Raw genomic sequence first — 55323 nt, 5'->3', positions numbered from 1 at the left:
TCATCTACGGCGCAGACGCGCTGTTGACATACAACAGCGCAGAGTTCGAGCGAAGTGCCAACAGCGATGCAGATGCGGCTTTGCAGTTCGTCGACCAGATTGCTAGACCTGAAGGCGTACCCTGCAACTTTGTGCGAGTCACCCACGCCTCTGTTTACCAAGCCATTGTTCACCAGGCGCAGGAATTGCAGTGCGACCTGATTTGCATGGCCTCACACGGTCGCAAAGGTATTGGCGGAATTTTGCTGGGCAGCGAAACCCAGCGCGTCCTGACGCACAGCCATGTCCCGGTGCTGGTACACCGGCCCGCCTCCACCGGCAAACATTAAGGAGCCAGAAATATCGAATAGCAGTCCTGCATGTCGCACGCTTGCCTCGGTACAGGATGGGCAAGTGATTTGCAAGTCATGGCTGCAAAATGCAGGCCAGCCAGTCAGGAGTTGCTGGCCGCACCCGATGGGGCAACCTGTCAACCGTTCAAACGCGTCAGCAACAGTGCAAGAGCGATAAACGGCGATTGAGGCCAAAGTAGCGCCTCTGCCAACTATTCAAATGCATTGACTGTGTGAGCTGCAGAACCGGATCGAGAGGACCCCAAAACTTGCCCGCCTTGCGCGGGCATTTTTTTGGCTGCTAGGCACATCGCTCCGATACTTCTCCCAATCGCTCACGATGCCCAGGCAAGGTGAACAGAATCTGGAGATTCTGCGAGTCCATTTGCTGCACCACGATGGAGCCGTCTTCGTGCAGATAGATCCGCACAGTGTGTGCATCATCCAGATCCCAGTGCGCAACGCTCGTATTCACCCCCCGCCAGCCATGCTCCTCGCACAGCCGACGCCGGCGCAAGGCCTTCAAAAATTCCTGCGAAGCACCAAGCTCTGCATTGGTTTGCACCCAGCTGTCGATCACCAACTCATAAGCCATCTGCTGCGTATGGCAAGGCTTGGCCAGCTTCATGTGCCTGATCCAGGCATCTAGACGGGAGGCAAAAGTGTATTGCAGGTGGTGGGACATGGGCTTTTTTTTGAATTCAGTAGGGCATCAGGCTAGATCGCCACTTGCACATCAAAATCAGAATTTTCCTACGCCCAATTTACCGAAAAGTGCAGCAGAAACAAAATCTACATCACCAATAGGTTCAGGGTTTAACACTGCTTGACGACCGGCCTGAGAGACAACTGGCAGAGCGAGACTTGCCAGAGCCACGGTGAACCCTGAGCCTGCACGGTGACATATCTCAAGGATTGGATAGGCTGGCTTTTGGACGCTTGCCAGCTGCTCAGCCACCGCATTGCCTAGTATTTCGGGAGCACCTACCGATGACTTGCCTGTTGGAATTCAGGCAAGGCGATTCAGCCCTGCTTTCGTTGACTCAGGCCAGAGCATCGTCATCCTGAAATTCAATGCGCCTCTCTCAAAATTGTCATCATCAGGCAATTTTTACGCTCAAACCCATGCCGGCTCAGAATAGATTTCATTAAAAAAATCTATCTTTTCACTCAGTTACTTAGCACGGCCACTTCATCAAGAAAAGATGACAGCGGCACCGGCAAAGCACCTCCCCAGCGCTTCAGAGAAGCTCACACAGCAGATCTGCTCTGTCCATTAGCGCGATCTGTAAGTGCCTACATACTTCCTTACATCCTCTTGATACAACATCAGTCAAATGCAATGAAATGTCAGCTCGCAGGTCCTGCGGCAAGTCGTTGAGCAACAGGGAGTGTCGTCATGAGAAAAGTTAATCCTGCCGCCAAGAACGCGAACCGCGCTTTTGTCCGTCTGCACACGTATGTGACCAAGCAATTCGACTGGGATCTCTTCACCAAGGACTACCGGGTAGTCCTGCACACTGACGAGGACGGAGGCGTCACGCTCTACATCGTCAAGGTCTTCGACAAGGATGGACAGCCTGCCGCACTAGGCCCAAAGATCCCTAACCAGATTACGTTCTCTTACCGTCAGGCTCCCATCATGTCGGTATGGACAGAGTTCTTTAACGACGGCAAATTCAGTTGGCGCAATGTCTCCTGCCGCTAGGGCGCGGCGGTGGAGGATGGTGGATTGGCTGTCGGCATAGACACCCGTCGCTGCGCCAGGAGCGCCATCCTGTCCAACACATTCAGGAGAGTTGCATGACCCGCTTCCAACCGATGCTTGCAACTGCTGCCCTGCTCAGTCTCATGACACTACATCTCAGCAGCAGCTCCATGGCACAGGCCGCCTTTACAACCCCGGGCGGCTACACCAACTCCTACAGCGGCCAGATCACGGGCAACGGCATCGTGCAATACGGGCTCGAAACGCGGCCCTTCCAGCGCATGACCGTCACGCTCAATACCAACAACCCCTCCAGCCAGATGAACGTCTTCAAGGACGGCTCTGCCCAGCCCCTATGCCAAGGCTCGGCCAACAACAACATCTGCACCTTTCGCATCGAACGTGGTGCCAGCTATCGCGTGCTGATCTTCCTCACGCGTGAAGCCGCCCAGCGCGGCGAAAGTGCACGCTTTACGCTCACCACCGAAGAAAGCACCTGACAGCTTGACTGCCGTCAAGAAGCCCTCAGTCCATGGCTTGTAAACTGGCTTCAACAGATTCAAAGTGAAAGCCCGTTACACGATATGGAAAACTTTCCCAAAGACATCTACACCGAGCCCACGCCCGATGTGAATACCCTGGCCAACCTCGGCCCCCTCACCGGCATGGCCGGCATCTGGACCGGCAAGCGCGGCCTGGACATCAACCCCAAGGCTGACGGCCCCGAAAAGCAGGCCTTTATCGAGCACATGGAGTGCCAGCCCATCGATGCGCAAACCAACGGGCCACAGCTCTTCTATGGCATGCGCTACCACACACGCATCGTCAAGCCCGACGATGTGGAAACCTTTCACGACCAGGTCGGTTACTGGCTGTGGGAGCCTGCCACCGGCAACATCATCCAGACCCTGACCATCCCGCGCGGACAGACCGCCATGGCCACGGGCAAGACCACGGCCGACGCCACCAGCTTCACCCTCAGGGCCGAGCGCGGCTCCACCGTCAACGGCATCTCCAGCAACCCGTTTCTGGAGCACGCCTTCAGAACCGACGCCTATACCATCACCATCACCAAGCACTCGGACGGCACCTGGTCGTACGAGCAGGAAACCACGCTGACCATCCCCGGCCAGAGCGAACCTTTTGCCCATACCGACCGCAACACCTTGCACAAGATTGGCGAGCCCACGCCCAACCCAACGGCAAGGGCCGCAGTTGAAATCTGATTACGACTCTCAAAGGACTCCACGCCCCCGGCCGAATTCACTGGATCCGCAGGGCGCACACTCCCCGATTACCGCATCGTCCGTGATGGCCTTACGCTGCTGGCCATGGCCCTTACAGGCAAGAAGGCGCTTGCCTTCAAACCGGCTTATATAGATGCCTTTCAGCGCATGGAGGCCGTTCGCAGCAGGCTGCCGGCATTCGGCGCATGGAGCTGACCTTCAATCTGGTCGCGAAGGCTGAGGCGCAAGTGCACCGCACTGCGTTCAAGACCTTGATACAGGGCGATGCCGATAGATGAGCGCACAGCAGCCACCTGGCGAACCTGAATTACGGTCGCCCACCCTGCGCCATATACAGCCGATTGTGACCGAGCTGAGGCAGGCCTCCTTCGACAGCCTGCCATGGCGCATTGCCGACGGCGAGACCATCGGCTCGACCGATGCCCAACTGGCCAAACTGACAACGGCCTGCTCCCAGCACCGCGAGAGGCAGCCCAGCCTGCCGACCGGCAACAGCCGCAGAGCAGGCTGCGCAAGACCTTCGGATAGTCTGCTTTTGATAGCTTCCAACGCTTTATGGATAAGGGCTTGAGGCGGATTTTACCTGCAACCTCATGAATTTGATTTCCATCAAGAAACCGTCTGAATACTCATTTCAAGGTGTTGCATTAGCAGCCCTGGAGTGTGAGTATGAGTTCGGTGATCGATCGAATTGATTTGGCAACAAAACGCGCACCTATGCGCAAGGAGGCTGGATATGTTCAAGCACATTTTGATTCCTACGGACGGCTCTAAGCTCTCTGAGGCCGCGCTGCGCGCGGGCATACAACTGGCCAAGGAACAAGGCGCACAGGTGACGGCGCTGTATGTGATGCCGGATTACGCAGCCATGATTTACGGAGCCGAGGCGCTGATCGCCTACAACTCTGCAGAGTTCGACAAAAGCGCCCAGAAGGAAGCAGATCAGGTGTTGCAAGCTGCCCTGGACATTGCCAAGACCGAGGGCGTGGCCTGCCAGACGGTGCGGGTCACGAATATCTCCATCAATCAGGCCATCATCAAGCAGGCGCAGGAGGGTAACTGCGATCTGATCTGCATGGCATCACACGGCCGCAAGGGCATTGCCGGCATTTTGTTGGGCAGCGAGACCCAGCGCGTACTGGTCAACAGCAGCATTCCGGTTCTGGTGCACCGCCCGGTTTAAGCATGCTCGACTGCAGCGCAGCCACTTCTCGGCCGCTCTCATAATGCAAGCAACGCCCCATCGCCCTCGTGCGGTGGGGCGCTTTTTCATGGCCGATCGTCGTGTAGCATCGGTGCATCAAATTGTGAGCCTTTGGTTCCATTTGTCACGCCGGCAGCGACGTCTCTTGTTCATTTTGAAAAAAGGGAAAAGCAGATGAATCACGCAATCGCAACCGCTGCCGGCCTGGCGTGGCAGACCGGCCCGATTCGCCCGAGAGCCTGCACCTGCGGCAGCGTGGTGTGCCAGTTGCTGCATGAGCGGGTGATGAGCGATATGTCGCGCCGCATGTTTGTGGGCGGGGTGGCGGCCATGATGGCGCCATTTGTGACCCTGCATGCTGCCGAGACAGGCGCGGGCGGGGCGGCCAGGCCGGCCGACCGCCCCGTGTTGCTGACCAATCTGCGCCTGTTTGACGGCACGGGCAAGTCGGTGCGCCAAGGCGTCCAGGTGCTGATCCAGGGCAAGCTGATTGCCGCCCTGCCCTCTGCCGGCGAGAAGGTGGAAGGTGCGCAAGTGATCGACTGCCAGGGCAAGCTGGTGATGCCGGGCATGATCGACACGCACTGGCACACCATGCTGGCAGCCATTCCGCAGATGACGGCCATGACGGCAGATCTGGGCTATCTGTATATCTCCGCCGCGCAGGAGGCGCAGCGCACGCTGATGCGCGGCTTTACCTCGGTGCGCGACGCGGGCGGCCCCGCCTTTGCGCTCAAGCGCGCGATCGACGAGGGCATGATCCCGGGCCCGCGCATCTATCCCAGCGGGGCGATGATTTCTCAGACCTCGGGCCATGGCGACTTCCGCCTTCGCAGCGATATTCCGCGTGCAGCGAACGAGCCGCTGAGCATGGTGGAGCAAACCGGCGTGGCCATGATTGCGGATGGCGAGACCGAGGTTCTGCGCCGCGTGCGCGAGCAGTTGATGCTGGGGGCATCGCAAATCAAGATGCTGGCAGGCGGCGGCGTGGCATCGCTGTACGACCCGCTGGACAGCACCCAGTTCACCGAGAAGGAGTTGCGCGCCGGCGTGGAGGCCGCCGCAGACTGGAACACCTATGTGATGTCGCATGTTTACACCCCCAAAGGCATCAAGCGGGCCATCAAGGCGGGAGTAAAGAGCATCGAACACGGCCAGTTGGCCGACGAGGAAAGTGCGCGCATGATGCGCGACGAGGGCGTGTGGTGGAGCCTGCAGCCGTTTCTGCAGGACGAGGACGCCAACCCCTACACCGATGCAGTGCGCCGCGAGAGCCAGTCGCGCGTGGCCCAGGGCACGGTGCGCGCCTATGAGATGGCGCAGAAGTACGGCATCAAGACGGGCTGGGGCACGGACATTCTGTTCAGTCCCAAGGGCACGGTCACACAGGGCAAGCAACTGGCCAAGCTGACGCGCTTTTACGACCCCATGACGCTGCTGAAGCAGGCCACGGGCACCAACGGCGAACTGCTGGCCCTGTCGGGCGAGCGCAACCCCTATCCCCAGCCGCTGGGCCGCATAGCCCCTGGCGCATTTGCCGATCTTCTGGTGGCCGATGGCGACCCGACGGTGAATCTGGACTTCCTGAGTAACCCGGAACATAACCTGCGCCTGATCATGAAGGATGGCAAGGTTTACAAGAACACGCTGTAAGAGAGACAAATGACCCAGCACATCAACACCACTCCGGGTATGGCAGCGGCGGCGCTGGCCGTGAGCCTGCTGGCAGGCACGCCGGCCTGGGCACAGGACAAGACGGCAGCCGATGCATGGCGCTTTCAGCTCACGCCCTATGTATGGATGACGGGGCTGGACGGCAGCGTCCGCCCGTTCAGAGGAGCGCCAACGGTGAGCGTGAACAAATCGTTCTCGGACATTCTGGAGGACCTGGACGCTGCAGCCTTTGTGAACGGCACGGCACGCAAGGGACAATATGTGCTGCAGGGAGATTTCAGCTACGCCGCTACATCGGACAAGGCTGCCTTACCCTTAGGCCTGAGCGCAAATGCCAAGATTCGCCAGACCTCGCTGACGATGACCGGCGGGCACAACTGGATGCTGAGTCCGCAGTCGAGCGTTGACCTGATGGCGGGCCTGCGCCTATGGCAGATCAAGGCCGAAGTGAGTGTGCCAGGGGTGGGTTCGGCGCAGTCCAACACCTCGTTCGTCGACCCAGTGGTCGCCGCACGCTGGCGCTACGATATTGCGCCGCGCTGGTCCACCTTGGTGTATGCCGATATGGGTGGGCTGGATGTGGGCTCGAAGTTCACCTGGCAGGTGCACGGCTCGGTGAACTACCAAGTCAAGGAAAACATCTTTGTGTCCGTGGGCTACCGCCACCTGAGCGTGGACTACCGTGACGACGGCAAGCGACTGGACTTCAGCCAGAGCGGCCCGATCGTCGGAGCGACGTTCAGGTTTTGATCACCACCAGCGGATAGCCAACACCCAGCCCCTCAGACCTGCGGCTGCAACGCCGCATGCAGCAATGGCATAGGCGATGGCAATCGCTGCGGGCGAACCAGGCTGCACCAGGCCCTCTATAGCACTGGATTACCTGGTGCGTGATCTCGCTCGGTTTCAGCGCATGGAGTCTCCTCAACCACCGGGGAGTCAGAGCCTGAAAACGCGCTCGAAGCACCACCACAGGACAAACCAGGGACGTGCGCACTCATTGCTGCAGCCTGCCTTTCCTTGCTCCATCAGCCGCCCGCGCCAGACGACAATGTCAAAGCAGCACCAACTGACCAAAACCAGAAATCCGACAGGCCACAAGACATCAATGAACCGCACCGAATTTCTGCAACAGCCCGAAGTCATTGGCTTTACCGACTGGCTTGCAGCCACACTCCCCCAGCGACAGATTCAGTTGAACATTCGCTCTTCCAGCTACGTACCCAAGGGCTTGATGGCCACCACCCGTTTTGCCGATCTGGTACCTCACCACTACCGCTGGCGAGCGACTGGCCTGGCAACAGGCGACTGGGCCGAGTCGTGCATCAAGACAAGCGCTCTTTCTGCCAAGCTGCGCGCTGCCGTGCAGGCCAACGATGCGACAGCCACCCTGGCCGCCTGTAGCGATGTGCTGGACTGGGGCGGCGAGCGCAACCCCAAGGAAGGCGCGCGGCCCTTTCTTGTAGGCCTTGGCACTAACATCAGCCACTACATTGCCCAGACCCACCAGGAAATGGCGCTTGGCTCGGCCAGCCTGCGCACCGGCTTTCCGACAGTGCGGCTCATGAACTCCATGCTCACCAAGGTGCACGCCTTTTATTCAGCCGAAGGCTTGCCCATCTATGACTCACGGGTCAGCGCCGCGGCGGCTGCACTGGTGGAGTTCTGGCGCCGCAGCAGCGGCAGGCCCCACCTGCCCGATACACTGAGCTTCCCGCTGGCCGGCGGCAGCCAGAAGCCCCAGCACAAACTGGCTTGCCTGTTTGACCAGCCACCGACGCCGGGCACCCTGCTCTACACCAGCCAAAGCACGCCCCAGCGCTGGGCTGGCGCCAAGGTGCGGCTGGCCTGGGTAATGGCCGAGACCCTGCGCAAGACCCCCGGCCTGTTTTCAGGCCAGCCTGATCGCATGCGGGCCATGGAAGCTTCACTCTTCATGGTGGGCTACGACCTGAACTGCCTGGCCTGAACAAAACAGCCCCTGCCAACCAGTCGTTGCAGGGGCTTTTCTCCGCATCCAGGCATTTAGGTCAGATAGGCCTCCAGCGCTTATCCATCAAACGCCGGAAGCTATCAAAACGGCTAGCTCTGGAAAAAGCCAATGGGCCTGTCGAATGCGGACAAGGGCAAAACGGCAAGACTGGCGGAATCACGGCAACGCTCTTCACCAAGGCATAAGGCCGGCCGTTGGACATGCTTCATGGGTACTGCGGTTGGAGCGACTTGCATCGGGGAGGCAGCGATCGCAACCCTGAGTGAGCCCAAAACCCAGCACATCCTGCCGCGCATCTGGATGAATACTGTGAGGAATATCGAGAGTTCCGCCTCAAACGTAAACCAAATGCTACGTAATGGCCGTGAATTCACAAAATTCAGCGTTGCGCCACGTTCTCCTACAGAAGGGTTTTCCATGACTCGGCGACCATGCACCCACAGCAAGCCAACCCGGTTTGCTGGTCACCAACCTGAAGGAGTGAAGGACATGACGCAACAAGCGAACCAGCAGCACAACCCCAGCCAACAGGACAAGCAGCAACAGCAGCAGCAAAACCCTGGGCAACGCCAACCAGGCCAGAACACCAGCCAACCCGGCCAGCAGCAACAGCAAACCCCAGGACAGCAGAAGACCCCTGCTCAACAACAGCAGCCCGGGCAACAGCACAAAACGCCCCAGCAGTGAATGTGAGCGCCTCAGCGCTGGCCCACCTTGCCAGCGTTGTTCTGTACCACGCAAAGAAAGGAGCAGGAATGCAACCAGCCTCACCTGTCATCTCATCCGATCGTGTCAACGGCACCAGCGTCTACAACCCCAACGGCGACAAGCTGGGGGCTATCGACTCACTGATGATCGACAAGCTCACCGGCAAGATTCGATATGCAGTGATGCAGTTTGGCGGTTTCCTGGGCATCGGCTCAGATCTCTACCCACTGCCGTGGGATAGCCTCAAATACGAACCCAGCCAAGGCGGGTACGTGGTTTCCGTCACCAAGGAACGGCTTGAAAACGCCCCTCGCTACGAGGGAGGCACATTGCCTGAATACACCGACGACTACGGCCGCCGTGTTTATGACCACTACGGTGTGCCCTTTGTCTAACCCCGGCACGCAACCACACATGCGCTAGTGCCCAAACTCAAGAAGAACCGCAGGCCGGTCGGCGCCGGCCACCAACCAGTTGGAGTTCAGCCCACCTCGCGGTCGGCTTTTTTTTGCGCGGAGATTTTCAAATGTAGCCTCCTGGCCCCGCGGGCCTTAAGCGCGACCTCTCCCCGCAGGGTCAAGCGGGGCCATCTGGTGTGATGGTTCCCGGTACAAGGTATTGCTCAAAATCGAGGCCTGAAATACGCTTTACCAATACCGTGGTGCACAAGCCGTGAGCTGCGGTCTGAGCGGTCACACCAGATGGTGATGATATCCATTGCTTTCTGCCGAGCCTGAGGTTCTCTACCCTCCCTCTGCTTCCCCAGGCACGCCGCAAGGCATCGGCCTTTACACGCAAGCCCACCAGCCAACGCCGGTGGGCTTTTTCTTTGCCGGTAGACGCTCAGTGCAGCCACGCAACACATGAGGTCGATGTCTGTTGACGCGCTGTACAGGGGAAATTTAAACTACTGTACAAATGAACAGCACTGATAAAAATAACAGTAAAATTCAAGGCAACAGCTTGCTGCGCCAGAGCGCGAAGCGCATTCACTCCACCATACCTTTGTGGGTTTCACCGGCTCTCAAGAGCGCTGGTCTTTTTTATCCGACCCCGCCCATCCAGCGGGCCTGCTTCTCGCCAAAAGGAGACTCCATGCTGTACAGCACCGTTCCTCAACCCGTTGATGAAGACCTCGTGCAGCGCCTGCGCGAGAAGGGAGGCCTGTGAAATGGCCACACATCCCCACCGTCGCGCTCGCGCTGCTCCTGACAGTCCTGCTCTTGATCGCCCCGGCCTTGGAACAAAGCTACTGACCGCCGCGCAATGGGGCCTCAGCCTCCTGGGGATTGTTTGCCTCATCGGCGTGGCGGTCGTCATTGCCACCACCCCGGAAGCCTGGCCGCTGTGAACGGTCGACCTCATCGATTTTGATAACCACAGGCGTTTTCCTGACAAGCGCCAGACCGGAGAAATATCATGGAAAAGATCATCGAATCCCTGATCCTCGTCGCCGCCATCTTCATGGGCGTACTGTGGCTTGCCACCCCCAACGCCCAGGCAGACGAACCCACCACCCTCACCAAATCCGTGCGCGACGAGTTCGCCTGCCCGGGCATGCACGCCGAATGGCTGGACGCCCACACCGTCCAGTGCCTGCGTGAAAAGCCCTGATCTACCGTCCCGCTGCCCCCGCGAACAGCCCATGCCCCATCGACACCGTACGGCAACGGCAACAGCTACAGCACCACGACAGCCAACACAGCCGGCTGCTGCCTGCTATGGAAAGCAAGGCTGCTAGTTCAATCCAGACGATGCCATCAGCTGCAGCACACTTTCAAATGCAGATAGGGCGGGCGCAACGCAATCGCCAATTCAGAAGCTCGGAAGCGCCCGCCAAGCAGACAAAAGCCCGCAAGGTTCCAGACCTGGAAGGCTTTTTTGCCAAGTGGTTGGCATGTACTACCGCTACCTCAATCTGCTATGGCAAGCCCGCAAGCACTTGCGCGAGCGTTACTCGGAAGGTTTTGCGTAGACCTCTGCACTCAGCACCTCAAGGCCGACAAAGGGTTCAGTCCCTTCGACCCAGGCATCATGACCGGGTGGGATGGCGTAGGACTCCCCTGCGCTGAGCATTTTCTGAGAGCCGTCCTGCATTTGAACGGTGAGCTTTCCCGAAACGACGTGCCCCACATGCGAGAGCTGGCAGTATTCAGTCTTCACCACGGGCTTGATGCATTCGGACCAGCGCCATCCGGGCTCAAAGTTGAACCGTCCAATCGTGTAGCCCTGAAGCTTTACGAGCTCCACGCGAGTTTTGCTAGGTGTGCGAAGTTCATCAGGCTCGCTGTGTGACCTGACTTCTAGCTTCTCAACGCTGACTGGAGTGGCCATGATTTTCTCCTTCATAAGAGCTGCACCTCGAGCCCCCAAGGAATTCTTCAGGTATAGCTGGTGAGCCGAAGGACAGATGAAAAAACTTATCACTACGTCATTCGCATGGCATTGCCAGGAGCACTTATCAGTTACCAATTGCTGCATGCGGCACGGCACTGTCTGCGCCGCCCAATTCACGGCTGACAGCAAAAAGCATGCTTTGACATACGGGGTGCCTACGCGGCCCATCTAAAGCGCCACAAGTTCGCACAGATTTTTCAGATTTGCATACAGCAAGCAGATCGAATGCAGCTGCAGCAAGAACGGCATGACTTCTTTGCGCAGCCCCAAAACAGCGCAGTGCTGGCTGTTTTGGGCGCAGCCAATGCCTTAGCCATTGGTAAAGCTGGCTGAACTGTCCAGACCCCGCCCACCCAGCCTGCGCCATATGGGCTTTTTTGTCTGCCATTCACGGAGGCACGATGGATCGCGCCGCCCCCTTGGCCTCAGCGAGGTAAATGCCCGAGTCATCCGCCGCGCACCAAGAACCTACTAGCACTTGAGCCCGCTGATGTTAGGACTACGGCTCGGTTACTTTGCAGGGTGGTCGCGGCGGAACAGCTCCCACTCGTCGATTTCCGTGCCGTTGGGCAGCACGCAGATGCCGCGCTCTCCGGCAGTGGTCTTCTCGATGCGGGTCCTGCCGCCCAGCTGGGCACAGTACACCGATGCGGGGTTGGCCATGCCGATCACAGGCGCAGCGGACTGAGGTTGGGCGCAACCGCTGATGGCCAGTGCAGAAAACACTGCGCTGGTGGTTCCAAGTGCTTTTTTCATGGGCTCAATGTAGCAAATGCCGCCTTTTTCATTGAGCCGCAAAAAATCCTGACTCACATCAATCTCTCGTTTCCTTCATACATATGGGCTAAGGGTTGGCACCGACGATGTTGGCGGCACTCTGTCAGCCAATGTCACTTTTAGTTATTTCACCTCCAAAAGAGGAAAAGTGAACTGTCAGAAATCGCAAGAAGTTGTTAATTTGTGATCCGGAAGATGAGCGGCTGACACATTAATGGCCGCCTTGGCATTTAGATTTGACTAGAGATATGGCCAGTCTGGCCTGTCTGTTGGTGATCACTAGCAGAAGGGCTGTGTGTATGCATACGAGCAACGACCACATCTTTGTGTTGATGCCATCTCTGTCCCTGCTCTTCCTGGCCGGCCTGCTAGGAGTGTGCTGGGCGACCCAGCCCAAGCAACGCTTTCTACTCTGGCTGTGCGCCTCTTTCCTGCTAACCGCAATGTCCATCAGCATTCGCAGCGTGCTGAAGTTTGAAGTCCTCAATCACTATGTGGTTCTCGTCAACGCACTGTTTCTGGCGGGAGCTTGGTGTTTTTCCAAGAGCTTTTCAGAGCGTCGGTGCGTACCCACATATCCGCTTGCAGCCCTTGTCTTGTGTGCCGCGACGCTGGCCTCGCTCTACTATTTCGCCAACGTGGCACAGAACCAGGTGGGTAGGCTGCACACATTCGGTATAGGCGTAGCTCTGATGCTCTTGCTGCCAGTGCCGGCAGTTCTCAAACGGGGCCTCACCAACGACTGGCTGGATAGGATTTTGCTGTGGTCCTATATGTTTTATGCCGTCTTTACCATGCTGCGCCCGACGCTGGTCGCGACTTTCGCGCATAACGGTCTCGGCGATGCCATGGATGCCAACTCAACCTATTGGCTGACAACGCTGATGAGTATTTTGCTTTTTGCATTGCTCTTCACGGTTTTAGTCTGTGCAGTCACCATCAGGGACACAGTCCGTCAACTGCGCACTGAACGCGACCTGGATGCTCTGACCCAGATACTGAATCGCCGCGCATTCAGTGAAGCCGCACAGCATCGCCTGGCCGACCAGCGCCTGTATCCCATGGCGCTTCTGGCCAGCGATATTGATCATTTCAAACGCATCAACGACAACTGGGGGCATGACAAAGGTGACGAGGTCTTGCAGCTTGTCGCCAGAGCGATGCAGCACAATGTGCGCAGCAATGATCTGGTTGCACGCTTCGGCGGTGAAGAGTTTATGGTTCTGCTGACAAAGATCGATTTGCAAGGTGCCGAGCAAGTCGCCAAGCGCATTGGCCTGGAGTTGAGAAATGACCAGGAGCTATTGCCGAAAGGGCCAGCCCTGACGCTGAGCTTTGGCATCACTTCAATCAGCAATGCCGACCAGCTTGAAGGTGCACTGAGGCAAGCCGACCAGTTGCTGTACAGCGCCAAAAATGCTGGCCGAGACCGCGTTCATGTGGAAGGCCGCACTTACCCAGACATCAGCTTTGAACACACCTTACCGGCAGACCACCCCATGGCATTGCTGATGTAAGCCGGTGAATTCGCTGACCCATGCCATCACGCACCAGGCAGCTCACGTATCCAAGTTGGCCCACAATGATTCCTGCATGGTCGCTGGCAAACCAATTTGCCAGCATTGATGCACCCCGTCATGGGTGCACTTTTGTCAGTGGAATCCTTGATGCGCAGACTTCGCCATCTCACCAACCGGCATCGCACGCCGTCCACCAATGTCGCCCTGGGTCTGCTGCTGGCCTTTAACGCAGGCGCGGTCAACGCTGGCGGCTTTCTTGTGCTGCGGATGTATACCTCGCACATGACGGGCTTTGCCTCTCAACTGGCCGACGGCCTGGTGCTTGAGAACGCCAAGCTGCTGCTGAATGCGCTTGGTGCCATCATCGCCTTTACAACAGGCGCGGCCGTCTGCGCGTTGCTGGTGAACTGGGGGCGCAAACGCCATCTGTACAGCGTCTATGCCCTGCCGCTGATGCTGGAGGCCGTCATGCTGATTGCCTTCGGCCTGATGGGTACAGTCACCTTGACCTGGAACACTCCCTTCGCAGTGCCGCTGACCGTTCTGCTGCTGTCCTTCATGATGGGTTTGCAGAATGCCGTAGGTTCCAAGACATCCGGCGGCAGCACTCGCACCACGCACATGACCGGCAATTTCACGGATCTGGGCATGGAACTGGGCAAGATGTTCTTCTGGAAGCGCCACGCCAACGCCGGCCTTCAACTGTCGCCCCTGGTTCGGCATGACTGGCGCCGTATGAAGGTGTCCGCAGGGCTGATCTTGATGTTTGTGCTGGGCGGCATTACCGGTGCACTGGGCTTCAAGCATATCGGCTTCATCTGCGTGGTTCCGCTGGCCGCTCTTTTGCTTGTACTGTCCGTGCCGCCATTTATGCGCGATGCAGCGCAGTCCGCCGAGCGGCCGTCACTCTTCAGCAAGAAGAGCTGAGTGCATCCGGTATCTCACGCCGCTGCCGCGACGTCCCCGGGTCCATGCACGACGACCTGATCGCGCCCAAGCTCCTTGGCCTTGTAGAGTTGCTGGTCAGCCCTCATTAGGGCTTCGCGCAGATCGCTGCCGAATGGACTGACAACGACACCCATGCTCAAGGTCACGCGCTGACCATCGGGCAATGGCGCAATGATCTCGACCGCTCCGGCACGAATACGCTGCGCCACACGTTGTGCAGTCTCAATGTCGGCATGGGTCAACAGCAGCACAAATTCTTCGCCTCCAAAGCGAGCCACCAGGTCGGTTCCACGGACACTTGCCTGTATGACTTCCGCGACGGCCTTGAGCACTCCGTCTCCATATTCGTGCCCCCAGTTGTCGTTGACCCGCTTGAAGTGATCCAGATCCGCCACCACGATGGAAAGCGGTTGCGCTTTTCGATCCCGGGCCAGCGGGTCTGCAAGCTCCCAGAAGCCGCGACGATTCAACACGCGAGTCAGCATGTCGTGATTACGCTCGTCTCTGAGTGTGGCCATTGCATCCCTCATCGAAACGATGAGCATGAGGCCCGAGAACACCAGGCTGAACAATAGCGAGCCCAGCATGGTGACCAACCAGTAAATGGAGCTGAGCATGTCCTGGAGCTCAGTGAATCCCAGAAACAGCACCATGATGGGCCTGAACACTGTATAGATCGCAAAGGCCCCATAGGACCTGTAAAGCAGCTTCTCCAGCCCGTCACGTCTGACTTTTTTTAGCGCAATGGCAGGAAACGGTATGAAGTGAATGATGCCAAGCCCTGCGTTCAGCCAGAGCACGCGCGCAGCAATGTTGTCCTGCACGATGCTGTACTCGTAAAGAGCAGCAACCACGATGATCGATACCAGGGCCGAGATCTTGGGATATGAGGAGACGGAAAACTTTTGAGCGACGCCCCAGGTACAGAGCCAGGCACCAAACAGATAAATGGGCCCGGTGTAAACAGCCCACCGAACCAGTTGTCCGTGAGGTGTCAAGCATTGCCAGCCCAAGGCAAGCCCCGTAAGTGTCAACCCACAAGCCGTCGAGAGCAGAAACACTGAGCGGCGCTGTGCAAGCCAGCAAAAAGCCATGAGTGCGCCCAGTGCTGTTATGCATACCGGCGCGACCAACAAATAGAGCTGCAAATTGCTAGGCATGAATCAGCCGATCAGTAAAGCTCATTCGCGCGGCTACACATTGGTGGCTACCCATGCTCTGAGGTTAGGAAGAAGGAGTCCGTTTGATCAGTGGACTGTTGAATTCGGGGCGATGTTAGCAAGTGTCCAAAAGCCGAGAAATCGATTTCCCGACAAATATCAGTTACCGGCTCCGGTGCGCGGGACGGGCCAGGCGTCACGAGAGCCATCCCTGCTGCGCTCGAGTTCGTCGCCCCGGCCCGGATAGCGAGCCCTCCGGACCTGATTGCGGCCCGAACTCTTCGCCCGGTACAAGGCCATGTCGGTGCGGCGCAGCAGTTGCGCAGAGGCTTCACCGGCCTGCCAGCTGCCCACGCCGAACGACATGGTGATGGTCCCTGCCGCCGCGTAGCTGCGCGATGCGATGCTGCGGCGCAGCCGCTCGGCCAGCTCCAGGGCCGCCTGCAGGCCGACGCCCGGTACGATGATCAGGAACTCCTCGCCACCCCAGCGCGCAACATGCTCCGAGGACCGTACGGTGTTCCTGAGGACTTTTGCGATCTGCTGCAGGACCTGGTCGCCGGCCTCATGGCCGAACTGATCGTTGACCTGCTTGAACAGATCGACGTCGCACATGATCAGTGCATAGGGAACGCCTTGACGCTCGGCAATTCGCTGGCAATTTTCCAGCTCATAACTTCCGGCACTGCGGTTGGGCAAGCCGGTCAGATCATCCCGGTAGGCCCGTACCAGCAGTTCCTGTTCACGCTGAACCAGGTCGCTGATGTCTTTGGAAATGCTCACATAGTGCGTTATCCGGTGCCTGGCATCGCGCAGCGCCGAAATGCTCTGGGCGGCATGGTAGAGCTCGCCATCCTTGCGCCGATTGATGAAAGTCCGGCTGAAGTTTTCTCCGCGCACCAAGGCGTCGCGCAACTCGGCATAAAACTGTGCCGTATGTGAGCCGGAGTGCAGCATGGCCGGCGTGCGACCCATTACTTCTGCGGCGCAATAACCCGTCTGATGCTCAAAAGCATGATTGACAAACACGAGATAGCCATTGCGATCGGTAATGAATACCGGCGCATTGGCCGAGTTCAATGCCTGGATCATCAAATCCCGCTGCCTTTCGCTTTCCACCTGCCGCGTCACATCCTGCTGCACGGATACAAAATGCGTGATCTTCCCGCCTACATCCCGCACGACAGAGATATTCCAGGACACATGGTATGGCGTTCCATCCTTGCGGTAGTTGACTGCGCTACCTTGAAAAAAACGACCCTCGGCAAGGCATTGGCGCAATTGCTCAATCACCTGCTGATCCGTCTCGGGGCCCTGCAACATACGCGGAGACCGGCCCAGCAGCTCCTCTGTGGCGTAACCGGTCATGCTGGTAAATGCCTTGTTGCAATAGCTAATGAACGGGCCACCGCCAGCCATTTCGGCATCGGTTATCACCACGGCATTAAATGCCTGGGCCACAGCCACCTCAAGCAGTTGCGGTTGGGTATCCAGGCGAGAATCAGAAAGTGACGAAATATAACTATTCTTCTCCATCGCCATATTCTCACCTTGATTGGGAACGCGGCGACACATTAATTTCTGACCGACCCTGACACCCGCACAGTCATCGATATCCGCGCCGGTATTGAGCAAGCAGCCGGCAGAGATGTTAATGATTGGACATATATGAAATGCTTGACAAACGTTTTACCCATATGGACCGGTTTGCGAACCGGTTTGCATTTGGCAGCGCACCGAAAATGACCGCCTGGTCAACAGACCGGAGGCGCAAACCTTTGGCCTCTGAATCAGGCAGAAGATATTACAAAGCTGCTGCACATCGGGCAGGCTCGAACGGTCGGGGCTGAAGCAGCCAAGCCGCAGATGCCACGAGTGCCCGGCAGCCCGGCATTTGCGGATCGTGTTGCCTCGATGCGCTGACGCACCGGTCGTCTGCGTACCAGCTCGAACATACCGGTAAACCCCAGTTTTGCCGGTCACAGCCACTGCAAGCCACGGACCGTCTCCGGCCTGGATCACAATGGCATTCGCAACCCGGAGCTTCTTGGGGCATGGTCATCAAACGCCTGCAAATGCCATGCGTCAGCCTGGCTTTCAAAACCGGTGCCAAACCTGAGCTAAGCTCTGGTGTGTGTAGGGTGTGCACGCAGGGAATCTGGTGGCGTCGATTTGGCGTAAGTTTTCACGAGAGCAATCCTAAGCCTTTGATCGCATTGAATTTCATTCAATAAACTCAGCCACTTACTTAAGGATGCCAGTGGTGAACATCGTTATCCTGGACGATTACCAAGACGCGGTTCGCAAGCTCGATTGCGCCAAGCTGCTCGATGCCTTCAACGCCAAGGTCTACACCAACACCATCAAGGGTGTGGGACAGCTATCAGTCCGGCTGCGCGATGCGGATGTCATCGTCCTGATTCGCGAGCGCACCCAGATCTCGCGCCAGTTGCTCGATAAGCTGCCCCGGCTCAAGCTGATTGCCCAGACGGGCAAGGCGGGCGCGCATATCGATGTGCAGGCCTGCAGCGAGCGTGGCGTGGCGATCGCGGAAGGCGTGGGCTCTCCGATTGCGCCGGCAGAGCTGACCTGGTCGCTGATCATGTCGGCCATGCGCCGCCTGCCGCAGTACATCGCCAATCTCAAACATGGTGCCTGGCAACAGTCGGGACTCAAGGCGGCATCCATGCCGCCCAACTTCGGGCTGGGCAGCGTGCTGCGCGGACGCATGCTGGGCATCTGGGGTTATGGCCGCATCGGGCAGCTGCTGGCGGGCTATGGCAAGGCTTTCGGCATGCAGGTCTGCGTCTGGGGCAGCGAAGCCTCGCGCCGCAAGGCCGAGGCCGACGGCTATCTGAGCGCCCCCTCCAAGGAAGCCTTTTTCGAGCAATGCGATGTGTTGTCGCTGCATCTGCGTCTGCACGACGCGACGCGGGGCATCGTGACGGCACAGGATCTGGCGCGGATGAAACCGACCGCCCTGTTCGTCAACACCTCGCGCGCCGAGCTGGTGGAGCCCGAAGCCTTGCTCTGCGCCCTGAACCGCGGCCGCCCCGGCCTGGCCGCCATCGATGTCTTCGAAAGCGAGCCGATACTGCAAGGCCATGCCTTGCTGAGGCTGGAGAACTGCATATGCACACCCCATATCGGCTATGTGGAACAGGACAGCTATGAGCTGTATTTCCGCGCGGCGTTCGAAAACGTGGTGAACTTTGCCAACGGCCAGCCCAGCAATATTCTGAACCCCGAGGTTTTCAACGGTCCGCTGCGCCTGAACCGCTAGGCTAGGGTGCCGCGGCCAGCGGCTATCGGCTATTGCCGGGTCTGCTGTGCAAGCTCGGCCTCCACGGCTTCGTAGACCGATTGACGCACCACGGTCTCCACTTCTTCACGCAGGCGCAGCACCATGGATCGGGTCTGTGCTTCCACAACCTGCGCTATCGCTTCCTTGAGCTTCTGCTCCAGAACCAGATCCACCCGCTGCATGAGTCTGTGGACCAGATACTCTTCGGTCACCACGGCACCGTGCGCATCCAGTGCCTGCTGCAGGCCGGCTGCCCCAAAGACCGGGGCGGGTTCAACAGCCTGCTCCACATCTTGCGCCTGGACGAGTGGCTCGGCGGCTTCCTCATCAAGTACCTCAGACCCGGGGGGAAGCTCTTCATCCTGGGGTTGGTCAGCGTCCGTAACGGATGGCTGCTCCGCCTGGTCTGCGAGCGGAAATGCCTCCACGAGTTCGGCAGTTACCAACTCAGTCTCAGGCTCCACCTGCCTGGCCGATATTGCTTCTACCACCTCCCCAGCCATGCTCTGCGCAAATGACTGCTGCGGCGGCAAGGATTCCGGCAAAGGGGGCAGTTGATGCGGAATACCTGCAGGTCGGCCGCGGCCGTAGAGACCGTCCGCCAGCCATGAGGTGTGAAACGACGGCCTCGCCAGAGGGACAACGCTGTCTCCCAGCGTCCGCGGGCCTAGCACCTGCTGCGCAGCTCCCTGAGACTGCTCCGGCGGCACCGGCTGAGCGCTGTCCGCAGTGTCTTCAAGCGCGGCAGCTTCGGGCTCAACCACCTCGGTCAGGGTGGGGACGAAGCGTGGCGGAACTTTGGATGAGGAGTTCATGACCTAGCCCTTGAGATTCAGATCGTGCCGGACGATGGAAAAACCACGCGCTGCATAGTCGCGCCAGCGGGCACGCGCATCCTGGCGATCCATCTCATCGCCGGAAGAAACGATTTCCACCACGCGCGCGAAGCGCTCAAACCCCGACGGCACCTGCGGCGTGAGATTGACCAGGACATCGTAATGAGGCAGGTCCTGCAGGTGTTCGGCCAGGATGACGGGAGAAGCAGCAAGCATCCGCGCTCCATCCGACTCGCAAGCATGCGCGAGAAAATCCGTGGCCGACACGCTCCACAAACGGGGCGAAAGCCGGCTCAGCGCAGCTCCATCCCCCAGAACCACGATACGCGCACCATGACGCAGAGCCTTGCGTGCGAATCGGCACACATAGCCCAGCTTGTCTGGTGCATTGAAATGAAAGGCAATTTCTGTCACAACTCTTGGCGGCAGATGCGGCCTGAAACCAGGCCGCATCTGCCGACTTTTCTTAAGCCGAAGCCTTGGCAGTCACACGCGTGCGGCGCGAAGCCGCAGGTTTGGCAGCACTCTTGCGAGCCACCGGGGTCCTGGCAGCAGTCGCTGCTGCAGCGGCAACCCGGCCTTCCTGACCCAGCAGATATTGCACCAGCAGGCCTACGGGGCGACCCGTAGCTCCCTTGGCAGCACCGCTCTTCCAGGCAGTACCGGCGATATCCAGATGTGCCCAGGGAATATCGCCCACAAATTTCTGCAGGAACTTGGCGGCCGTCACCGCACCTGCGGCGCGCCCTGCCACGTTGCCCATGTCCGCAAAATTGCTCTTGAGACCATCGGCGTACTCCTCGTCCAGAGGCATGCGCCAGCAAGGATCAAGCGCAACATCGCCAGCGGCCTGCAACGCGGCTGCCAGCTCGTCGCTGGTCGAGAACAGGCCGCTGCGCAAACCGCCCAGGGCGATCACGCAAGCGCCAGTCAGCGTGGCCATATCGACCAGCGCAGAGGGCTTGAAACGCGCTGCGTAATGCAGCACATCGCACAGCACCAGGCGACCTTCTGCGTCCGTGTTGAGGATCTCGATGGTCTGACCGCTCATGCTGGTCACCACATCGCCGGGCTTGATGGCTGCACCGTCGGGCATGTTCTCGCATGCAGGGATCAGGCCCACGACATTGATGGCCGGCTGCAGCTTGGCCAGCGCCTGGAACACGCCCAGCACGCTGGCAGCACCGCCCATGTCGAACTTCATCTCGTCCATCTCGGCTGCAGGCTTGAGCGATATGCCGCCGGTGTCAAAAGTGATGCCCTTGCCCACCAGCACGATGGGGGCCACGCTCTTGGCCGCACCGTTGTAGTGCAATTCGATGAAGCGCAGGGGTTCGCGCGAGCCCTGGGCCACCGCCATGAAAGCACCCATGCCCAGCTTGGCCACATCGGCAGGGCCGTGAATCTTGCAGCTCATGCGTGCTGCCTTGGCAATGCTCTTGGCAGCATTGGCCAGCAAGGTGGGCGTTGCATGGTTGGCCGGGCGGTTGGCCCATTCGCGGGCCATGGCAACGCCCTCCTGCTGCGCCACTGCGGTATTGAAAGCAGCGGTAACAGCAGCCGTCTTGGACGATACGCCCAGCACGAGCTTGGTCAGCGCAACGGGCTTGGCCTGGGATTTGGTGTGGGTATAGAGGTAGGTCGCATCGGCAACCGCCTGCACGGCAGCCGCCACAGCCTGGACATCGGCATCAAAGGCAAAGCTCACAACGGCCTTGGCAATGCCTTCGGTCTTGAGCACCGCGCCGCAGCCAGCCAAGGCATTGCGCACGTCCTTGGGAGTACCAGCTCCCACGCCCAGCAGCACCACACGACGTGCGGCAATGGCGGGCACTTGGTACAAAGGCAATTGCTTGCCGCAAGACAGGGCAAAATCACCCTGCTTCACCGCATGAGCCACCATGGCTCCGATGGCGTCGCTGCCGAATGTGCCCGATGCTGCCTGTTCAGAAACAAGCACCAACAGCAAATCACATTTTTCGCGCGCTGCAGCGGCAGCGGTCAGAGCCTTCAGTTCAAAGTTCATAATCGGTGTTTTCCTTTTAGCCAATGTTATTCGATTCATCCATACGCAAAGAGCTGGCCCGCAGCTTTGGTGCGACGGCCGTGGTTCTGATCACTGTGGTGATGACCATGATGCTGATCCGCACCCTGGGTCAGGCTTACAAGGGCAGTGTCAGCCCTTCCGACGTGATGCTGGTCATGGGTTTCACCGTGCTCGGACAACTCCCGACCATTTTGGGCCTGAGTCTGTTTGTCGCCATTGTGGGCTCTCTGTCCCGCATGTACCGCGACAGCGAGATGGTCATCTGGTTTGCCGCCGGCCAGGGTCTGGCCAGCCTGCTCAAACCCTTGCTGCGCTTTGCCTGGCCGGTGATTCTCATCACGGCCGTCCTGGCCCTCGGCGTGCTGCCCTGGTCCTATCAGCAAATCGAGCAGATCAAGACCCAGTTCCAGCAGCGCAGCGACTTGGATCGCATCGCACCCGGCGAGTTCCAGGAATCGGCCGGCGGCACACGCGTGTTCTTCGTGGACAAGGACTCTCCCTCGGACATGGCGGCCAGCAATGTCTTCGTGGTCTCGCGCGACCCGGGCAAGGAGTCCGTGACCTCGGCCAAGGGCGCGCATCTGGCTGTCATCAAGGGCCAGCGCATGGTGATTCTCGAAGACGGCCAGCGCATGGAGACACGCAGCGACGACGGCTCGGTGCGCATCACCGAATTCAAGGAATACGGCGTGCAGGTCGACAACGACAACCCCGTTGCCATCGAGGAGATGGCGGCGCGCAGCATGCCCACCAAGGACTTGATCGGCAAGGACGAGCCGATTGCCCGCTCCGTGCTCGCATGGCGTCTGGGCCTGCCGTTTGCCGCGCTCAACTTTGTCATTCTGGGCCTGGCCATCTCCAGCGTGAACCCGCGTGCGGGCAATAGCAGCAGCCTGATGATCGCCCTCTTCGCCTTTATCGTTTACTACAACCTCATGACACTGGGCGAGAGCTGGGTCAGCGCCAACAAGATAGGCATGTGGGGCATTCTGGGCCTGCTGCACGGCAGCATCCTGATCGTCAGCGTGCTGGTGCTGCTGGCGCGCCATTTCCGCTGGTCGCCGCGCGATCTGCTGCAGCGCTCGGGCACCCGCAAGGAGGTGGCACGATGAAAGTCCTGCGCAACCTGATCTATCGCGAGGTCATACAGGCCGTCCTGTATGTCTCGCTGGCCTTTCTGGCGCTGTTCTTCTTCTTCGACCTGGTCGATGAAATGCGCTGGGTAGGCAGCGGCAACGCCGGCTACACCGCCACGCGCGCCCTGCTGTTTGTGGCCCTGTCCATTCCGGGCCACCTCTACGAGCTGATGCCGATTGCCGTGCTGATCGGCGCCATCTTCGTGATGGCCAAGTTCGCCCAGAGCTCGGAGTTCACCATCATGCGTACCAGCGGCATGGGCCCCTGGCTGGCACTGCGCACGCTGCTGATTCTGGGCATGAGCTTTGTGCTGCTCACGGTGCTGGTGGGCGACTATATTGCCCCCGCTGCCGACAACTTCAGCCAGAAACTGCGTGTGGTCAGCAAAGGCCAGATCTCCCGGGGCGCGACAGGCGCCTGGCTCAAGGAAAAGCAAGGCGATCACTCGGTCGCCATCAACGTCGGCGCCGTCAAGAGCCCTGGCGACTTCGTCAATGTGCGCATCTTCGAGTTCGACAGCAAGGGCCGTATCGCCGCGCAGATCAACGCCCAGTCGGCCCAGGTCGATGAAGACAGGGAGCAGTGGACGCTGCAGGGCGTGCAAGGCAGCAAGGTGACACAGGATGGCGATGTCACCAAGCTAAGCCCAATCAGCGAAGCCAGCATGAACTGGCCCACCAAGGTCACTGCGGCCATGGTCTCGGGCGCGCTGCTCAAGCCTGATCGCATGACCACGATTGCGCTGTTCCAGTTCATACGCCATCTGCAGGACAACGGCCAGGCCGCGCAAAAGTACGAAATCGAGTTCTGGCGCAAGGTCTTCTACCCGCTGAGCTGCCTGGTGATGGTGGTTCTCGCCCTGCCTTTTGCCTATCTGCATTTCCGCTCGGGCGGCATCACGGCCTATGTGTTTGGCGGGGTGATGGCCGGCATCAGCTTCTTCCTGCTCAACAACGTGTTCGGCTATATCGGCACCCTGCAATCCTGGTGGCCCTGGCTGGCCGCCGCGGCGCCGGGCCTGCTCTACACCGCGCTATCGCTCTCGGCCTTTGGCTGGCTGGTACTGAGGCGCTAGCCATGGATGACGCAGCCAACCACTCTCCAGCCCGGGCCGGCCTGATCCTGCTGGCCCATGGCTCCAGAGACCCCCTCTGGCGCCAGCCCATAGAGGCCGTGCACCAGCTGCTGCAGGCCATGCAGCCCGGCCTGCCCTGCATCTGCGCCTATCTGGACGCCTGCGCCCCGGATCTGCCTGCCGCCACTCAGACCCTGATTGCCCAAGGTGTCAGACATCTGATCGTGCTGCCGCTGTTTCTCGGCACTGGCAAACACGCACGAGAAGACATTCCGCGCCTGCTGGACGAACTGCGCTGCCAGCACCCCGGCTGCCAGTTCGATCTGCAGACCGCAGCCGGCGAGAATCCGCGCGTCACATCCCTGCTGGCGCAGCTGGCGATAGAGGCTGTCGGCAGCACCGAAACACTCAAACATACAGATTTCAAATAAAAAATAGCTTCTTTAGATATTTGAAGCATAATGATGCAAGTTCTTAGTCCATGCCGTCATGAACCTGCATCAATTCCGCTTCGTTCAGGAAGCCGCCCGCCGCAATCTCAACCTCACCGAGGCGGCCAAGGCCTTGCACACCTCCCAGCCCGGAGTCTCCAAAGCCATCATCGAGCTTGAGGAAGAGCTGGGCATCGATATCTTCGCGCGCCACGGCAAGCGCCTCAAGCGCATCACCGAGCCGGGACAGGAAGTCCTCAAGAGCATAGAGCTGATCATGCGCGAGGTGGGCAACCTCAAGCGCATCGGCGAGCAATACAGTGCCCAGGACAGCGGCACGCTGAGCATCGCCACCACCCACACCCAGGCCCGCTATGTGCTGCCGCCCGCCGTGGCACGCCTGCGCGAGCTCTACCCCAAGGTCACCATCAGCCTGCACCAGGCCACGCCTGCCGAAGTCGCGCGCATGGTGATCGACGAAGTCGCCGAGATCGGCATGGCCACCGAATCGCTGGCCGACTACCCCGATCTGGTGACCCTGCCCTGCTACGAATGGCAGCATGTGCTGGTCATCCCCACGGGCCACCCGCTGGCGCAGAAAGAGCGCATCACGCTCGAGGACATCGCCCAGGAAGCCCTGATCACCTACCACCCGTCGTTTACCGGACGCGGCAAGATCGACCAGGCCTTCGAGATGCGCCGCTTGCATCCGCATATCGTGCTGGAAGCCATCGATGCCGACGTGATCAAGACCTATGTGCGTCTGGGCCTGGGCATCGGCATCGTGGCCGAGATGGCCATGCGCGACGATCCCGTCAACGACCTGGTGGTGCGCCCCGTCGGCCATCTGTTCGGCACCAGCGTGGCCCGTGTGGCCATCAAGCGCGGCGCATACTTGCGCAACTTCGTCTACCGGTTTGCCGAGCTGCTCAGCGACCGTCTCTCGCGCGACCTCATCATGCGCGCCATGAACGGCAGCGTGGACGACTTCGGACTCTGATCCTGCCCGCCTCAAGGGCCGGTGCCTGTGCGCCCGGCCCATGCATTGCAAGACTATCGTGACTCCCAACTTCCCCAGCAAGCTGCCCAATGTGGGCACCACCATTTTCACCGTCATGTCGGCGCTGGCCGCCGAGCACCAGGCCGTCAATCTGGGCCAGGGCTTCCCCGACTTCGGCTGCGACCCCAGGCTGCTCGACGCTGTCAACGACGCCATGCGTGCCGGTCACAACCAGTACCCGCCCATGACGGGCTGGCCTGCACTGCGCGAGGCCGTGGCTGCCAAGATCGAAACGCTGCACGGCCGCCGCTATGACGCGGGCAGCGAAATCACCATTACCGCCGGTGCCACCCAGGCCATTCTCACAGCCATTCTGGCTACCGTGCATGCAGGCGACGAAGTCATCGTGCTCGACCCCTGCTACGACAGCTATGTGCCCAATATCGAGATGGCCGGCGGCGTGGCCGTGCGAGTGCCGCTGACGCCCGGCAGCTTCCGCCCCGACTTTGCCAGGATCGCGGCCGCCATCACGCCGCGCACGCGCCTGCTGATCATCAACAGCCCGCACAACCCCAGCGCCACCATCTGGACCGATGCGGAAATGCGCCAGCTCGAAGCCCTGCTGGCGCCCACCAATGTGCTGCTGATCAGCGACGAGGTCTACGAGCACATGGTCTTCGACGGTGCCGAGCATCTGAGCAGCGCCCGCTACCCGGGCCTGGCCGAGCGCGCCTTCATCGTCTCCAGCTTTGGCAAGACCTACCATGTCACGGGCTGGAAGGTCGGCACCGTGGCCGCGCCCGCCGCCCTCACCGCCGAATTCCGCAAGGTGCACCAGTTCAATGTGTTCACCGTGAACACGCCCATGCAGGCGGGTCTCGCACAGTACATGCAGGACCCTGCGCCCTATCTGGAGCTTTCGGCCTTCTACCAGGCCAAGCGCGATCTATTCCTCGGCGGCCTGCAGGGCTCGCGCCTGAAGCTGCTGCCCACGGCCGGTACGTATTTCCTCTGTGCCGACATCTCCTCGGTCTCGGATCTCAACGAGGCCGAGTTCTGCCAGTGGCTGGTCCGGGAAATCGGCGTGGCCGCGATTCCGCTGTCGGCCTTCTACGGCGACGGTTTCGACCAGCGCGTGGTGCGCTTCTGCTTTGCCAAAAAGGACGAAACCCTGATCGAGGCAGCCGCACGCCTGCGCAAGCTCTGAAACGCTGAGACCCATAAAAAAGGAGCGCCTACTGCGCTCCTTTTCTCATTTTCAGCAGGTTTTCATGCTGAGTCTGTTTACTGACAGGCGCAAGCAGCTATCAAACTTATCGGGCTTCATGCCGTCTCTGCCAGATGGCGCAGCATTAGCACCGCCCCCAGCACAATGCCGGCCAGCGCCACAAAGCTGCCCAGGCTGAGCATGGAAATCGCACTGATGCCCTGGCCCACGGTACAGCCCATGGCCGTCACGCCGCCCACGCCCATCATCAGCCCTCCCAGAAGATGGCGGGCCAGATCGCCACGGTCGGCAAAGCCCTGCCACTGAAAGTCCCTGCGCCACAGCGCATGGACAAAGCTGCCCAGAACCACGCCCGCGACCGAGGCAATGCCCCAGGTCAGCACCTTGTTGCGGTCGCTGAAGAACATCAGCCAGTCCAGCGTGTGCGCCACCGGCGTGACAAAGCTGAAGGCCTCGATACGGCCGCTGTAGGTCGCGGCATAGACCTGCTCCAGCGTCTCGGGGTGCTCGGCCACCAGCGCCAGATGGCCGCTGAGCCACCAGGCTGCCGTCACGCACAGGCCGACCAGCAGCCCACCCAGCAGCACGACCCGGCTGCGCTCGGCACCGGGCCGGGGATCGAAGGCCAGCAGCAGCAACAGCGCCCCCAGGCCCAGGCCCAGCACGCCGCGCAATGGCGTCAAGGGCCAGGCCATATGGCCGGCCAGCCATTCGGGCAGCAGGGCCGGGCCCGCGAATTCCAGATGCACGCTGTCCAGCCAGCGCACCCGCGCCACGGCAGTAATGCCCTTGAGCGTGGCAAAGGCGGCCACGCCCATGACCAGCAGCACCACCAGCGCCTTGAGGCTGCCGCTGCCCAGCCGGGTCAGATTTCTGGCCCCGCAACCCGATGCCAGCACCATGCCGCCGCCAAACAACAGCCCTCCCGCCAGGGCCGACAGCCACAGCAGGCGGCGGCTGGCATAAAGGGCATCACCCACCTGCAACTGGCCCCACAGCGCCAGCGCCGTGAAGCCCAGCATGCTCACGGCGATGGCCATGCACCACTGGCGCGCCCGTCCCCAGTCCTGCAGATACACCACATCGCTGATGGCACCCACGGTGCAAAAGCGGGTCTCGCGCATCACAAAGCCCAGCACAGCGGCCAGCAACAAAATGGCCACCAGAACGGTGGCCGTCAGGGAATCAAACTCGGCAGGACTCATGCGGGCATTGGACGGCGCGGCCCGGCTTCAAGGCAATGGCATATACCCCAGCCCGCGTGCTAACGCTGTCTTAATCGGCTTTCCAATCAGCTTTCATCAGGCCTTGGCCAGCCCCTGATTGCCGCCGACATTGATCAGTCGGGGCTCGTCAAGCCGGCGCGGCCCGAGCGTCTTGCGGTCCTTGAGCCAGGGCTCGACCAGCTCCCAGATCGGCTTGTTGCCGGCCGTCCTGGCTTCCTCGGCCACCGGCGCCCAGCCGGCCACCTTGTATTTCTTGTCCGCTTCCAGCAGCTGACCGTTCAGGCGCATGTCGCTGATGCGTTGGCCCGCGCCGGCCGCCGGGTCGCACTGGTAATGCAGGCCACCCACGCGCACCATGTCACCGCCCTGCTGGTAGTAAGGATCGGGGTTGAAGAGATTGTCGGCTACGTCTTCGAGCACCGTCTTGATCGTGGCACCCGTCATCTCGGTCACCGTGGCATAGGAATAGGTGGTGGCCGTCATGTCCATCAGCCATTCGCGCGTGATGTCCTGCCCGGCCAGCAACGATGTCCCCCAGCGAAAGCCCGGCGAGAAGGCAATCGGCGCATTCTGCACCTCCATCATGGCGTCCAGCAGCAACTGGTCGCCCGTGCCGTTGAAGTTGCCACGGCGGTACAGCGTGCCGTCGGTGCGCGCCAGCACTTCGCCCAGCCGGCTTTCATAGGGCGCACGCACCCGGGTGATCAGTGCCTGCATCTGGGCATCGGCAGGCAGGATGTTGGCGAACACAGGCAGCAGGCGGTACTGGAAGCCACGCACCTTGCCGTCCCTCACATCAAAGTCCAGCACACCGAGAAACTTGCCGTTCGAGCCCGCGTTGGTGACTATGGTCTTGCCGCCTGCGTTCTGCACCAGCGTGGGCACTGGCATGCCGTCATGCGTGTGGCCGCCCAGGATGGCGTCTATGCCGCGCACGCGGCTGGCCATCTTGAGGTCCACGTCCATGCCGTTGTGCGAGAGCACGACCACCACCTTGGCGCCCTTGGCGCGAACCTCGTCCACCATCTTCTGCAGATTGTCGTCCTGAATGCCGAAGCTCCAGTCCGCCACCATGTAGCGCGGGTTGGCGATCGGCGTGTACGGAAAGGCCTGGCCGATGATGGCCACGGGCACGCCGTTGATCTCGCGGATCACATAGGGCTTGAACACCGGATCGCCGAAATCGGCGGTCTTGACGTTTTGTGCCACAAAGTCGAGCTGCGTGCCGAAATCCTTGTCGATGATCTCCTGCACGCGCTGCATGCCGTAGGTGAATTCCCAGTGGCCCGTCATCACGTCCACGCCCAGCAGCTTGCAGGCATCCACCATGTCCTGGGCATTGGTCCAGAGCGAAGTGGCAGAGCCCTGCCAGGTATCGCCGCCGTCCAGCAGCAGTGCGCCAGGACGCGAGGCGCGCATGCGCTTGACCAGCGTGGACAGATGGGCAAACCCGCCCACCTTGCCGTAGCGCCTGGCCGCCGCCTCGAAGTCCAGATAGCTGAAGGCATGGGCCGACGCCGTGCCTGGCTTGATGCCCACGGAGCGCAGCAGATGCTCGCCCACCAGATGCGGGCGCTGGTTCTTCATCGCCGCGATACCGAGATTGACACTGGGTTCGCGAAAGTGAATCGGGTTGAGCTGAGCATGGCAGTCCGTCATATGCAACAGGGACACATTGCCGAACGGCGCCACCTCATACAAGGCCTTGTCGGCCAGCGACTGATCGGCGTAGGCATAGCGCTGCAATCCCATGCCCGAGACACTGGCTGCCGCCAGCACTTGCAGAAATTCGCGTTTGGAAAGACTCATGCTGATATCCGTTGGTACCTATGCAAACAAGGAGGCAAGCACGGGCATTTCCACCCTGCCCGATCCGAATTTGCATAAGTTGTGTGCGTAATGCGGCGCGCCGCAACTGCTTGGCAAACGCCAGGCAAGGGGTGCGAAGGGTCATCCCCTCTCGAATTGCGAAGCAACGCGAGAGAGGGGCAAGCGGCACAGCCGCTCAGAGGGAGCTATTTGTTGACGGGAGAGGCAGGATCGACAAGCAAGGCGACAAGATCTCGTGTCTGCGCTTCGGTGAGGATGCCGGAGTGACCGAAGCGGGGCATGCCCGAGCAGGCGTTGTAGGCCTTGGCGTTCCAGATCTTGCCCCAGGTGTACTCGACGATGGCTCTGGACTCGGGGCTAGACGGATCCTTGATGCCGCGAATCTTTCCATAGTTGTAGAGACTGGGGCCCAGCGTGCCAAAGGAGATTTCTTCCTTGCTGATCTGGTGGCAGTTGTAGCAGTTGCCGCCATTGGCGCTGCCTGCCTTGTCGCTCCAGGTCATGCCTCTACCGTTCTGGGCGATTTTTTCGCCCTCCTTCCAGTCGCCGAGCAGCTTGCCATCCTGAGGCCATTTGACGGTCTTGAGATTGGCAGCTTCGATGGCTTGCGCACGCGCAGGTGCCAACGGCTTGCCGGATGCATCGGCAGCGCTGCAGGCCGCATTCGATTCGTCCTGCTGCAGGCGATCGACCTTGGCGATGCCCTGGTCGCGGAAAGAGGTCTGCACCATCCTGGCCGTCAAGGCATCGATGTCCGCCGCCCCGTCGACGGAGGCACAGCCCAGCACCAGCAACGATGCGGCCACGGCCAGGTACGGCATGTGTTTTTGCTTGCGCATAGGGCCTCCTTATCGCTTGATGGCCGGTGCGGTCGACGTCCCGCCCTTGCCGTTGACGCCCATGAACACCCCCAGCGCCACCGTCACGTCGCTGGCGTAACCGGGATAGGGAAAGCGCTGCTGACGGAAGCAGTCGTTGAGGCGGCGCTGCATGCTCCAGAGCTCGCCTGATGAAACCCGATAGGCGGGCCAGGCGCCAAAGCCTTCCGCAGCCCCGGGGTTCCTGGTCAGATTGGGCAGATCCTGCATGCGGATGCGCTTGCCATCCGCACCATGGCAGGAAGCACAGGCAAAGTCATGCGGGCCGCCGCGCATATAGAACATGCGCTTGCCCGCCTCGTACATCTGCCTTTCCTGCGCATGGCCTTGGGGCAGGTTGAACTTCATGCCTTTGGACTGCGATGAAATCCAGGCCACCAGCCCTTCCATGTTCTTTTGCTCGTCCTTGCCGAACGGTGTTGCCGCAATCTTTTGCGCGTCCAGCCCCTGAAGCCTTTCCATGCAGGTCAGCAGGCGCGACTCCAGATCCTGCACCCTGCCCGTATCGGTAAAATAGCGCGGCAGCTCCACAAATACGCCCTTGACCACGCCCGGCCCCTTGCCCAGATCGCACTGCTCCATGGACGCCTTGCGGGGGCCGCGCTTTTGCTTCCACAGCTCCTCGCCCTTCATCTCGAACAGCTCGGCAGGGTTGCCGTCCTGCAGCATCTCGCGGTACTCGGCAATGCCGTCGGCCGTGGACTTTTGCGCCAGCACCGGCGCGGCCATGCACAAGGCCAGCACGGCGGCAGCCGCCTGGCCCGGGGAGGAATGTCTCATGGGGCACCTCTCTGTTTTTGATTGATTCTGGACTGGGGTGAAGGCTGGCCGACGGCCAGCCGCTGTCTCTGCCGTGCTCAGCTCACAGTCGCTTCATCGGTGCGGGTCTCGCCCTTGTTGTCCTTCCAGCTCACCGAGATCTTGTCGCCAGCCTTGGCACCCTTGACCACGAACTGCAGAAACGGGTTCTTGGAAACCGCAGGCCCCCACTCAGCCTGCAGCACCTGCTTGCCGTTGTGCGCGGCCGTCACCTCCTGAATAAACCAGGCGGGCACGGTCTTGCCTTCCGCATCCTTGCGCTGGCCGGTCTCCATTTCATGGGACATCAGCACGCGCACGGTGGTCTTGTCACCTGCAGCCTGGGCACGAATACGCATTGGATCAGCCATGTTCTTCTCCTTTTTCAGATGATTGGTTGCAATCAACCGCCGCAGCCACCGAGGGTGACCTTGACTTCCTTCTTGGCATAGAAAGCCTTGCCGTCATTGGTGATGGCCACGGCATACACATCGGAGGACTGGCCCAGCTTGGCGCGGGTCAGGAAGTTGGCTTCCAGCGCCTCGTTGACGGTGAAGGCCGCAACCAGCGTGTTGGGATTCTTTTCCACCAGCACCAGCATCTGCTTCACATTGGGCAGGCTGGTCGCTGCGCCCAGAGGCACGACGGCCCCGTTTTCGGCGATGTCGGGCGCCGTCAGCGTCACGTCCTTGCTTTCGGCAGGCGCAGCAGCTCCCATGGCCTTGAGCACATCGGCCACGGTCTTGGCGTCGAAAGCGGTCTTGTTATAGGCAGCCTGCGCTGCTTGCGGCAGCAGGCCGGCGGCCATCAGCATGCCGAGCACGGCCGCACTGTTCCTGAGGGCGTCTCTACGTTTCATCTTTGTCTCCTTTTCATTCACTTCACAGTCGCACGACACAAGCTGCATCAGGGCTTGGCGCCCGCCGCCAGCCACTGGGCAATCACCTTGGCATCAGCATCGCTGAGATTGGGCTGGGGTGGCATGGGTGTTGATCCCCAGACGCCGGAGCCTCCGACCCTGATCTTGTTTGCCAGATAGTCCAGCTGGCCACCGTGCTTGCTGGCAATTTCGCTGAAGGCCGGGCCGACGAGTTTCTGCGCCATGCCGTGGCAAGCCATGCAGGCGTTCTTTTCCAGCAAGGCTGTCGGTGCCGCGCTGCCCGATTTCCTGTCAACCGCAGGCTTGACCGCCTTGCTTGCACCTCCATCGGTCTCGATGCCGCGCTGGGCACCGACCAGCCGGTTCTGCTGGGCCAGATTGCCGTGGTTGTTGCTGGCATGCTCGGGCAAGGCCGAGCGCAGCCTGGGCTCGGGGCCGCAGTTGCTCATGCAGGCAGTAGCCAGCACATCGGGCCTGACGCTCTTGCCGAACTCATTGCCGGGCCACAGAGCATGCCGGGTCGTCATGCCGTTGCGGTTGGGCAGCTTCCGCTGCACCTCGGCAATGTTCGTGTCGCTGAGCGTGAAGCTCTCGGGCACCACGCCACCGAGGTTGAGCAGATAGGCCGTGACGGCATACACCTCTTCGGTGGACAGCGACTTGGGCGCATTCCAGGGCATGGCACGATTGATGTAATCCCACAGCGTGGACACCGTGGCCACCTTCATCAGGGTCGTGCGGCCCGGAAAGGCCGGATCCTTGAGCCGCGCCACATGCCCGGTCTTGATGTCCTCGGCCGTGGTGCCGCCGACCAGCGGGCTGAACACCTCGTTGGATTCGCCGAACACCCCATGGCAGGACGCGCATTTGGCCTCCCACACATCCATGCCTTTTTGCACCGAGCCCGAGCCTGCGGGCAGCCCCTTGAAGTCAGGGCGCACATCGATATCCCAGGCCAGAACCTCCTTGCCCGTGGCATTGCGGCCCACGCCGGGATAGCGGTCTTCGGCAGACTTGCTCTGCGCCGCAGCGGGCCCGGCGGCCACGCCCATGGCAAGCAACGTCAGCAGGAGCAGAGGTTTATGCAAGCTGAACATTCGCGACCTCCCCGTTGGCACGTACCGCCCAGGACTGGATGGAATTGTTGTGATAGATGGAGCGCGTGCCGCGCGCGGCACGCAGTTGCTGGTAGCTGGGCTGCACATAGCCGGTCTCATCCATGGCGCGGCTCTGGATGATGCATTCCTCGCCATTCCAGACCCAGTCCAGGTTGAAGCGCGTCAGGCATTTGCCCATCACCGGCCCTTCGAGCCGGGCCGTGCGCCAGTTGCGACCGCCATCCACGCTCACATCCACGCGCTTGACCTTGCCGCGCCCCGACCAGGCCAGGCCCGTGATGTTGTAGAAACCCTTGTCCAGCAGCATCTGGCCGCCGGACGGCGTGGTGACCACACTCTTGCACTCCTGAATGCTCGAGTACTGACGGTGCTGTCCATCGGGCATCAGGTCCACATAGTGGATCGCCTCGTCCTTGGCTGCATAAGGCATGTCGCCCACCTCGATGCGGCGCAGGTATTTCACCCAGCTCACGCCCTGCACGCCGGGCACCACCAGACGCAGCGGATAGCCCTGCTCGGGCCGCAGCATCTCGCCGTTCTGGCCGTAGGCGACCAGCACCTCGCCCGAGGTAATCAGCTCCACGGGGATGGTTCGCGTCATGGACGAGCCGTCCGCCCCCTCGGCCAGAATGAACTTGCCCTTCTTGAGATCGGCACCGGCCATCTCCAGCAGGGTGATCAGGGGCACGCCCGTGAACTCGCTGCACGACAGCATGCCGTGTGTGTACTGCACCGTGGGCACGGCCACATTGCCCCACTCCATGCCGGTGTTGGCGCCGCATTCTATGAAATGAAAGCGCGACACCGAAGGCAGACGCATGATCTCGTCCATGGTGAAGACCTTGGGATTCTTCACCAAGCCGTTGATCATCAGCCTGTGCTTGGAAGGGTCGATATCCCACCAGCCCTGGTGGTGGCGCTCGAAATGCAGACCGCTGGGCGTGACGATGCCGAACAGCGACTGCAGCGGCGCAAATGATACCGAGGCCTGCTTGGTCTGGGTCAGACCCGGGCTCTGGCGACGCTGCACATTGGCCTCGTACCTGGAGGGCTTGCCGTAGCCGTCGGTGACCACCGGCTGGCCCAGCCCCTTGCTGTGTGCGGGCAGCTCCAGAATATTCGGGTCCCCATCGCCGCTCACGGCCTGCCGGTCCTGCGCATGGACGGCTACAGCGCTGGCTGCAGCGGCCGCGAAAGCCCCGCGAATGAAGTCACGCCGACCTGCCCTGGCTTCGGCAAACACCGTACCTACATCGTCCGCCCGCACAAAGTTTTCGGGTGCCTTGCGCACCTTGCCCATCAACTGGCTTTGCATAAGCTCTCTCTTTGATCGTTGGTGGCGCTTACCGGGAAAGCACGACACGCCTGTTTCATTTGGAACCCTTGAGAATCCAGGCCGCCAGCGTCTGGGTGTCCGCATCGCTGAGTGCTGGCTGGGCGGGCATGGGCACCGGCCCCCATTTGCCGGAGCCACCGGCCTTGATGCTTTTGACCAGATAGGCCTGTGCATCGGCCTGGGCCGCATATTTCCTGGCCACATCCTGGAACGCCGGGCCCACCAGTTTCTTGTCCGCCGCATGGCAGGCCATGCAGGCGTTCTTCTGCGCCAGCGCCTGATCCGCCTGCGCCAGTGCAGGAACAGCCAGCCCCAGCAACACCGTCAAGCCACCCAGCCAGGATGCAGTTTTCATCGCTTGGTCTCCTTATATTTATATATAAGCATGTTGTTATTTAAAGTATCCAACAGCTCGTCAAATTTGAGATCCCGCGCTAACCCTCGTTATTCCCGAACAGGAACAGCGATACCCATATCCGGCTCAACGCCCCTGCACCGCTGCCCGGGCAGTCTTCATGCGCTCATCCAGATAAGCGCCATAAAAATCGGGGATGGAGCTGCCAATCAGGCGATCAGCCACTTCCCGTCGTCCTGCTCCATGAAAAAGCACGGTAGGAGCAACCTCGATCTCCAGTTGCCTGACCATGTCGCCATGCGTGGTCGCCGTGCCATCCCAGCTCTGCAAAGGCTCACGTGACAGAAAATGAATCTGAGTCACCAAAGCCCCGGACTGTTGCAACGGCAGCAGGTAATGTTCGCGCACGATCTTGCAGAACGGGCAGCCATGCAGGCTGGCCATCACCACCAACGGCTGCTTGCGGGCCAGCGCCAAGGCCAGGTCGTGCCGCAGACTCTGGCTGGTGGGCAGCAGGCGCTCAGAGGCATCGAGCGCCGCCCACGCCGGGGCCGCGCCCGCCAGCAGCAGCTGCAAGCACAGTCTTCTGCGGGCACGAAAGGAGCTGGCTGTTTCCATCACGGCTTTTCCTGCTCCATCAGCAAAAAGGTGTTGTAGGCATTCATGCGATTGGCTTCCTTGAACAGCGGGTAAGCCGAGAACCTGGACCAGTCCGTCGCCTGATAGGCCTCGTCAAACGGGTCGAGGTTGGCTGCGGCCTTGCCCATGGCCTCGCGCAGATAGTGCAGATAGTCTCGCGTCAGCTGCATGTCCTGGCGCGGCTGCTCGGAGGCCGGGCCGTGGCCCGGCACCATGACCTTGACGGGGAGCTTGAGCAACTCATCCAGCGCGGCAATCCAGTGGCGGCTGTCGGCCTGGCCCACATAGGGAATGCGGTTGCGAAACACCACATCGCCAATGAACAGCACACCGCTTTGCGGCAGGAAGATGGCCGTATCCTCCGGCGTATGCGATGGCCCCATATGCTGCAGCACAAAGTCCACGCCCCCCACCTTCAGCGTGGAGCTATCGCCCGACACCCATTGATTCGCGGGCACCAGGCGCGTGCCCTGATCGACCCAGGGCGCCAGATCCTTGCGCGAAGCCTCAAGCCGCAGATGCGCGGTTTCTGAGTTGATGTATTCACGCGCCTGGGCATGGGCCACGATTTTTGCGCCCAGGGCCTCGAACACCTGCAGGCCATAGATGTGGTCGGCGTGATAGTGGGTCAGCAGCACATGGCTGATGGGCTTGGGCGTCAGCGTACGGATTTTCTGCACTAGCTCTTCGGCCAGTGCGGGCGAACCCAGCGCATCGATCACGACCACGCTGTCATGGGTGATGACAAAGCCCGCATTGGAGATGAAGTTGCGATTGGCCGGGCTGCCCAGCGCCGATACGCCCTGCACAAAAAATACATTGGCAGCCACCTGTTGCAACTCCATCACGGGCGCGCTGACCGCTTGCGGAATGAGCGACCTGGGGGCTGCATCATGCGCGGCCGCTGTACCTGTCGCTGCAATCGCTGCCCACACAAAGCTCCTCAGCGCAGCTCCTGCCCAGCTTGTCATGGCTTTGTCTCCCTTGCATGGGCAGCGCGTCATGCTTGCATGTCGCCACTAGCGCTTGCCCTATTTTTGAATGTTTGCGTCATCGTTAATATAAGCAAGTGGCAATATTTAACCAAGGGCATCTTCCCTGATTCCCATAGACACCACAGGAGACATTCCATGAAGCGCCAGTTCATTGCCCTGAGCTTTGCCCTGTGTACGGCGATTGCCGCCGCTCAGGATGTGAAAGTGGTCTATCACGTCAACACCGGCGTGGAGACAGCGGCCGCCATACTCGCCAATATCAATAACGAACTCAACGCCTCGCCCACGGACAAGATTGTGGTGGTCACCCATGGACCAGGCATAGACTTTCTGCTGAACAATGCCAAGGATAGTAAGGGCCGCGAGTTCAGCGGCCAGGTCAGCGCACTGGTGGGGCGCGGCGTGGAGTTCAAGGTCTGCAACAACACGCTGCAAACGCGCAAGCTCGATGCCTCAAGCCTGCTGATGGAGGCCTCGGTCGTCCCCTCCGGTGTGGCCGAAGTCGCACGCCTGCAGGCCAAAGAAGGCTTTGTCTATCTCAAGCCCTGAACCGCACACGGCCATGAAAAAAGGCGCCTGGTGCGCCTTTTCTTCCTTTGGGGCTCAAGCCATCAGTTCTGTTCGATGGCAATCTGCACGCAGATAGTGCGGCACATATGGACGACCTTCTCGTTGGCGATGAAATAGTAGATGCTGACCCCTTCACGCCTGCGGCCCAGAATGCCGGACTGGTACAACGTGTTCAGATGCTGAGACATATTGGGCTGGGTCGTGTCTATGGAAGCCAGCAGCTCGGAGACGTTTTTTTCTCCGTTGCACAACGCGCTGATGATCTTCAGCCGCATGGGCGCAGCCATGGCTTTGAACAGCTCGGCCGCACTCTCGAAAACGCTGTCATCCTCAAGCTCTGACGATTCCATGAAACACTCCTGAACACCGCTTCAGACGGCAACCCTCAAATAGAGGTGGTACGCCATGGTGCATGGCACCAGTTTATAGGAAGGTCCTGCAGCGCCTGTCATCACCCGACGACAAACACTGATGGGCATCAGGCAATCCCGAAAAAGAAGCAGCCAGCGCCTGACTGCCATGAATTTCAGGAACTTTCATAGCTGAAACCCATTGCCAATATACGCAAGCAGCTATCAAAAAATCAAGCTGGCTTCCACTCAAGAGGCCAGGCACCGCTTTGCACGTTCTGCAGCCACAGGCAGCAGCTCAGGGTCTTGGCATCAGTGACCTGGCCACTACGCACGCCGTCCAGCAGCTCGTCAGCCGTCATGCTGCAGACATCGAGAAACTCGTCAGCATCGAGCTGGCGCTCGCCCGCGGTCAGGCCGCGCGCGAAGAAGATGTGAATGACTTCGTCGGAGTAGCCGATCGCCAGATGCATGGGGCCGGCATAGGCCCATTCCCGCGCGCTGTAGCCGGTTTCCTCCAGCAGCTCGCGCTGAGCGCAGATCAGCGGCTGCTCGCCCGCATCGAGCTTGCCTGCGGGAAACTCCGTCATGACCCGGCCCACGGGGTAGCGAAACTGCCGCTCCAGCAGCACGCGGCCATCGTCGAGCAGGCCTATCACCACCACGGCGCCGGGGTGCACCACATACTCGCGCGTGGCCTGCCCGCCATGAGGCAGACGCACGGTATCGAGCCTCACCTGCAGAAAACTGCCCTGGTGCACCAGCTCGCTTTTGATGGGGTGCTCGATCAGATGGGCTTCCTGAGCCTGTTTGTCTTGTTGGGTCATCTCCGACTCGTCTTTCAAAGCGCTGTGGTGACAGCGCAAATACATCCAAGGTTTTAATCTTCGCAGAAGCCGGCTTCACTTTCCTCCACTCAGACCATGATGCATCCCATCGACACAGCCCAGACAGACATACAGCGCCACCAGTTTGGCCGCGTGACGGTGTTTCGCGGCGCCAAGGGTGGCAAGTATCCGGACGGCAACCAGGTCATGATTCGCGGCAGCGATACGCTGGCAGCGCTGGATACGCCTATCGTTGCCAACCATATCGGGGCCGAGTTCGATGCCACCGAGCTGGTGGTGATGGGTCATGTGCATGAGGACCATATGGCCGGCCTGCACCGCCTACCAGACGCGCAGGTCTTTGCTCACGCGGGCGATCTGGCGGCCTTGCAAAGCTGGGAGGGCCTGGTTGCCACCTTTGGCTGGGCCGATTCGGCTCAGGCCGGCATCCTGCGCAGCAAGCTGGAGAGCGAATTCTTCTACGCCCCCAGACCCGATGCCAGGGGCTACGAGGATGGAGCCGTCTGGGAGCTGGGCCGGTCGCAGATTCGCGCCATTCATATGCCTGGCCATACCGCCGGCCATACCGTGCTGCTGATCGAGCCCGAAGGTGTTGCCTTTATCGGCGATATCGACCTGACAGGATTCGGCCCTTATTACGGCGATGCCTGCTCCTGTCTGACTGACTTTCGCCGCAGCCTGGCGCGGCTGCCCGAGATCGAGGCCCGGGTCTGGGTGACCTCGCACCACAAGGGCATTTACACGGAACGCGAGGCATTTATGCGAGACCTCAAGCGCTTTGCTGCGGTCATTGACGAGCGCGGTGCGCGCATTCTCGAATGGCTGGCGCAGCGGCCCATGACGCTCTCGCAGATGGTGGAGCAACGCCTGCTCTACCCGCAGGGCTTTGATGCGCCCTGGGTACAGGGGGCCGAGACGCGCAGCATTTCCCAGCATCTGGATGAGCTGCTGGCGGTCGGAGAAATCCTGCAGGAGCGCAACGTGCGCGGCGAAGACCTTTATCTGCGGGCTTGAATCCAGAGAAATAAAAAAGCCGACTTCTCAAGGAAGTCGGCGGTGGCAGGCGCTTGGCCACGCATCCACCAGGCAAGCGTGACAAACGCACAGCGGCTAGATCAGCCGGGCCCGGTCACCCGGGCTTTGAGACTCAGGCCACAGCGTCCATGGGCTTGCGCAGAAAGCCCTGGTTGGCGCCCTTGCGGTTGGGCGCGAAGCCGTTCTTGGCCAGGGTTTCGTCGGCGGTTTCGTAGAACACGCCGATCTGCTTGATCTCGCGGGCCTGCTGGGCCGTGGCAATCGGGCGACCGAACTCGCCCGCAATGCGCACCAGCTGCTTGATCTGCTCCACGGTGCTCATCTTGCCGGTGCGGGTCTGATTCCACAGCACGTCTTCGATACCGCAGCGCACATGCAGACCCAGGGCCATGCCGATCATATTGATGGGCAGCACGTTCAGCACCGAGCTTTCCACCGTCACGATGGCGTTGTCGGGCACGGCGCGCAGCATATTGGCCAGGTTGTAGATATTGGCCTGGTCCATGCCGCCGCTGATGGCGACCCAGTTCATGACCAGCGGCCCCTTGTAGACGCCACGGCGGATCATGCGCTCTATGGTTTCGAAACTGTTGATGTTGTAGACCTGGAAGGCGCTCTGGATGCCCTTTTCGGACAGGCGACGGATATGTTCTTCGACGAAGCTGGGGTTCGAGGGAACAATCATGTCCTTGTAGGTCTTGTGCAGATGCGGGAAGCCGCGCGAGACACCGCGGAAGTCGTCTTCGCCGGCATGCTCGGTCACGTTCATCTGCGTGGTGTTCACGGTCACCGTCACCTGGTCGGGCACGGGTGTCAGCTCGGCCAGCATATGGCGGGTATCGTCGGAGAGCCACTTGGCTTCGCCGTCCGGGCCTTCGGGCGCAAAGCTGATGGAGCCGCCGACCTGGATGATCATCTCGGGCACACGCTCACGCACACCGGCAATAAGCTCGTTGAACTTGGACAGACGCTTGCTGCCCTTGCCGTCGTCTTCACGCACATGCAGATGCAGCACGGTGGCGCCGGCCTCATAGCAGTCCACGGCCTTCTGAATCTGCTCTTCCATGGTGATGGGGATGTCCTCGGGGAAGTCCGAGGGAATCCAGCCCGGAGCGTAGGGAGCTGCAGTGATGATCAGCGGTTGCTGGTTTTCGGGATACAGGTGACCGTCAAGAAAGTTCATGGTTGTTGTCTCCGGTTTGAGTGCGAGAAATCAGTGTCTGGACAAACTGCATCAGCCGATTTCAGGCCATTGCCGATGCGTGAAGCCAGTATCAAATGCCGTGTGAGATGCCACTTTGCATTTCAAGACACGCGCTTTCTCAAACGCGACAAGACCAGCAAACCATGCCTGAAGGTGATTGGGGCAGGCAACGAGAGACGACATCGGTTCATGCACTGCAAAAGTCCAGGCGACTGCCGCGCACCATCGGCAACCTGCGATATCCCCCTCCTCGCGGCTCCGATTGCAAGGCGCCCATACCGCGCCTCAAGCACGCATCGAAGCCATGCAGGCTGCAACCCTACATCGGGTAAGTGCGGAGTACTGCAGTCATCAAATGCGAAGTCGCAGGCATGAAACGCCAAGTCACCGGACTTGCGGACCTCCATCATGAATTGGTGCATTCCTACACCCCAAGCACAAGAGCGCAGGGACATGCCGGCAGATTCAGCGGATCACCTATTCGTTGGGTCTGCCCCCTGCGAGACAGAGATCGGCGTCATGCCGAATGTCTGTCCCCCATGAAAAACGACAGGAGACATCAATGACAACCGCTGTGAATTTTGCTGGACCACCCGGCCCGCAAGTGATGCCCGTGATTCGCGTCTTGCGAGCCAGAGCCGATAGCGCCGCAGCAAGACAAGCTCTGAATGCTTGCGTTCTTGAAGATGGGCGGGTCACAGACTCTCCCGCCAGCGCCATCTGAGCAACTCCATTTAGGGAGCAACACATGCGAAACATTCCTCGAACCCTGCGTTCCTGCGCCGCAATTCTTTGCGTCGGCGTAATGGCCAGCACCGCCGTACAGGCTCAGCCCCCTGCACCCGCCTGGCCCGTCAAACCCATCCGCCTCGTCGTTCCTGCGCCTCCTGGTGGCATCACCGATGGTGTGGCGCGCCTGGTGGCCGATCATCTGCAGACCAATCTGGGCCAGCCCGTGGTCGTCGACAACAAACCCGGCGGATCGGCCGTGATTGCCGAGCGCGCCGTGATGAATGCACCTGCCGACTGGCATACGCTGATGATTGCGCCCTCCAGCATCTGGACCGACTTTCCACTCACCGTGAAGACGCCGTTTGACGTGCACAAGACATTCACTTATGTCTCGGATGTAGCCTCCATGGTGCATATGCTGGTGGCCAACAACAGCTTTCCCCCCAACAGGATTCAGGAGGTGCTGGACTATGCAAAAAAGAGCTCCGGCCCTATCAATATCGCCAACCTGAGCCCCGGCACTCGTTCAGACATGCTGGGTGGGTTGCTGAGCGAGAAAAGCGGCGGCAAGATCACCGCCGTGCCCTACAAGGGCTCGGCCCCTGCCATCGTCGATCTGATCGGCAATCAGGTACAACTGACTTTTGAAGTGGTGACCAATGCAGCCCCGCTGGTCAAGGCCGGCAAGATCAAGGCCCTGGGCGTGGTCTCGCCCAACCGCTCGCGCCTGCTACCCGATGTGCCCAGCTTTGCCGAGCAGAACATGCCCGACTTTGTGCTGCCCGATGCCAGTGTGGGACTGTTCGTGCTGAGCAGCACGCCCCCGGCCCTGACCCAGAAGGTGCGCCAGGAAATGGACAAGGTGACTCAATCCGCCAAGTTTCAGGCGCAGCTCAAAACCCAGGGCTTTGACGCCCCCCAGCCCAGCACGATGACGGAGCTGCAACAAAAAATGCTGAACACGGTGGAGCAGAACCGCAAAATTCTGAGCAAGCTCAGAATCGCCAGCAACTGAAGGACGCTGGCGTAGCCGCCCTCTTCCTGGGGTGGCACTTTGGTAGTGTGTTTGGCGGGCCCTTACGGCCCGCTTTTTTATGCGCCGCCTGTGCCTTCGGTCTGCGCCTTGGCACGGCTGTCCTTGGCACTGCAGCCGAACTGGCTCTGATACCAGCGTGAAAAACTGCTGGGGGCCGTAAAGCCCAGCAGCTCGGCCACTTCGGTCAGAGAGCGGTTGCTCTCGAACACATAGCGCACGGCCAGCTCCTTGCGGATATCGTTCATCAGCGAGGAAAAGCTCTGACCCTTTTCCGTCAGCCGGCGCTGAATGGTGCGTGGCACCACACCCAGGTGCTCGCTGACTTTCTCAATGCTGCAGCGCCCGCTGGGCAACAGCAGCAAGATGGTGCGGCGCACATCGTCCAGCACGGCTTCCTCGCTCATGGGAGCCACGGACTCCAGCAGCTTCTGGGCATAGCGCACCATGGCAGGGTCGGCAAATTCGTTGCGCGTATCGAGATCGGCCTTGACGCAAACAATGCAGTTGAACTCTTGATTGAACTCCACGCGCGGGCCGAACATCAGGTGATGCATGCTCAGGTCCTTGGGCGCGGCGTGCTCGAAACACACCATGCGAGGCTGCCAGTCGCGACCTATCAGCTGCCGAATGGCGCGCACCATCACGCCCAGCGCCAGCTCCACGCGCTGGCGCGTAGGCTCATGGGCACGGCCGGCCAGCAACAGCTCACGGATCAGCACCGTGTCGGCCTGCTCATCCAGCTCCAGCGTCATGGCGCCGTTGAGCAGGGCCAGATGACGCACCAGCAGGTTCAGCGAATCGCGCAGCGTAGCCTGATCGCGAATCAGCAGGCCCACCGGCCCCATATTGGACAGCAGGCGCGAGCGCGCCATGCACAGACCAAAGCTTTCATTGCCCGACTGCGTGGCCGAGGCCTGCAGCAAACGCCCCACCTTGTCCACCGGAATCATCAGATCCGGCTCGTCGAGCACACCGGGGCTCAGGCCGGCATCGAGCAGCATGCGCGCGCCATTCAGCCCCGAAGCCTGGGCGACTTCGGCGTAATTGGTCAAGCAGGCGGCGCGAACGAGAGAGGCCATGGGGTTTCACTAACTTGGCACTAATTGCAAAGCACCAGTCATGTAATGACAAGCGCCGATCGAGGGGAGTTTTCACACTGGCGACATTGATTCTATAAGGAGACTTCCCAATGAAAAACGAGGTTGGCGCAGCACCCGCCCTTATCCGCTCCAGCTCTTTGACCCGCTCGCTGGAAGTCAATCCTCTGACCTGCTCCATCGGTGCGGAGCTGTCCAACGTTCACCTGGGAGCGGCCGCCGAGGACGAAGGCCTGATGGCCGAGATCCGCCAGGCACTGCTCAAGCACCGCGTGATCTTTTTCCGCGACCAGGACATCACACGCGCCGAGCATGTGGCGTTTGCGCGCAAATTTGGCGAACTGGAAGACCACCCGGTAGTGGGAAGCCACCCCGAGCACCCAGGCCTGGTGCAGATCTACAAGACCCCCGACAACCCTCTGGACCGCAACGAGAACTCATGGCACACCGATGCCACCTGGCGCGAGCAGCCTCCCATGGGCTGCGTGCTGCGCTGCGTTGAATGCCCGCCAGTGGGCGGCGACACCATGTGGGTGAACATGGTGATGGCCTATGAGAACCTGCCAGACGACATCAAGGTCAAGATCGAGCATCTGCGTGCCCGCCATAGCATCGAAGCGAGCTTTGGTGCCGTCATGCCTATCGAAAAGCGTCTGGCACTCAAGGCCCAATACCCCGACGCCGAGCACCCCGTGGTCCGCATCCACCCCGAAACCGGCGAGAAGATTCTGTTCGTCAACAGCAGCTTCACCACCCATTTCACCAACTACAACACACCCGCCAATGTGCGCTTCGGCCTGGACAAATCGCCCGGCTCCTCGCAACTGCTCAATTACCTGACCAGCCAGGCCATGATTCCCGAGTACCAGGTGCGCTTCAAATGGAGCAAAAACAGCGTAGCCTTCTGGGACAACCGCTCCACCCAGCACTACGCAGTGATGGACTACCAGCCCTGCCACCGCAAGATGGAACGCACCGCCATCATCGGCGGCCCCACGGACTGAGCCAGGAGACAGAAGATGGCCTTGAAGCACACGATTCTCATCATCCCCGGCCTGCGCGACCATGTGGAAGAGCACTGGCAGACGCTGCTGGCCAAGGAGCTGACTGCGCAGTCCGTCCCCTGCGTCACCGTGCCACCGCTGGAGCAGGACAAGCTCAGCTGCCAGGCCCGCCTGGACGCGATCGACCGTGCACTAGACGGTATCGACGGCCCCGTCATCATCGTGGCGCACAGCGCCGGCTGCATGATGGTCGCGCACTGGGCGCTGCGCCGAGCCCGTCCCATTCTCGGAGCCTTGCTGGCAGCCCCCGCCGATGTGGAAACCCAGATGCCTGCCGGCTACCCCCCCAAGGATGTGCTGGCAGCCCACGGCTGGACGCCCATCCCGCGCCAGCGCCTGTCGTTTCCCACACTGCTGGCAGCCAGCAGCAATGACCCGCTGACCCAGTTGGAGCGCGCGCGTGGCTTTGCGCGCGACTGGGGGAGCGAGCTGGTGGAGCTGGGCCCCCAGGGCCACCTGAACCCGGCCTCGGGCCATGGCCCCTGGCCGCAAGCAAAACAGCTGATCGAGGATTTGCAGGCTCGGATCGAAGCCCGACAGCCCGAGCCAACGGCCTGAACCGCCCGAAGACCATCACGATGAATGCGCAGCCACCCACAATATATAAAAGGTGCGCGCAGATGGGGAGCCAGATCTCCCCATTGAAGGAGACAAGCAATGAAGGCAACGACACCCGCCTCACGCAATTCAGTGGACACCGCAGGTTCTCGCACCGCGACAGCCTGCGCACTGCGCCGGAAATTAGGCCTGGCCGTCATGGCCGTGGCCGCCAGCCTGGCCTTGCCCGCACAGGCCGAGCAGACCGTGGACTGGCCGACCAAGCCCATACGCCTGATCGTCACCGGGCCTGCCGGCGGCACGGCTGACACCCTGGCCCGCCTGCTGGCAGAGGGCATGCAGCAAGAGCTCAAGCAGCCCGTGATCGTGGAATCCAAGCCCGGTGCCTCGGGGGCCATCGGCATCCAGGACCTCAAGTCCCATGGCAAAAACGGCTACACCTTTCTGGTGATTCAGGACGGAGCACTGAGCGAGGCGCCCCTGGCCCAGAAAGTCAGTTTCGACCCGTTCAAGGACCTGACGCCGCTGGCCCAGCTCACACGCACCGGACTGGTCATGGTCGCCAACAAGGATCTGCCGTTCCAGACCCTGCCCGAATTCATCAGCTACGCCAGACAGCAACGCGACGGCGTGGACTTTGCCTCCTACGCCACGGGCCTGAAGGGTCACACCTCGGGCATGCTACTGGGCCAGTTGGCCAAGATCAATATGCGCCATGTGGGCTACAAGGGCTCGCCCCCTGCGCTGGTGGACCTCATGGGCGGCCATGTCCCGGTGATGTTCGATGGCGTCACCACTTCGCTACCCCTGATTCGCAGCGGCAAGATCAAGGCGCTGGCCGCCGTCTACCCGAGCCGCCTGCAGACTTTGCCAGAGGTGCCGACCTTCACGGAGCTGGGCTACCCCCAGCTTTCCAAACCAGGCTGGTTCGCCCTGTGGTCCCACCCGCAAACCCCGGCAGCCATCCAGCAGAAGCTGCGGGACGTGGCGCTGGCACATTTCCGCAAGGAGGCCGTTCTCAAGCAGCTCGCCACGGTGGGCATGGAGCCTGGCCAGCCCCTTACCACGGCAGAAATGACGGCCGACCTCAAAGAGGCCAGCCGCAAGCAGGCAGCCCTGCTCAAGTCCATAGGCTACAAGCCCGAAAACTGAGGCCCGGGTCCTTGAGCAGTTGCCCTCAAGCTGCTCCATTACTTATCTGATTCAAGACCTCTGCCCGGTGCCCACCCTTGGCACCGTGGGCGGCCGCACCCAGCTCCAGTCCTTTGGCGGGATTAGAGCTGGGGGCTTGCCTGCGCCCTCAACCCATCCCCAGGCCCGGCCTTGCCCTGCTGTGTTTTTCGTCGGTTTGCCATCAGGCATCTTTTTTCAACGGTTCAAGGAGACATGAATGACTACAAAAAAAATGGCTTTCAATGCGCTGAGCGCTCTCGCATGCACGCTGGCGCCGCTGGCAGCCTCGGCACAATCCTCTGTGCAGGTCTATGGCGTGGTGGATATGGCCGTATCCAATTACCGCGGCGCTGGCGCAGGCTCGCGCCAGATGCTGACCTCCAGCGGCAATCAGGCCAGCCGCCTGGGCTTCAAAGGCCGTGAAGATCTCGGCAGCGGTCTGGCCGCCGGCTTTGATCTGGAAGCGGGTCTCAATACCGACAACGGCACCGGCCAGGCCTCCAACACCAACAACCAGCCTTCGGGGGCAGGCAGCAGCAACGGTCTGAGCTTCAACCGCAAGGCCCTGGTCTATCTGCAGAGCAAGCAATGGGGCGAGGTACGTCTGGGCCGTGACTATGTGCCCGCCTTCTGGAACATGTTCAACTACGACCCCTTTCGCCTGGGCGTGGGCATGAGCCTGCATGTGCTGCACGGCACCACTGTGACGGGCTTTCGGGCATCGAACAGCATTGGCTACTTCTCGCCCGGCTGCTCCAGCTCCAGTTGCAAAGGCCTGTTCTATCAGTTGATGACTGCATTCGGTGAAAACGATGCCGGCCCCAACCGCCAGGACGGCCGCGTCTATGGTGCACGCCTGGGCTATGGAGGCGACAACTGGGATGCAGCCGTCGCCATCACGTCCACCAAGAACCGTGCGGCCGACGATTACAGACAGATCAATGCCGCCGCATCCTACCTCTGGGAGGGCCACCGCCTCATGGTTCTGGCTGCCGATCACCGCACCGGCAACCGCCTGGCAGGTCTGGACAATGCCGACCATGTACGCTACTGGCAGCTGGGTGCCATCTGGAAGGTCGGCAACGGCAATATCCCCATGAGCTTCATGCGCCTGAACCGCAATGACAACAGCGGCAGCAGCTCCAACAAGTACGCCGTGGGTTATGTGCACAACCTCTCCAAGCGCACCGCACTCTACGGCACCTATGCCTATGTAGACAACCGCGGCAGCATCAACCTGCCGGTGGCCACGGGCGCGCTGCAAGGCCCGATTCCAGTCGCTGGCGGCAATGCCTCGGGCTTTGACATCGGCATTCGCCACACGTTCTGAGTCCAATCCATGGCAACCGGCACCTGCCGGTTGCCGACCAGAGGACATCAATCCTGAAACCATAGAAGAAGGCCCGCAGAGAAAATCTGCGGGCCTTCTTCTATGCACATCAGCGCTCGATGGTTTATCAGCAGTTGTCAGGCGGTTTGAGCCAGAGCAGTCCCTCTCTGACAAGAACTTCGTAGAGAGGAATCGTCATCTGCGGCGATGCCGTGCACTTGCCGCTGCGGATATCGAACTTGAGTCCATGCGCGGGGCAGCTCAGCACATGGGCATCGCAATTGCCACCGGCCATGGAGGCACCCGCATGCGGGCAGTTGTTCTCCAAGGCATAGAACTCGCCTTCGACATTCAGCAGCAAGATGCTCTGGCCACCAGGCGTGAAGACCAGCTTTCGCCCGCCCGGCGGCAAATCCCGCACGGCGCCGGCGGCCAGCAATGCGGTATCAGGCGAAAGCGCTGTCGGCAACACGGGCATGCTCCATGGCGCGCAGCAGCTCTGCGGGCGCCACAGCGCCCGTCACCTGCAGGCGCTGGTTGAACACCATATGCGGCACGCCACCGGCGTGGCCCACCTCGCTTTGGTAGCGCAGCGCATCAAAGCGGGAGGGATTCCAGTCCAGTGCTGCCGAATGCGCCAGCTGCTGCAGCACCATGACCGAGCCTATATCGCGGCCCTGCACAAAGTAAGCGGCAAAGATGGACTCCACAAAGCGGATCATGGATTCGCCATCGAGCAGAGTCTGGGCGTAGTTGACCAACGCACAAACCAGACGCGTGCTGGGGAAGGTTTCAATCAGCGCATGATTGATCTGCAGGCCCGCCGCGTGGGCCGCCGAGCGCACCTGGGCACGGCGAACCTCCACGGCCCTGGGACCGCCCAGCCTGGCTTCGTAGAAGGCCTGGTAAGGCACTCCATGCTCCGGGATATGGGGCAGCAGAGTGTCTGCATGCCAATGGATTGCAAGCTGCTGGTCCGGATATCTGGCCAGCAGCATCTCACGGGCGGCCAGCAGATTGCGCAGACCGATCCAGCACCAGGGGCAGATCAGGTCCAGCGAAAAGTCGACCTGCAGTGTCGTTGCAGCAGAGCTTTGAGTCATGGCATTTATTTCCTTGGGCAATCACCGGGGTTGATGCAAAAAAGGGCTGAATGGCTCAGCCCTTTTCATACCGAAGTGCTGCCTTTGGTATCTCAGAGCGTGAAGATGGCCGATCCCACAATCTTGCGGGCTTCCAGATCGCGGTGAGCCTGAACGGCGTCTTCCAGCGCATAGCGCTTGCTGATGTCCACCTTGATACGGCCTTCGGCCACATGGGCGAACAACTCGTTGGCCAGCTCTGCGCGTTCCGTGGGGTCGGCGATGTAATGCGCCGATGCGGGACGGGTCAGGAAGAGCGAGCCCTTGCCGGCCAGAATCTGTGGGTTGAATGGAGGAATGGAGCCAGAGGCCGTGCCCAGACAGACCATCAGGCCGCGCACCTTCAGGCTGTTGAGCGAGCCCTCGAAAGTGTCCTTGCCCACGCTGTCGAAGACGGCATTCACGCCCACGCCGTCAGTCAGTTCACGCACACGCTTGGCCACGTCTTCGTGGCTGTAGTTGATGGTGTGAACGCAGCCGTTGGCCTTGGCCACTTCGGCCTTGGCATCGCTGGAGACTGTGCCGATCACATTCAGGCCCTCCAGCTTTGCCCACTGCGACACCAGCAGGCCCACGCCACCGGCTGCAGCGTGCAGCAAGATGGTGTCGCCCTTCTTGAAGTCCCAGATGCGGCGCATCAGGTAAGCCGCCGTCAGTCCACGCATGGTGATGGCTGCTGCGGTTTCAAAGCTGATATTGTCAGGCAGACGGATCAGGGGGGCAGCAGAAATCAGGCGCTCCGTTGCGTAAGCGCCGATGGTGTTCAGTGCACCGGTATAGGTCACGCGGTCGCCGACCTTGAAATCCGTCACGCCGTCGCCCACGGCCGTGATCGTGCCGCAAGCCTCGCTGCCCACGCCCGCGGGCAAAGGAGCGGGATACAGACCGGAGCGGAAATAGGTATCGGCAAAGTTCAAGGCCACAGCGCCTTGCTTGAGGCGGACCTGACCTGGACCGGGTTGGCCGACTTCAATGTCTTCCTGTCGCAACACCTCGGGGCCGCCAACTTCGTGATAACGGATTACTTTAGCCATACAAACTCCCAGTCAGATACCAATCGAAAGGTGATGCAGCACACTGCCTCACCTCGAACAGAAGCAATACGAATCAATGACTTAGGCCATATCCCCGGTATTCTTCCATTCAGACTGGGTTGAATTTATGGGAATTCGGCTCCAGGACATTTCCCGAGAACGCCGCTCTCTTGTCTTTACGCGACACCACGGGTAAACACCAGGTCAAAAAAGTTAACTATAAAGTTTCTCTTTGATTGAAAGCTTGCCGCAAGCGTTGGCCACCATATTGCGCGTCTGCGACTGCGGCAAGCCCGTCACAGCCTCTAGAATCATTCCGTTTACGTAAACGTCAAACCAATGCGAGGTCCTGACATTCTTGCCAGGCGCCAGACATGAAGTCGAGGGAAGCCCCTGCCATCCGTGGCAGGCAACATCCCCAACAATCCAAGGCACAACCCAGGTCTGGCAGCCAGCCGGGCCAGCATTCAAGGAAACAGAGACGATGACCTACAAAGCGCCCATCAAAGACATGCTGTTCGACATGGAGCATCTGGCCCAGATCGAGCAAGTCGCCCAGATTCCCGGCTTTGAAGATGCGGGGCTGGAAACTGCGCAGGCCGTGCTCGAAGAATGCGCCAAGCTCTGCGAAGGCGTGGTCGCCCCCCTGAATGTTCCCGGCGACCTCAATCCCTCTTCCTTCAAGGATGGTGTGGTCACTACCACGCCCGGCTTTGCCGATGCCTTCAAGCAGTACGCCGAAGGCGGCTGGCAAGGCCTGCAGCACCCAGCCGACTTTGGCGGCCAGGGGCTGCCCAAGACCATTGGCGCGGCCTGTATCGAGATGCTCAATAGCGCCAACCTGAGCTTTGCTCTGTGCCCGCTGCTGACCGACGGCGCCATCGAGGCGCTGCTGACTGCCGGCAGTGACGCGCTCAAGTCCACCTATCTGGAAAAGCTCGTGACCGGCGAATGGACAGGCACCATGAACCTGACCGAGCCCCAGGCCGGCTCCGACCTGGCCCTGGTGCGCACCAGGGCCGAGCCTCAGGGCGACGGCAGCTACAAGGTCTTCGGCACCAAGATCTTCATCACCTATGGTGAGCACGATATGGCGGACAACATCGTCCACCTGGTGCTGGCCCGCGTGGCGGGGGCGCCCGAAGGCGTCAAGGGGATCAGCCTGTTTGTCGTGCCCAAGTTCCTGGTGAACCAGGACGGCTCCTTGGGCAAGCGCAACGATGTGCACTGCGTCAGCATCGAGCACAAGATGGGCATCAAGGCCTCGCCCACGGCCGTGCTGCAATTTGGCGACAACGGAGGAGCCATCGGCTACCTCGTGGGCGAGGAAAACCGCGGCCTCGAATACATGTTCATCATGATGAACGCCGCCCGCTATGCCGTGGGCCTGCAGGGCCTGGCCGTCGCCGAGCGTGCCTACCAGCACGCCGTGGCCTACGCCAAGGAACGCGTGCAAAGCCGCCCCGTCGACGGCTCGATCAAGGCCAGCGCCACCATCATTCACCACCCCGACGTGCGCCGCATGCTGATGACCATGCGCGCCAGCAACGAGGGCTGCCGCGCCATGGCAACCGCCGCCGCTGCCGCCTACGATGCCGCCCACCACCATCCGGACGCAGAAGTGCGTCAGGCCAATCAGACCTTCTATGAATTCATGGTGCCCCTGGTCAAGGGTTACAGCACCGAAATGAGCCTGGAAGTGACCAGCCTGGGCGTGCAGGTGCATGGCGGCATGGGCTTTATCGAGGAAACCGGCGCCGCCCAGTACTACCGCGACGCCAAGATCCTGACCATCTATGAGGGCACGACTGCCATCCAGGCCAATGACCTGGTCGGCCGCAAGACCGCGCGTGATGGCGGCCAGACCGCCAAGGCCATTGCCGCCCAGGTCGAAAAGACCGAGGCGGCTCTCATTGCCAGCGGCACCGATACGGCCAAGGCGGTCGCGAGGAATCTGGCCCAGGCCCGTCAGGCCTTTGTGCAGGTGGTGGACTTCATCGTGGCCCAGGCCAAGGCCGACCCCAATGCGGCCTATGCGGGCAGCGTTCCCTATCTGATGCTCACCGGCAACCTGGTCGCCGGCTGGCAACTGGGCCGCTCGGTGCTGGCCGCGCAGGAGCTGCTGGCCAAGGGCCAGGACAAGGCCTTCATGCAGGCCAAGCTGGCCACGGCACAGTTCTATGCCGAACATATCCTGACCCGGGTGCCCGGCCAGGCCGATGCCGTGATCAACGGTGCGGCCAGCGTGATGGCATTGCCCATGGATCTGTTCTGATCCTGCACCTGAAGGCGGGGCGATAACGCCCTGCCTCATCATGAAATGCATGGAAATAGCGGCTAACGCTTATGGATAAAGCGCTAGCCGCTATTTTTTTGAATCCCTAGAACACATCTGCCAGGACTTACGCAAACAAGATTGCAGCGACGGCCTGCCTCATGCAGCAGTCATCCTGCCTGAACCCGTTCCATGCCATCCTCATTGCTTTTCACCGGGATTATGACGCGGATGTACAAACCCTCAGTCAGGCCTCGTGGTCATTTAGATTCGCAGGAATTTTCCATTTAATTCGTAGGCGTCGCCTAACGTCCCACACTCCTGCTACTTGAAAATGCCAAATGAAAGTAAATCAGTTTGGAGAAGTTGAGCAACAAATTACTTTGAGCATTGTCTAAATTCGGAAAACGATTTCCAAATCAAATGACGCTGAATGCACTCTCACTCAAAGCAGCACAATGTCATATTGCTCCTGCGCCATCGCAGTCTCGGCCTGCAGCGAAATGGGCTTGCCGATGAAGTCCGAAAGGCTGGCCAGATGCTGGCTTTCCTCGTCGAGGAACATCTCCACCACTTTGGGCGATGCCACGACGCGGAACTCATGCGGATTGAACTGGCGGGCTTCGCGCAGGATTTCGCGCAGCACCTCGTAGCAGATGCTGCGCGCGGTCTTGACGTTGCCCTTGCCGGAGCAGGCTTCACAGGGCTCGCACAGCATATGGGCCAGCGACTCGCGCGTACGCTTGCGCGTCATCTCCACCAGGCCCAGCTGAGAGAAGCCGCCAGCCATGGTCTTGACGCGGTCGCGTGCCAGCTGGCGGCGGAATTCGGAGAGCACCTCGCCCTGATGCTCCTCGCGCACCATGTCGATGAAGTCCACGATGACGATGCCGCCCAGGTTGCGCAGGCGCAGCTGACGTGCAATGGCGTGCGCCGCTTCCAGGTTGGTCTTGAAGATGGTGTCGTCAAAATTGCGCGCACCGACATAGCCGCCGGTATTCACATCGATGGTGGTCAGGGCTTCGGTCTGATCGACGATCAGATAGCCGCCCGACTTCAGATCCACACGCCGCCCCAGCGCACGCGCGATTTCCTCGTCGATGTTGTAGAGGTCGAAAATCGGCCTCTCGCCCTTGTAAAGCGCCAGCTTGGGCACGGCCGCCGGCATGTATTCCTGGCCAAAGCTCTTGAGCAGCGCAAACTGCTCGCGCGAATCGATGCGAATGCTCTGGGTGTTCTCGCCGACCAGATCCCGCAGCACACGTTGCAGCAGGTTTAGATCCTGATGCAGCACCGACATGACGGGCAGCTTCTGCGCCGCATCCTTGATGCGCGCCCAGGTCTTGCGCAGATAGCGGATGTCATCGGCCAGCTCGGCATCGCTGGATTCCTCGCCATTGGTGCGCAGAATGAACCCGCCGCCACCGCCCCCCTCCTTGGTGCCTACCAGCTCCTGCAGACGAGCCCGCAAGGCGTCGCGCTCGTTCTGGGGAATTTTCTGGGAGATGCCGATATGGTCGTCCTGCGGCAGAAACACCAGCAGGCGCCCTGCAATGCTGATCTGCGTGGAGAGGCGCGCACCCTTGGTACCTATGGGGTCCTTGATGACCTGCACCATGATGGACTGCCCCTCGAACACCTGCTTTTCGATGGGCGTCAGCGGCTGGTCCTTGCGCGCGAACATCGGGGCTTCGCCATTTTCCTGACGCTGCCAGACATCGGCCACATGCAAAAAGGCCGCACGCTCCAGACCGATATCGATGAAGGCGGACTGCATGCCTGGAAGCACACGCGAGACCTTGCCCAGATAGATGTTGCCGACGAGTCCCCGCTCCAGCGGGCGCTCCATGTGCAGCTCCTGCACGGCGCCGTTTTCGACAATCGCCACCCGCGTTTCCTGCGGCGACCAGTTGATCAGAATATCTTGCTGCATTGACTGTCGTTCTTTCTTTATATGTCCTGGCTTTTGCTGCGCCCAGTGTGCGACGCGCGCATGGCTGGCGCAAGACAGCTGCCATGCAGACCTTCCCGCAGGGAAGACTCAAGAACAGAGTGCCGATTGCGCCAAAGGTTCAGAGCGACCAGCCCAACTGGCGCAAAAGCTCGGCAGTTTCATAAACCGGCAGGCCCATGATGGCCGAATAGCTGCCACGAATCTCTGCAATATGTGCAGCCGCCCTGCCCTGTATGCCATAGGCACCGGCCTTGCCCATGGGCTCGCCCGTGAGCACATAGGCATCGATCTGCGCCTCGGTCATGGACGCAAAGCGCACGGTGGACACCGACAAGGCCTGCAGACGCCTGGCGCCGCTTTGCAGCGCCACGGCAGTCAGCACCTCATGTTCGGCCCCGGAGAGCAGACGCAGGATGCGTCGCGCGTCTTCGGCATCGGCGGGCTTGCCCAAAATCTGCTTTCCCAGGGCCACGGTGGTGTCGGAGCACAGAATGGGCGCCTGCGGCAAACCGCGCCGCGCATGGCGGGCCACGGCAGCATCGAGTTTGCCGGCCGTCACGCGCTGCACATAGTCATGGGGGTCTTCCCCAGCCAGCTCGGCCTCTATGGCCTCGGCATCCTCGGCGATGTCGCCGGCTGCATTGGGCAGCAGCAATTCATGCGCCACACCCAGCTGCTCTAGCAGCTGACGACGGCGGGGACTTTGGGATGCAAGATAGAGAAATAGCGCCATAATTTTGATTAAAAATGGCCTCTAGCGCCCATATATAAAGCGCAACAGGCTATCAAAATCATAGTATCACGCACTGCGCGAAATTGCACGCAGAGTCCGATCACAAGCGCTTATTCGCGATGGTAGGGATGGCCGGCATTGACCGACCAGGCGCGGTAGAGCTGCTCGATCAGCAGCACGCGCACCATGGCATGCGGCAGGGTCAGATCGGAGAGGCGGATGCGCTCGTGTGCCGCGGCCTTGAACTCGGGGTCCAGCCCGTCGGGGCCGCCGATGACCAAGGCAACATCATCACTCTCGAGCTGCCAGCCCTTGAGACGCTGGGCCAGCGCCTTGGTGGTCAGATTCGTGCCGCGCTCGTCAAGCACCACGATGCGGGTGCCTCTGGGAATGGCGGCTTCGATGCG

At 60.6% G+C, this 55323-nt stretch carries 57 protein-coding genes and 1 pseudogene (2 of these 58 running past the window's edge); 29 read left to right on the top strand and 29 right to left on the bottom strand.

What is annotated here, in order from left to right:
• On the top strand, positions 1-329 hold the 3' portion of the coding sequence (locus JAO85_RS13150; protein ID WP_034377594.1) for a universal stress protein. Its footprint begins 133 nt before the window's first position; 329 of the gene's 462 nt are visible here — the last part of the coding sequence; its start codon lies off the left edge, out of view; its stop codon occupies positions 327-329.
• Between the two features lie 304 nt (positions 330-633).
• Here the strand turns inward: JAO85_RS13150 and JAO85_RS13145 are convergent, their stop codons facing one another.
• On the bottom strand, positions 634-960 hold the full coding sequence (locus tag JAO85_RS13145) for a hypothetical protein (RefSeq protein ID WP_003075735.1): 327 nt from the start codon (positions 958-960) through the stop codon (positions 634-636).
• Between the two features lie 771 nt (positions 961-1731).
• Between JAO85_RS13145 and JAO85_RS13140 the strand changes: the two genes are divergently transcribed.
• The 12 genes and pseudogenes from JAO85_RS13140 to JAO85_RS13085 all read left to right on the top strand — a co-directional run bounded on the left by JAO85_RS13140 (position 1732) and on the right by JAO85_RS13085 (position 10480).
• The gene (locus JAO85_RS13140) at positions 1732-2040 is read left to right on the top strand and encodes a hypothetical protein (RefSeq protein ID WP_003053988.1); all 309 of its coding nucleotides are present in this window, start codon (positions 1732-1734) and stop codon (positions 2038-2040) included.
• A gap of 95 nt (positions 2041-2135) precedes the next feature.
• Positions 2136-2540 carry a hypothetical protein gene (locus JAO85_RS13135; protein ID WP_003062872.1) on the top strand — a complete coding sequence of 135 codons (405 nt, stop codon included), beginning with the start codon at positions 2136-2138 and terminating at the stop codon, positions 2538-2540.
• 84 nt (positions 2541-2624) lie between these two features.
• Positions 2625-3266: an FABP family protein gene (locus tag JAO85_RS13130; protein ID WP_202788223.1), complete on the top strand. Its 642-nt coding sequence runs from the start codon at positions 2625-2627 to the stop codon at positions 3264-3266.
• Between the two features lie 39 nt (positions 3267-3305).
• Positions 3306-3482: pseudogene (locus JAO85_RS25630) on the top strand (Rha family transcriptional regulator); the annotation flags it as partial.
• 541 nt (positions 3483-4023) lie between these two features.
• The gene (locus JAO85_RS13120; RefSeq protein WP_003062865.1) at positions 4024-4470 is read left to right on the top strand and encodes a universal stress protein; all 447 of its coding nucleotides are present in this window, start codon (positions 4024-4026) and stop codon (positions 4468-4470) included.
• A gap of 195 nt (positions 4471-4665) precedes the next feature.
• Positions 4666-6144 (top strand): amidohydrolase family protein, encoded by a 1479-nt coding sequence (locus JAO85_RS13115; RefSeq protein ID WP_202788222.1) that lies wholly within the window; start codon positions 4666-4668, stop codon positions 6142-6144.
• Between the two features lie 9 nt (positions 6145-6153).
• Complete coding sequence (locus JAO85_RS13110) at positions 6154-6915, top strand: YfaZ family outer membrane protein (RefSeq protein ID WP_003062860.1); 762 nt, start codon at positions 6154-6156, stop codon at positions 6913-6915.
• 358 nt (positions 6916-7273) lie between these two features.
• Positions 7274-8134 carry a hypothetical protein gene (locus tag JAO85_RS13105; protein ID WP_202788221.1) on the top strand — a complete coding sequence of 287 codons (861 nt, stop codon included), beginning with the start codon at positions 7274-7276 and terminating at the stop codon, positions 8132-8134.
• Positions 8135-8266: 132 nt separating this feature from the next.
• Positions 8267-8845 carry a hypothetical protein gene (locus tag JAO85_RS13100; RefSeq protein ID WP_202788220.1) on the top strand — a complete coding sequence of 193 codons (579 nt, stop codon included), beginning with the start codon at positions 8267-8269 and terminating at the stop codon, positions 8843-8845.
• Between the two features lie 68 nt (positions 8846-8913).
• Positions 8914-9261, top strand: coding sequence for a PRC-barrel domain-containing protein (locus tag JAO85_RS13095; RefSeq protein ID WP_003062855.1), 348 nt, complete (start codon positions 8914-8916; stop codon positions 9259-9261).
• A gap of 523 nt (positions 9262-9784) precedes the next feature.
• Positions 9785-10036 carry a hypothetical protein gene (locus JAO85_RS13090; RefSeq protein ID WP_172415364.1) on the top strand — a complete coding sequence of 84 codons (252 nt, stop codon included), beginning with the start codon at positions 9785-9787 and terminating at the stop codon, positions 10034-10036.
• Positions 10037-10285: 249 nt separating this feature from the next.
• Complete coding sequence (locus JAO85_RS13085; RefSeq protein WP_003053971.1) at positions 10286-10480, top strand: hypothetical protein; 195 nt, start codon at positions 10286-10288, stop codon at positions 10478-10480.
• Between the two features lie 339 nt (positions 10481-10819).
• Here the strand turns inward: JAO85_RS13085 and JAO85_RS13080 are convergent, their stop codons facing one another.
• Both JAO85_RS13080 and JAO85_RS13075 read right to left on the bottom strand, forming a co-directional pair.
• Complete coding sequence (locus JAO85_RS13080; RefSeq protein WP_034389780.1) at positions 10820-11200, bottom strand: cupin domain-containing protein; 381 nt, start codon at positions 11198-11200, stop codon at positions 10820-10822.
• A gap of 573 nt (positions 11201-11773) precedes the next feature.
• The gene (locus JAO85_RS13075; RefSeq protein WP_041744581.1) at positions 11774-12019 is read right to left on the bottom strand and encodes a DUF333 domain-containing protein; all 246 of its coding nucleotides are present in this window, start codon (positions 12017-12019) and stop codon (positions 11774-11776) included.
• 320 nt (positions 12020-12339) lie between these two features.
• Here JAO85_RS13075 and JAO85_RS13070 point away from each other — a divergent pair, with 320 nt between their 5' ends.
• Both JAO85_RS13070 and JAO85_RS13065 read left to right on the top strand, forming a co-directional pair.
• A complete protein-coding gene (locus JAO85_RS13070) occupies positions 12340-13557 on the top strand; it encodes a GGDEF domain-containing protein (protein ID WP_003062847.1) in 1218 nt (405 codons plus the stop codon).
• Positions 13558-13707: 150 nt separating this feature from the next.
• Positions 13708-14487 (top strand): YoaK family protein, encoded by a 780-nt coding sequence (locus JAO85_RS13065; RefSeq protein ID WP_012838828.1) that lies wholly within the window; start codon positions 13708-13710, stop codon positions 14485-14487.
• 14 nt (positions 14488-14501) lie between these two features.
• Here JAO85_RS13065 and JAO85_RS13060 read toward each other — a convergent pair whose 3' ends face one another.
• Positions 14502-15668, bottom strand: coding sequence for a diguanylate cyclase (locus JAO85_RS13060; protein ID WP_202788219.1), 1167 nt, complete (start codon positions 15666-15668; stop codon positions 14502-14504).
• A gap of 159 nt (positions 15669-15827) precedes the next feature.
• Positions 15828-17210 carry a GGDEF domain-containing protein gene (locus JAO85_RS13055; RefSeq protein WP_237734828.1) on the bottom strand — a complete coding sequence of 461 codons (1383 nt, stop codon included), beginning with the start codon at positions 17208-17210 and terminating at the stop codon, positions 15828-15830.
• Positions 17211-17931: 721 nt separating this feature from the next.
• Between JAO85_RS13055 and JAO85_RS13050 the strand changes: the two genes are divergently transcribed.
• Positions 17932-18951, top strand: a complete 1020-nt coding sequence (locus tag JAO85_RS13050; RefSeq protein ID WP_003062839.1) for a D-2-hydroxyacid dehydrogenase family protein — start codon at positions 17932-17934, stop codon at positions 18949-18951.
• 29 nt (positions 18952-18980) lie between these two features.
• Here the strand turns inward: JAO85_RS13050 and JAO85_RS13045 are convergent, their stop codons facing one another.
• From JAO85_RS13045 to JAO85_RS13035, 3 genes are read right to left on the bottom strand one after another with little or no spacing between them, the layout of a single operon-like run.
• Positions 18981-19787, bottom strand: a complete 807-nt coding sequence (locus tag JAO85_RS13045) for a hypothetical protein (RefSeq protein ID WP_202788218.1) — start codon at positions 19785-19787, stop codon at positions 18981-18983.
• 3 nt (positions 19788-19790) lie between these two features.
• Positions 19791-20222, bottom strand: a complete 432-nt coding sequence (locus JAO85_RS13040) for a DNA polymerase III subunit chi (protein WP_034361514.1) — start codon at positions 20220-20222, stop codon at positions 19791-19793.
• 52 nt (positions 20223-20274) lie between these two features.
• Positions 20275-21834, bottom strand: coding sequence for a leucyl aminopeptidase (locus tag JAO85_RS13035; RefSeq protein WP_202788217.1), 1560 nt, complete (start codon positions 21832-21834; stop codon positions 20275-20277).
• A 23-nt stretch (positions 21835-21857) separates the two neighbouring features.
• Between JAO85_RS13035 and lptF the strand changes: the two genes are divergently transcribed.
• The 5 genes from lptF to JAO85_RS13010 are packed head-to-tail and all read left to right on the top strand — an operon-like array spanning position 21858 to position 26705.
• A complete protein-coding gene (gene lptF / locus JAO85_RS13030; protein ID WP_012838835.1) occupies positions 21858-22967 on the top strand; it encodes an LPS export ABC transporter permease LptF in 1110 nt (369 codons plus the stop codon).
• Entirely contained in the window at positions 22964-24067 is a 1104-nt protein-coding gene (lptG, locus tag JAO85_RS13025; protein ID WP_202788216.1) for an LPS export ABC transporter permease LptG, read from the top strand. The genes lptF and lptG overlap by 4 nt, the downstream gene beginning before the upstream one ends.
• A gap of 2 nt (positions 24068-24069) precedes the next feature.
• Positions 24070-24498: a sirohydrochlorin chelatase gene (locus JAO85_RS13020; protein ID WP_202788215.1), complete on the top strand. Its 429-nt coding sequence runs from the start codon at positions 24070-24072 to the stop codon at positions 24496-24498.
• A gap of 58 nt (positions 24499-24556) precedes the next feature.
• Positions 24557-25498 carry a CysB family HTH-type transcriptional regulator gene (locus JAO85_RS13015; RefSeq protein WP_003062823.1) on the top strand — a complete coding sequence of 314 codons (942 nt, stop codon included), beginning with the start codon at positions 24557-24559 and terminating at the stop codon, positions 25496-25498.
• A 40-nt stretch (positions 25499-25538) separates the two neighbouring features.
• Positions 25539-26705 (top strand): pyridoxal phosphate-dependent aminotransferase, encoded by a 1167-nt coding sequence (locus JAO85_RS13010; RefSeq protein ID WP_202788214.1) that lies wholly within the window; start codon positions 25539-25541, stop codon positions 26703-26705.
• 116 nt (positions 26706-26821) lie between these two features.
• Here the strand turns inward: JAO85_RS13010 and JAO85_RS13005 are convergent, their stop codons facing one another.
• From JAO85_RS13005 to JAO85_RS12955, 11 genes are all read right to left on the bottom strand, one after another.
• Positions 26822-27931: a YeeE/YedE family protein gene (locus JAO85_RS13005; RefSeq protein ID WP_202788213.1), complete on the bottom strand. Its 1110-nt coding sequence runs from the start codon at positions 27929-27931 to the stop codon at positions 26822-26824.
• A 96-nt stretch (positions 27932-28027) separates the two neighbouring features.
• On the bottom strand, positions 28028-29761 hold the full coding sequence (gene soxB / locus JAO85_RS13000; RefSeq protein WP_045839533.1) for a thiosulfohydrolase SoxB: 1734 nt from the start codon (positions 29759-29761) through the stop codon (positions 28028-28030).
• A gap of 206 nt (positions 29762-29967) precedes the next feature.
• Positions 29968-30621 carry a sulfur oxidation c-type cytochrome SoxX gene (soxX, locus tag JAO85_RS12995; RefSeq protein WP_003062816.1) on the bottom strand — a complete coding sequence of 218 codons (654 nt, stop codon included), beginning with the start codon at positions 30619-30621 and terminating at the stop codon, positions 29968-29970.
• A 9-nt stretch (positions 30622-30630) separates the two neighbouring features.
• The gene (gene soxA / locus JAO85_RS12990) at positions 30631-31440 is read right to left on the bottom strand and encodes a sulfur oxidation c-type cytochrome SoxA (protein ID WP_202788212.1); all 810 of its coding nucleotides are present in this window, start codon (positions 31438-31440) and stop codon (positions 30631-30633) included.
• A gap of 77 nt (positions 31441-31517) precedes the next feature.
• Positions 31518-31829, bottom strand: a complete 312-nt coding sequence (gene soxZ, locus JAO85_RS12985; protein WP_003053938.1) for a thiosulfate oxidation carrier complex protein SoxZ — start codon at positions 31827-31829, stop codon at positions 31518-31520.
• A gap of 32 nt (positions 31830-31861) precedes the next feature.
• Positions 31862-32317, bottom strand: coding sequence for a thiosulfate oxidation carrier protein SoxY (gene soxY / locus JAO85_RS12980; protein ID WP_034358616.1), 456 nt, complete (start codon positions 32315-32317; stop codon positions 31862-31864).
• Between the two features lie 47 nt (positions 32318-32364).
• Entirely contained in the window at positions 32365-33435 is a 1071-nt protein-coding gene (locus tag JAO85_RS12975; protein ID WP_003062810.1) for a c-type cytochrome, read from the bottom strand.
• Positions 33419-34771, bottom strand: a complete 1353-nt coding sequence (soxC, locus tag JAO85_RS12970) for a sulfite dehydrogenase (protein WP_202788211.1) — start codon at positions 34769-34771, stop codon at positions 33419-33421. Before soxC ends, JAO85_RS12975 begins: the two co-directional genes overlap by 17 nt.
• 55 nt (positions 34772-34826) lie before the next feature.
• Entirely contained in the window at positions 34827-35147 is a 321-nt protein-coding gene (locus JAO85_RS12965; RefSeq protein ID WP_012838844.1) for a c-type cytochrome, read from the bottom strand.
• A 126-nt stretch (positions 35148-35273) separates the two neighbouring features.
• The gene (locus tag JAO85_RS12960; RefSeq protein ID WP_054075514.1) at positions 35274-35765 is read right to left on the bottom strand and encodes a hypothetical protein; all 492 of its coding nucleotides are present in this window, start codon (positions 35763-35765) and stop codon (positions 35274-35276) included.
• On the bottom strand, positions 35765-36757 hold the full coding sequence (locus JAO85_RS12955; protein ID WP_202788210.1) for an MBL fold metallo-hydrolase: 993 nt from the start codon (positions 36755-36757) through the stop codon (positions 35765-35767). The genes JAO85_RS12960 and JAO85_RS12955 overlap by 1 nt, the downstream gene beginning before the upstream one ends.
• A gap of 159 nt (positions 36758-36916) precedes the next feature.
• On the opposite strand from JAO85_RS12955, the gene JAO85_RS12950 reads away from it, so the two are divergent.
• A complete protein-coding gene (locus tag JAO85_RS12950; RefSeq protein ID WP_046460159.1) occupies positions 36917-37330 on the top strand; it encodes a DsrE family protein in 414 nt (137 codons plus the stop codon).
• A gap of 62 nt (positions 37331-37392) precedes the next feature.
• Here the strand turns inward: JAO85_RS12950 and JAO85_RS12945 are convergent, their stop codons facing one another.
• On the bottom strand, positions 37393-37701 hold the full coding sequence (locus JAO85_RS12945; RefSeq protein WP_003053925.1) for a metalloregulator ArsR/SmtB family transcription factor: 309 nt from the start codon (positions 37699-37701) through the stop codon (positions 37393-37395).
• A gap of 233 nt (positions 37702-37934) precedes the next feature.
• The gene (locus tag JAO85_RS12940) at positions 37935-38528 is read right to left on the bottom strand and encodes an NUDIX domain-containing protein (RefSeq protein ID WP_046460158.1); all 594 of its coding nucleotides are present in this window, start codon (positions 38526-38528) and stop codon (positions 37935-37937) included.
• A gap of 96 nt (positions 38529-38624) precedes the next feature.
• Here JAO85_RS12940 and JAO85_RS12935 point away from each other — a divergent pair, with 96 nt between their 5' ends.
• Positions 38625-39563: an MBL fold metallo-hydrolase gene (locus tag JAO85_RS12935; protein WP_202788209.1), complete on the top strand. Its 939-nt coding sequence runs from the start codon at positions 38625-38627 to the stop codon at positions 39561-39563.
• 133 nt (positions 39564-39696) lie between these two features.
• Here JAO85_RS12935 and JAO85_RS12930 read toward each other — a convergent pair whose 3' ends face one another.
• Complete coding sequence (locus tag JAO85_RS12930; RefSeq protein WP_012838850.1) at positions 39697-40767, bottom strand: 3-keto-5-aminohexanoate cleavage protein; 1071 nt, start codon at positions 40765-40767, stop codon at positions 39697-39699.
• A 769-nt stretch (positions 40768-41536) separates the two neighbouring features.
• Here JAO85_RS12930 and JAO85_RS12925 point away from each other — a divergent pair.
• Positions 41537-42535 carry a tripartite tricarboxylate transporter substrate binding protein gene (locus JAO85_RS12925; protein ID WP_237734827.1) on the top strand — a complete coding sequence of 333 codons (999 nt, stop codon included), beginning with the start codon at positions 41537-41539 and terminating at the stop codon, positions 42533-42535.
• Between the two features lie 77 nt (positions 42536-42612).
• Here the strand turns inward: JAO85_RS12925 and JAO85_RS12920 are convergent, their stop codons facing one another.
• The gene (locus tag JAO85_RS12920) at positions 42613-43635 is read right to left on the bottom strand and encodes an AraC family transcriptional regulator (protein WP_003062790.1); all 1023 of its coding nucleotides are present in this window, start codon (positions 43633-43635) and stop codon (positions 42613-42615) included.
• A gap of 110 nt (positions 43636-43745) precedes the next feature.
• Between JAO85_RS12920 and JAO85_RS12915 the strand changes: the two genes are divergently transcribed.
• The 4 genes from JAO85_RS12915 to JAO85_RS12900 all read left to right on the top strand — a co-directional run bounded on the left by JAO85_RS12915 (position 43746) and on the right by JAO85_RS12900 (position 47778).
• Complete coding sequence (locus JAO85_RS12915) at positions 43746-44657, top strand: TauD/TfdA family dioxygenase (RefSeq protein WP_052088092.1); 912 nt, start codon at positions 43746-43748, stop codon at positions 44655-44657.
• 15 nt (positions 44658-44672) lie between these two features.
• Positions 44673-45275: an alpha/beta hydrolase gene (locus JAO85_RS12910; RefSeq protein ID WP_202788208.1), complete on the top strand. Its 603-nt coding sequence runs from the start codon at positions 44673-44675 to the stop codon at positions 45273-45275.
• A 99-nt stretch (positions 45276-45374) separates the two neighbouring features.
• Entirely contained in the window at positions 45375-46427 is a 1053-nt protein-coding gene (locus tag JAO85_RS12905) for a tripartite tricarboxylate transporter substrate binding protein (protein ID WP_202788207.1), read from the top strand.
• A 238-nt stretch (positions 46428-46665) separates the two neighbouring features.
• Entirely contained in the window at positions 46666-47778 is a 1113-nt protein-coding gene (locus JAO85_RS12900) for a porin (RefSeq protein ID WP_232096800.1), read from the top strand.
• Between the two features lie 127 nt (positions 47779-47905).
• Here the strand turns inward: JAO85_RS12900 and JAO85_RS12895 are convergent, their stop codons facing one another.
• The 3 genes from JAO85_RS12895 to JAO85_RS12885 all read right to left on the bottom strand — a co-directional run bounded on the left by JAO85_RS12895 (position 47906) and on the right by JAO85_RS12885 (position 49954).
• The gene (locus JAO85_RS12895) at positions 47906-48256 is read right to left on the bottom strand and encodes a Rieske (2Fe-2S) protein (protein ID WP_202788206.1); all 351 of its coding nucleotides are present in this window, start codon (positions 48254-48256) and stop codon (positions 47906-47908) included.
• Positions 48225-48881 carry a DsbA family protein gene (locus tag JAO85_RS12890; RefSeq protein WP_034389765.1) on the bottom strand — a complete coding sequence of 219 codons (657 nt, stop codon included), beginning with the start codon at positions 48879-48881 and terminating at the stop codon, positions 48225-48227. Before JAO85_RS12890 ends, JAO85_RS12895 begins: the two co-directional genes overlap by 32 nt.
• A gap of 92 nt (positions 48882-48973) precedes the next feature.
• Positions 48974-49954 carry a quinone oxidoreductase gene (locus JAO85_RS12885; protein ID WP_003053906.1) on the bottom strand — a complete coding sequence of 327 codons (981 nt, stop codon included), beginning with the start codon at positions 49952-49954 and terminating at the stop codon, positions 48974-48976.
• Positions 49955-50438: 484 nt separating this feature from the next.
• Here JAO85_RS12885 and JAO85_RS12880 point away from each other — a divergent pair, with 484 nt between their 5' ends.
• Positions 50439-52229: an acyl-CoA dehydrogenase gene (locus tag JAO85_RS12880; protein ID WP_202788205.1), complete on the top strand. Its 1791-nt coding sequence runs from the start codon at positions 50439-50441 to the stop codon at positions 52227-52229.
• Positions 52230-52674: 445 nt separating this feature from the next.
• Here JAO85_RS12880 and rng read toward each other — a convergent pair whose 3' ends face one another.
• The 3 genes from rng to rlmH all read right to left on the bottom strand — a co-directional run.
• Positions 52675-54162, bottom strand: a complete 1488-nt coding sequence (rng, locus tag JAO85_RS12875) for a ribonuclease G (protein ID WP_003062776.1) — start codon at positions 54160-54162, stop codon at positions 52675-52677.
• Positions 54163-54301: 139 nt separating this feature from the next.
• Positions 54302-54916 (bottom strand): nucleoside triphosphate pyrophosphatase, encoded by a 615-nt coding sequence (locus JAO85_RS12870; protein WP_054075075.1) that lies wholly within the window; start codon positions 54914-54916, stop codon positions 54302-54304.
• A 110-nt stretch (positions 54917-55026) separates the two neighbouring features.
• Positions 55027-55323: the 3' portion of a 23S rRNA (pseudouridine(1915)-N(3))-methyltransferase RlmH gene (rlmH, locus tag JAO85_RS12865; RefSeq protein WP_003053899.1), read on the bottom strand. The gene runs 171 nt beyond the window's last position; 297 of the gene's 468 nt are visible here — the last part of the coding sequence; its start codon lies off the right edge, out of view — the gene reads right to left on this strand; the stop codon is at positions 55027-55029.

Origin of the sequence: Comamonas sp. NyZ500 (genome assembly GCF_016772095.1) — a bacterium.
Lineage (GTDB): Bacteria > Pseudomonadota > Gammaproteobacteria > Burkholderiales > Burkholderiaceae_C > Comamonas > Comamonas thiooxydans.
This window is presented reverse-complemented; position numbering and strand designations above follow the sequence as displayed.

What these genes read in the sequence shown, in the direction of transcription:
- JAO85_RS13145 (WP_003075735.1), bottom strand. Translation starts at nt 960, where the DNA reads ATGAAGCTGGCCAAGCCTTGCCATACGCAGCAGATGGCTTATGAGTTG.
- JAO85_RS13140 (WP_003053988.1), top strand. Translation starts at nt 1,732, where the DNA reads ATGAGAAAAGTTAATCCTGCCGCCAAGAACGCGAACCGCGCTTTTGTC.
- JAO85_RS13135 (WP_003062872.1), top strand. Translation starts at nt 2,136, where the DNA reads ATGACCCGCTTCCAACCGATGCTTGCAACTGCTGCCCTGCTCAGTCTC.
- JAO85_RS13130 (WP_202788223.1), top strand. Translation starts at nt 2,625, where the DNA reads ATGGAAAACTTTCCCAAAGACATCTACACCGAGCCCACGCCCGATGTG.
- JAO85_RS13120 (WP_003062865.1), top strand. Translation starts at nt 4,024, where the DNA reads ATGTTCAAGCACATTTTGATTCCTACGGACGGCTCTAAGCTCTCTGAG.
- JAO85_RS13115 (WP_202788222.1), top strand. Translation starts at nt 4,666, where the DNA reads ATGAATCACGCAATCGCAACCGCTGCCGGCCTGGCGTGGCAGACCGGC.
- JAO85_RS13110 (WP_003062860.1), top strand. Translation starts at nt 6,154, where the DNA reads ATGACCCAGCACATCAACACCACTCCGGGTATGGCAGCGGCGGCGCTG.
- JAO85_RS13105 (WP_202788221.1), top strand. Translation starts at nt 7,274, where the DNA reads ATGAACCGCACCGAATTTCTGCAACAGCCCGAAGTCATTGGCTTTACC.
- JAO85_RS13100 (WP_202788220.1), top strand. Translation starts at nt 8,267, where the DNA reads ATGGGCCTGTCGAATGCGGACAAGGGCAAAACGGCAAGACTGGCGGAA.
- JAO85_RS13095 (WP_003062855.1), top strand. Translation starts at nt 8,914, where the DNA reads ATGCAACCAGCCTCACCTGTCATCTCATCCGATCGTGTCAACGGCACC.
- JAO85_RS13090 (WP_172415364.1), top strand. Translation starts at nt 9,785, where the DNA reads ATGAACAGCACTGATAAAAATAACAGTAAAATTCAAGGCAACAGCTTG.
- JAO85_RS13085 (WP_003053971.1), top strand. Translation starts at nt 10,286, where the DNA reads ATGGAAAAGATCATCGAATCCCTGATCCTCGTCGCCGCCATCTTCATG.
- JAO85_RS13080 (WP_034389780.1), bottom strand. Translation starts at nt 11,200, where the DNA reads ATGGCCACTCCAGTCAGCGTTGAGAAGCTAGAAGTCAGGTCACACAGC.
- JAO85_RS13075 (WP_041744581.1), bottom strand. Translation starts at nt 12,019, where the DNA reads ATGAAAAAAGCACTTGGAACCACCAGCGCAGTGTTTTCTGCACTGGCC.
- JAO85_RS13070 (WP_003062847.1), top strand. Translation starts at nt 12,340, where the DNA reads ATGCATACGAGCAACGACCACATCTTTGTGTTGATGCCATCTCTGTCC.
- JAO85_RS13065 (WP_012838828.1), top strand. Translation starts at nt 13,708, where the DNA reads ATGCGCAGACTTCGCCATCTCACCAACCGGCATCGCACGCCGTCCACC.
- JAO85_RS13060 (WP_202788219.1), bottom strand. Translation starts at nt 15,668, where the DNA reads ATGCCTAGCAATTTGCAGCTCTATTTGTTGGTCGCGCCGGTATGCATA.
- JAO85_RS13055 (WP_237734828.1), bottom strand. Translation starts at nt 17,210, where the DNA reads ATGGCGATGGAGAAGAATAGTTATATTTCGTCACTTTCTGATTCTCGC.
- JAO85_RS13045 (WP_202788218.1), bottom strand. Translation starts at nt 19,787, where the DNA reads ATGAACTCCTCATCCAAAGTTCCGCCACGCTTCGTCCCCACCCTGACC.
- JAO85_RS13035 (WP_202788217.1), bottom strand. Translation starts at nt 21,834, where the DNA reads ATGAACTTTGAACTGAAGGCTCTGACCGCTGCCGCTGCAGCGCGCGAA.
- lptF (WP_012838835.1), top strand. Translation starts at nt 21,858, where the DNA reads ATGTTATTCGATTCATCCATACGCAAAGAGCTGGCCCGCAGCTTTGGT.
- lptG (WP_202788216.1), top strand. Translation starts at nt 22,964, where the DNA reads ATGAAAGTCCTGCGCAACCTGATCTATCGCGAGGTCATACAGGCCGTC.
- JAO85_RS13020 (WP_202788215.1), top strand. Translation starts at nt 24,070, where the DNA reads ATGGATGACGCAGCCAACCACTCTCCAGCCCGGGCCGGCCTGATCCTG.
- JAO85_RS13015 (WP_003062823.1), top strand. Translation starts at nt 24,557, where the DNA reads ATGAACCTGCATCAATTCCGCTTCGTTCAGGAAGCCGCCCGCCGCAAT.
- JAO85_RS13010 (WP_202788214.1), top strand. Translation starts at nt 25,539, where the DNA reads ATGCATTGCAAGACTATCGTGACTCCCAACTTCCCCAGCAAGCTGCCC.
- JAO85_RS13005 (WP_202788213.1), bottom strand. Translation starts at nt 27,931, where the DNA reads ATGAGTCCTGCCGAGTTTGATTCCCTGACGGCCACCGTTCTGGTGGCC.
- soxB (WP_045839533.1), bottom strand. Translation starts at nt 29,761, where the DNA reads ATGAGTCTTTCCAAACGCGAATTTCTGCAAGTGCTGGCGGCAGCCAGT.
- soxX (WP_003062816.1), bottom strand. Translation starts at nt 30,621, where the DNA reads ATGCGCAAGCAAAAACACATGCCGTACCTGGCCGTGGCCGCATCGTTG.
- soxA (WP_202788212.1), bottom strand. Translation starts at nt 31,440, where the DNA reads ATGAGACATTCCTCCCCGGGCCAGGCGGCTGCCGCCGTGCTGGCCTTG.
- soxZ (WP_003053938.1), bottom strand. Translation starts at nt 31,829, where the DNA reads ATGGCTGATCCAATGCGTATTCGTGCCCAGGCTGCAGGTGACAAGACC.
- soxY (WP_034358616.1), bottom strand. Translation starts at nt 32,317, where the DNA reads ATGAAACGTAGAGACGCCCTCAGGAACAGTGCGGCCGTGCTCGGCATG.
- JAO85_RS12975 (WP_003062810.1), bottom strand. Translation starts at nt 33,435, where the DNA reads ATGTTCAGCTTGCATAAACCTCTGCTCCTGCTGACGTTGCTTGCCATG.
- soxC (WP_202788211.1), bottom strand. Translation starts at nt 34,771, where the DNA reads ATGCAAAGCCAGTTGATGGGCAAGGTGCGCAAGGCACCCGAAAACTTT.
- JAO85_RS12965 (WP_012838844.1), bottom strand. Translation starts at nt 35,147, where the DNA reads ATGAAAACTGCATCCTGGCTGGGTGGCTTGACGGTGTTGCTGGGGCTG.
- JAO85_RS12960 (WP_054075514.1), bottom strand. Translation starts at nt 35,765, where the DNA reads ATGGAAACAGCCAGCTCCTTTCGTGCCCGCAGAAGACTGTGCTTGCAG.
- JAO85_RS12955 (WP_202788210.1), bottom strand. Translation starts at nt 36,757, where the DNA reads ATGACAAGCTGGGCAGGAGCTGCGCTGAGGAGCTTTGTGTGGGCAGCG.
- JAO85_RS12950 (WP_046460159.1), top strand. Translation starts at nt 36,917, where the DNA reads ATGAAGCGCCAGTTCATTGCCCTGAGCTTTGCCCTGTGTACGGCGATT.
- JAO85_RS12945 (WP_003053925.1), bottom strand. Translation starts at nt 37,701, where the DNA reads ATGGAATCGTCAGAGCTTGAGGATGACAGCGTTTTCGAGAGTGCGGCC.
- JAO85_RS12940 (WP_046460158.1), bottom strand. Translation starts at nt 38,528, where the DNA reads ATGACCCAACAAGACAAACAGGCTCAGGAAGCCCATCTGATCGAGCAC.
- JAO85_RS12935 (WP_202788209.1), top strand. Translation starts at nt 38,625, where the DNA reads ATGATGCATCCCATCGACACAGCCCAGACAGACATACAGCGCCACCAG.
- JAO85_RS12930 (WP_012838850.1), bottom strand. Translation starts at nt 40,767, where the DNA reads ATGAACTTTCTTGACGGTCACCTGTATCCCGAAAACCAGCAACCGCTG.
- JAO85_RS12925 (WP_237734827.1), top strand. Translation starts at nt 41,537, where the DNA reads ATGCGAAACATTCCTCGAACCCTGCGTTCCTGCGCCGCAATTCTTTGC.
- JAO85_RS12920 (WP_003062790.1), bottom strand. Translation starts at nt 43,635, where the DNA reads ATGGCCTCTCTCGTTCGCGCCGCCTGCTTGACCAATTACGCCGAAGTC.
- JAO85_RS12915 (WP_052088092.1), top strand. Translation starts at nt 43,746, where the DNA reads ATGAAAAACGAGGTTGGCGCAGCACCCGCCCTTATCCGCTCCAGCTCT.
- JAO85_RS12910 (WP_202788208.1), top strand. Translation starts at nt 44,673, where the DNA reads ATGGCCTTGAAGCACACGATTCTCATCATCCCCGGCCTGCGCGACCAT.
- JAO85_RS12905 (WP_202788207.1), top strand. Translation starts at nt 45,375, where the DNA reads ATGAAGGCAACGACACCCGCCTCACGCAATTCAGTGGACACCGCAGGT.
- JAO85_RS12900 (WP_232096800.1), top strand. Translation starts at nt 46,666, where the DNA reads ATGACTACAAAAAAAATGGCTTTCAATGCGCTGAGCGCTCTCGCATGC.
- JAO85_RS12895 (WP_202788206.1), bottom strand. Translation starts at nt 48,256, where the DNA reads ATGCCCGTGTTGCCGACAGCGCTTTCGCCTGATACCGCATTGCTGGCC.
- JAO85_RS12890 (WP_034389765.1), bottom strand. Translation starts at nt 48,881, where the DNA reads ATGACTCAAAGCTCTGCTGCAACGACACTGCAGGTCGACTTTTCGCTG.
- JAO85_RS12885 (WP_003053906.1), bottom strand. Translation starts at nt 49,954, where the DNA reads ATGGCTAAAGTAATCCGTTATCACGAAGTTGGCGGCCCCGAGGTGTTG.
- JAO85_RS12880 (WP_202788205.1), top strand. Translation starts at nt 50,439, where the DNA reads ATGACCTACAAAGCGCCCATCAAAGACATGCTGTTCGACATGGAGCAT.
- rng (WP_003062776.1), bottom strand. Translation starts at nt 54,162, where the DNA reads ATGCAGCAAGATATTCTGATCAACTGGTCGCCGCAGGAAACGCGGGTG.
- JAO85_RS12870 (WP_054075075.1), bottom strand. Translation starts at nt 54,916, where the DNA reads ATGGCGCTATTTCTCTATCTTGCATCCCAAAGTCCCCGCCGTCGTCAG.